This is a genomic window from Serratia plymuthica NBRC 102599, from assembly GCF_001590925.1.
Classification (GTDB): Bacteria; Pseudomonadota; Gammaproteobacteria; order Enterobacterales; family Enterobacteriaceae; genus Serratia; species Serratia plymuthica.
In genome coordinates this window covers 1-55804 of the sequence record NZ_BCTU01000004.1, presented here as the reverse complement: position 1 = coordinate 55804, position 55804 = coordinate 1, and the positions used below count along the sequence as shown (strand labels likewise).

At 53.8% G+C, this 55804-nt stretch carries 59 protein-coding genes (1 of these 59 cut by a window edge); 27 read left to right on the top strand and 32 right to left on the bottom strand.

The genetic code is table 11. From position 1 onward, the window contains the following. Positions 1-329 carry the 3' portion of a riboflavin synthase gene (locus tag SPL01S_RS03445; RefSeq protein WP_062870648.1) on the top strand. The gene continues 322 nt to the left of window position 1, outside the view, so 329 of the gene's 651 nt are visible here — the last part of the coding sequence; its start codon lies off the left edge, out of view; the stop codon is at positions 327-329. 28 nt (positions 330-357) lie between these two features. Continuing rightward, complete coding sequence (locus tag SPL01S_RS03440; protein ID WP_174523941.1) at positions 358-654, top strand: I78 family peptidase inhibitor; 297 nt, start codon at positions 358-360, stop codon at positions 652-654. 75 nt (positions 655-729) lie between these two features. Here the strand turns inward: SPL01S_RS03440 and cfa are convergent, their stop codons facing one another. Both cfa and punC read right to left on the bottom strand, forming a co-directional pair. Continuing rightward, complete coding sequence (gene cfa, locus SPL01S_RS03435; protein ID WP_063197601.1) at positions 730-1881, bottom strand: cyclopropane fatty acyl phospholipid synthase; 1152 nt, start codon at positions 1879-1881, stop codon at positions 730-732. Positions 1882-2222: 341 nt separating this feature from the next. Beyond that, positions 2223-3431, bottom strand: coding sequence for a purine nucleoside transporter PunC (gene punC / locus SPL01S_RS03430; RefSeq protein WP_063197599.1), 1209 nt, complete (start codon positions 3429-3431; stop codon positions 2223-2225). A 124-nt stretch (positions 3432-3555) separates the two neighbouring features. Here punC and punR point away from each other — a divergent pair, with 124 nt between their 5' ends. Next, positions 3556-4500 (top strand): DNA-binding transcriptional activator PunR, encoded by a 945-nt coding sequence (gene punR, locus SPL01S_RS03425; RefSeq protein WP_062870651.1) that lies wholly within the window; start codon positions 3556-3558, stop codon positions 4498-4500. On the opposite strand, the gene purR is transcribed toward punR, so the two are convergent. Next, positions 4497-5522, bottom strand: a complete 1026-nt coding sequence (gene purR / locus SPL01S_RS03420) for an HTH-type transcriptional repressor PurR (protein WP_063197597.1) — start codon at positions 5520-5522, stop codon at positions 4497-4499. The genes punR and purR overlap by 4 nt on opposite strands. Positions 5523-5846: 324 nt before the next feature. On the opposite strand from purR, the gene cydH reads away from it, so the two are divergent. Next, positions 5847-5936, top strand: a complete 90-nt coding sequence (gene cydH / locus SPL01S_RS25130; RefSeq protein WP_004943739.1) for a cytochrome bd-I oxidase subunit CydH — start codon at positions 5847-5849, stop codon at positions 5934-5936. 215 nt (positions 5937-6151) lie between these two features. On the opposite strand, the gene SPL01S_RS03415 is transcribed toward cydH, so the two are convergent. Then, entirely contained in the window at positions 6152-6970 is an 819-nt protein-coding gene (locus tag SPL01S_RS03415) for a C40 family peptidase (RefSeq protein WP_063197595.1), read from the bottom strand. 415 nt (positions 6971-7385) lie between these two features. On the opposite strand from SPL01S_RS03415, the gene SPL01S_RS03410 reads away from it, so the two are divergent. Beyond that, positions 7386-7730, top strand: coding sequence for a Grx4 family monothiol glutaredoxin (locus SPL01S_RS03410; protein ID WP_004943744.1), 345 nt, complete (start codon positions 7386-7388; stop codon positions 7728-7730). A 71-nt stretch (positions 7731-7801) separates the two neighbouring features. Here the strand turns inward: SPL01S_RS03410 and rnt are convergent, their stop codons facing one another. Both rnt and gloA read right to left on the bottom strand, forming a co-directional pair. Next, entirely contained in the window at positions 7802-8482 is a 681-nt protein-coding gene (gene rnt, locus SPL01S_RS03405) for a ribonuclease T (protein WP_062871335.1), read from the bottom strand. 78 nt (positions 8483-8560) lie between these two features. After that, positions 8561-8968 (bottom strand): lactoylglutathione lyase, encoded by a 408-nt coding sequence (gene gloA / locus SPL01S_RS03400; RefSeq protein WP_063197593.1) that lies wholly within the window; start codon positions 8966-8968, stop codon positions 8561-8563. A gap of 322 nt (positions 8969-9290) precedes the next feature. Here gloA and idi point away from each other — a divergent pair, with 322 nt between their 5' ends. Continuing rightward, positions 9291-9830 carry an isopentenyl-diphosphate Delta-isomerase gene (gene idi, locus SPL01S_RS03395; RefSeq protein ID WP_063197591.1) on the top strand — a complete coding sequence of 180 codons (540 nt, stop codon included), beginning with the start codon at positions 9291-9293 and terminating at the stop codon, positions 9828-9830. 109 nt (positions 9831-9939) lie between these two features. On the opposite strand, the gene SPL01S_RS03390 is transcribed toward idi, so the two are convergent. The 4 genes from SPL01S_RS03390 to SPL01S_RS03375 form a co-directional block, all read right to left on the bottom strand. Next, the gene (locus SPL01S_RS03390) at positions 9940-11037 is read right to left on the bottom strand and encodes an alkene reductase (protein ID WP_004943756.1); all 1098 of its coding nucleotides are present in this window, start codon (positions 11035-11037) and stop codon (positions 9940-9942) included. Positions 11038-11127: 90 nt separating this feature from the next. Then, entirely contained in the window at positions 11128-11748 is a 621-nt protein-coding gene (locus SPL01S_RS03385) for a TetR/AcrR family transcriptional regulator (protein WP_062870654.1), read from the bottom strand. 103 nt (positions 11749-11851) lie between these two features. Continuing rightward, on the bottom strand, positions 11852-13489 hold the full coding sequence (gene eptA, locus SPL01S_RS03380) for a phosphoethanolamine transferase EptA (protein WP_063197589.1): 1638 nt from the start codon (positions 13487-13489) through the stop codon (positions 11852-11854). Positions 13490-13641: 152 nt separating this feature from the next. Then, the gene (locus tag SPL01S_RS03375) at positions 13642-14283 is read right to left on the bottom strand and encodes an NAD(P)-dependent oxidoreductase (RefSeq protein WP_004943764.1); all 642 of its coding nucleotides are present in this window, start codon (positions 14281-14283) and stop codon (positions 13642-13644) included. A gap of 140 nt (positions 14284-14423) precedes the next feature. Between SPL01S_RS03375 and SPL01S_RS03370 the strand changes: the two genes are divergently transcribed. From SPL01S_RS03370 to SPL01S_RS03360, 3 genes are all read left to right on the top strand, one after another. Beyond that, entirely contained in the window at positions 14424-15353 is a 930-nt protein-coding gene (locus SPL01S_RS03370) for a LysR substrate-binding domain-containing protein (RefSeq protein WP_197913136.1), read from the top strand. Positions 15354-15374: 21 nt separating this feature from the next. Beyond that, positions 15375-15614, top strand: coding sequence for a DUF1289 domain-containing protein (locus SPL01S_RS03365; RefSeq protein WP_004943770.1), 240 nt, complete (start codon positions 15375-15377; stop codon positions 15612-15614). 99 nt (positions 15615-15713) lie between these two features. After that, positions 15714-16610 carry an aldo/keto reductase gene (locus SPL01S_RS03360; RefSeq protein ID WP_013812686.1) on the top strand — a complete coding sequence of 299 codons (897 nt, stop codon included), beginning with the start codon at positions 15714-15716 and terminating at the stop codon, positions 16608-16610. 59 nt (positions 16611-16669) lie between these two features. On the opposite strand, the gene SPL01S_RS03355 is transcribed toward SPL01S_RS03360, so the two are convergent. Continuing rightward, positions 16670-18514, bottom strand: coding sequence for a polyurethane esterase (locus SPL01S_RS03355; protein ID WP_063197585.1), 1845 nt, complete (start codon positions 18512-18514; stop codon positions 16670-16672). 248 nt (positions 18515-18762) lie between these two features. On the opposite strand from SPL01S_RS03355, the gene sodC reads away from it, so the two are divergent. After that, positions 18763-19287 carry a superoxide dismutase family protein gene (sodC, locus tag SPL01S_RS03350; protein ID WP_062870659.1) on the top strand — a complete coding sequence of 175 codons (525 nt, stop codon included), beginning with the start codon at positions 18763-18765 and terminating at the stop codon, positions 19285-19287. A 6-nt stretch (positions 19288-19293) separates the two neighbouring features. Here sodC and SPL01S_RS03345 read toward each other — a convergent pair whose 3' ends face one another. Genes SPL01S_RS03345 through SPL01S_RS24345 form a run of 3 tightly spaced genes read right to left on the bottom strand, consistent with a single transcriptional unit; the run spans position 19294 to position 22434 of the window. Next, positions 19294-21327, bottom strand: a complete 2034-nt coding sequence (locus SPL01S_RS03345; protein ID WP_063197583.1) for an FUSC family protein — start codon at positions 21325-21327, stop codon at positions 19294-19296. A 9-nt stretch (positions 21328-21336) separates the two neighbouring features. Further along, on the bottom strand, positions 21337-22194 hold the full coding sequence (locus SPL01S_RS03340; RefSeq protein ID WP_006324949.1) for an efflux RND transporter periplasmic adaptor subunit: 858 nt from the start codon (positions 22192-22194) through the stop codon (positions 21337-21339). 3 nt (positions 22195-22197) lie between these two features. After that, complete coding sequence (locus tag SPL01S_RS24345) at positions 22198-22434, bottom strand: DUF1656 domain-containing protein (protein ID WP_004943785.1); 237 nt, start codon at positions 22432-22434, stop codon at positions 22198-22200. Positions 22435-22614: 180 nt separating this feature from the next. Between SPL01S_RS24345 and slyA the strand changes: the two genes are divergently transcribed. Further along, positions 22615-23049, top strand: a complete 435-nt coding sequence (gene slyA / locus SPL01S_RS03335; RefSeq protein ID WP_004943789.1) for a transcriptional regulator SlyA — start codon at positions 22615-22617, stop codon at positions 23047-23049. A gap of 92 nt (positions 23050-23141) precedes the next feature. Here the strand turns inward: slyA and SPL01S_RS03330 are convergent, their stop codons facing one another. After that, positions 23142-23606, bottom strand: coding sequence for an outer membrane lipoprotein (locus SPL01S_RS03330; protein WP_004943793.1), 465 nt, complete (start codon positions 23604-23606; stop codon positions 23142-23144). A 365-nt stretch (positions 23607-23971) separates the two neighbouring features. Here SPL01S_RS03330 and anmK point away from each other — a divergent pair, with 365 nt between their 5' ends. From anmK to pdxY, 5 genes are all read left to right on the top strand, one after another. Next, a complete protein-coding gene (anmK, locus tag SPL01S_RS03325) occupies positions 23972-25093 on the top strand; it encodes an anhydro-N-acetylmuramic acid kinase (protein ID WP_004943796.1) in 1122 nt (373 codons plus the stop codon). Positions 25094-25138: 45 nt separating this feature from the next. Then, positions 25139-25441 (top strand): MliC family protein, encoded by a 303-nt coding sequence (locus tag SPL01S_RS03320; RefSeq protein ID WP_063197581.1) that lies wholly within the window; start codon positions 25139-25141, stop codon positions 25439-25441. An 89-nt stretch (positions 25442-25530) separates the two neighbouring features. Then, positions 25531-26184 (top strand): pyridoxamine 5'-phosphate oxidase, encoded by a 654-nt coding sequence (gene pdxH / locus SPL01S_RS03315; protein ID WP_062870663.1) that lies wholly within the window; start codon positions 25531-25533, stop codon positions 26182-26184. Positions 26185-26322: 138 nt separating this feature from the next. Next, a complete protein-coding gene (gene tyrS, locus SPL01S_RS03310) occupies positions 26323-27597 on the top strand; it encodes a tyrosine--tRNA ligase (RefSeq protein ID WP_020438927.1) in 1275 nt (424 codons plus the stop codon). Positions 27598-27663: 66 nt separating this feature from the next. Further along, entirely contained in the window at positions 27664-28524 is an 861-nt protein-coding gene (gene pdxY, locus SPL01S_RS03305) for a pyridoxal kinase PdxY (protein WP_063197579.1), read from the top strand. Between the two features lie 36 nt (positions 28525-28560). On the opposite strand, the gene gstA is transcribed toward pdxY, so the two are convergent. The 4 genes from gstA to SPL01S_RS03285 form a co-directional block, all read right to left on the bottom strand. Beyond that, positions 28561-29166, bottom strand: coding sequence for a glutathione transferase GstA (gstA, locus tag SPL01S_RS03300; RefSeq protein ID WP_063197577.1), 606 nt, complete (start codon positions 29164-29166; stop codon positions 28561-28563). Between the two features lie 92 nt (positions 29167-29258). Continuing rightward, entirely contained in the window at positions 29259-30143 is an 885-nt protein-coding gene (dapA, locus tag SPL01S_RS03295) for a 4-hydroxy-tetrahydrodipicolinate synthase (RefSeq protein WP_020438930.1), read from the bottom strand. A gap of 203 nt (positions 30144-30346) precedes the next feature. After that, positions 30347-30610 carry a YjbD family protein gene (locus SPL01S_RS03290; RefSeq protein ID WP_006324956.1) on the bottom strand — a complete coding sequence of 88 codons (264 nt, stop codon included), beginning with the start codon at positions 30608-30610 and terminating at the stop codon, positions 30347-30349. A 107-nt stretch (positions 30611-30717) separates the two neighbouring features. Continuing rightward, positions 30718-31383, bottom strand: a complete 666-nt coding sequence (locus tag SPL01S_RS03285; RefSeq protein ID WP_020438931.1) for an HD domain-containing protein — start codon at positions 31381-31383, stop codon at positions 30718-30720. Between the two features lie 236 nt (positions 31384-31619). Here SPL01S_RS03285 and SPL01S_RS03280 point away from each other — a divergent pair, with 236 nt between their 5' ends. After that, a complete protein-coding gene (locus SPL01S_RS03280) occupies positions 31620-32015 on the top strand; it encodes a nuclear transport factor 2 family protein (RefSeq protein WP_004943831.1) in 396 nt (131 codons plus the stop codon). Here the strand turns inward: SPL01S_RS03280 and SPL01S_RS03275 are convergent. Then, on the bottom strand, positions 32012-32281 hold the full coding sequence (locus SPL01S_RS03275) for a hypothetical protein (protein WP_063197575.1): 270 nt from the start codon (positions 32279-32281) through the stop codon (positions 32012-32014). The two genes, SPL01S_RS03280 and SPL01S_RS03275, sit on opposite strands and share 4 nt — an antisense overlap. A 201-nt stretch (positions 32282-32482) precedes the next feature. Between SPL01S_RS03275 and SPL01S_RS03270 the strand changes: the two genes are divergently transcribed. Then, positions 32483-32794: a hypothetical protein gene (locus SPL01S_RS03270; RefSeq protein WP_020438933.1), complete on the top strand. Its 312-nt coding sequence runs from the start codon at positions 32483-32485 to the stop codon at positions 32792-32794. A 30-nt stretch (positions 32795-32824) separates the two neighbouring features. After that, on the top strand, positions 32825-33205 hold the full coding sequence (locus tag SPL01S_RS03265) for a nuclear transport factor 2 family protein (protein ID WP_063197573.1): 381 nt from the start codon (positions 32825-32827) through the stop codon (positions 33203-33205). 9 nt (positions 33206-33214) lie between these two features. Here the strand turns inward: SPL01S_RS03265 and SPL01S_RS03260 are convergent, their stop codons facing one another. Continuing rightward, a complete protein-coding gene (locus tag SPL01S_RS03260) occupies positions 33215-33592 on the bottom strand; it encodes a RidA family protein (RefSeq protein ID WP_020438935.1) in 378 nt (125 codons plus the stop codon). 155 nt (positions 33593-33747) lie between these two features. Between SPL01S_RS03260 and SPL01S_RS03255 the strand changes: the two genes are divergently transcribed. Continuing rightward, a complete protein-coding gene (locus SPL01S_RS03255; RefSeq protein WP_063197571.1) occupies positions 33748-34602 on the top strand; it encodes an aminoglycoside phosphotransferase family protein in 855 nt (284 codons plus the stop codon). Here the strand turns inward: SPL01S_RS03255 and SPL01S_RS03250 are convergent. The 4 genes from SPL01S_RS03250 to SPL01S_RS03235 all read right to left on the bottom strand — a co-directional run bounded on the left by SPL01S_RS03250 (position 34567) and on the right by SPL01S_RS03235 (position 37510). Next, a complete protein-coding gene (locus tag SPL01S_RS03250; protein WP_020438936.1) occupies positions 34567-35070 on the bottom strand; it encodes a cupin domain-containing protein in 504 nt (167 codons plus the stop codon). The genes SPL01S_RS03255 and SPL01S_RS03250 overlap by 36 nt on opposite strands. 23 nt (positions 35071-35093) lie before the next feature. Continuing rightward, positions 35094-35759 carry an O-methyltransferase gene (locus SPL01S_RS03245; RefSeq protein ID WP_063197569.1) on the bottom strand — a complete coding sequence of 222 codons (666 nt, stop codon included), beginning with the start codon at positions 35757-35759 and terminating at the stop codon, positions 35094-35096. A gap of 3 nt (positions 35760-35762) precedes the next feature. Next, positions 35763-36236: an MEKHLA domain-containing protein gene (locus SPL01S_RS03240; RefSeq protein WP_232246010.1), complete on the bottom strand. Its 474-nt coding sequence runs from the start codon at positions 36234-36236 to the stop codon at positions 35763-35765. Between the two features lie 89 nt (positions 36237-36325). Next, entirely contained in the window at positions 36326-37510 is a 1185-nt protein-coding gene (locus SPL01S_RS03235) for a benzoate/H(+) symporter BenE family transporter (RefSeq protein WP_020438938.1), read from the bottom strand. Positions 37511-37623: 113 nt separating this feature from the next. On the opposite strand from SPL01S_RS03235, the gene SPL01S_RS03230 reads away from it, so the two are divergent. Beyond that, positions 37624-38187, top strand: coding sequence for a helix-turn-helix domain-containing protein (locus SPL01S_RS03230; protein WP_004943852.1), 564 nt, complete (start codon positions 37624-37626; stop codon positions 38185-38187). A gap of 159 nt (positions 38188-38346) precedes the next feature. Then, entirely contained in the window at positions 38347-40437 is a 2091-nt protein-coding gene (locus tag SPL01S_RS03225) for a prolyl oligopeptidase family serine peptidase (RefSeq protein ID WP_063197603.1), read from the top strand. 71 nt (positions 40438-40508) lie between these two features. Here SPL01S_RS03225 and dtpA read toward each other — a convergent pair whose 3' ends face one another. The 3 genes from dtpA to SPL01S_RS03210 all read right to left on the bottom strand — a co-directional run bounded on the left by dtpA (position 40509) and on the right by SPL01S_RS03210 (position 45646). Continuing rightward, positions 40509-42029 carry a dipeptide/tripeptide permease DtpA gene (dtpA, locus tag SPL01S_RS03220; protein WP_020438940.1) on the bottom strand — a complete coding sequence of 507 codons (1521 nt, stop codon included), beginning with the start codon at positions 42027-42029 and terminating at the stop codon, positions 40509-40511. Between the two features lie 906 nt (positions 42030-42935). Further along, on the bottom strand, positions 42936-44261 hold the full coding sequence (locus SPL01S_RS03215) for a glycoside hydrolase family 30 protein (protein WP_063197567.1): 1326 nt from the start codon (positions 44259-44261) through the stop codon (positions 42936-42938). Further along, positions 44258-45646: a glycoside-pentoside-hexuronide (GPH):cation symporter gene (locus SPL01S_RS03210; protein ID WP_063197565.1), complete on the bottom strand. Its 1389-nt coding sequence runs from the start codon at positions 45644-45646 to the stop codon at positions 44258-44260. The genes SPL01S_RS03215 and SPL01S_RS03210 overlap by 4 nt, the downstream gene beginning before the upstream one ends. Positions 45647-45788: 142 nt before the next feature. On the opposite strand from SPL01S_RS03210, the gene SPL01S_RS03205 reads away from it, so the two are divergent. The 4 genes from SPL01S_RS03205 to SPL01S_RS03190 all read left to right on the top strand — a co-directional run bounded on the left by SPL01S_RS03205 (position 45789) and on the right by SPL01S_RS03190 (position 50950). Next, a complete protein-coding gene (locus SPL01S_RS03205; RefSeq protein WP_013812712.1) occupies positions 45789-46640 on the top strand; it encodes a helix-turn-helix transcriptional regulator in 852 nt (283 codons plus the stop codon). 179 nt (positions 46641-46819) lie between these two features. Further along, a complete protein-coding gene (locus SPL01S_RS03200) occupies positions 46820-47722 on the top strand; it encodes a helix-turn-helix transcriptional regulator (protein WP_063197564.1) in 903 nt (300 codons plus the stop codon). 247 nt (positions 47723-47969) lie between these two features. Further along, positions 47970-49346 (top strand): glycoside-pentoside-hexuronide (GPH):cation symporter, encoded by a 1377-nt coding sequence (locus tag SPL01S_RS03195; RefSeq protein WP_063197562.1) that lies wholly within the window; start codon positions 47970-47972, stop codon positions 49344-49346. Beyond that, positions 49343-50950, top strand: a complete 1608-nt coding sequence (locus SPL01S_RS03190; protein ID WP_063197560.1) for a glycoside hydrolase family 43 protein — start codon at positions 49343-49345, stop codon at positions 50948-50950. The genes SPL01S_RS03195 and SPL01S_RS03190 overlap by 4 nt, the downstream gene beginning before the upstream one ends. Before the next feature lie 368 nt (positions 50951-51318). On the opposite strand, the gene nth is transcribed toward SPL01S_RS03190, so the two are convergent. The 4 genes from nth to rsxD are packed head-to-tail and all read right to left on the bottom strand — an operon-like array spanning position 51319 to position 54373. Next, a complete protein-coding gene (gene nth, locus SPL01S_RS03185) occupies positions 51319-51954 on the bottom strand; it encodes an endonuclease III (RefSeq protein ID WP_062870682.1) in 636 nt (211 codons plus the stop codon). Continuing rightward, positions 51954-52652, bottom strand: coding sequence for an electron transport complex subunit E (locus SPL01S_RS03180; protein WP_013812717.1), 699 nt, complete (start codon positions 52650-52652; stop codon positions 51954-51956). The genes nth and SPL01S_RS03180 overlap by 1 nt, the downstream gene beginning before the upstream one ends. Continuing rightward, the gene (gene rsxG, locus SPL01S_RS03175) at positions 52649-53278 is read right to left on the bottom strand and encodes an electron transport complex subunit RsxG (protein WP_063197558.1); all 630 of its coding nucleotides are present in this window, start codon (positions 53276-53278) and stop codon (positions 52649-52651) included. Before rsxG ends, SPL01S_RS03180 begins: the two co-directional genes overlap by 4 nt. Positions 53279-53287: 9 nt before the next feature. Then, the gene (gene rsxD / locus SPL01S_RS03170) at positions 53288-54373 is read right to left on the bottom strand and encodes an electron transport complex subunit RsxD (RefSeq protein WP_063197556.1); all 1086 of its coding nucleotides are present in this window, start codon (positions 54371-54373) and stop codon (positions 53288-53290) included. 379 nt (positions 54374-54752) lie between these two features. Here rsxD and SPL01S_RS03165 point away from each other — a divergent pair, with 379 nt between their 5' ends. Further along, positions 54753-55646, top strand: coding sequence for a helix-turn-helix domain-containing protein (locus SPL01S_RS03165; protein WP_063197554.1), 894 nt, complete (start codon positions 54753-54755; stop codon positions 55644-55646). The last annotated feature ends 158 nt before the right edge of the window (positions 55647-55804 follow it).

Below are 55804 nucleotides of genomic sequence, written 5' to 3'. Positions count from 1 at the left end.
AAGTCGCCAAGATTTATACCTCCGAAAATAATCGTCAGATATGGCTGCGCATGCCGGATGCGGAACTGATGAAATACGTTCTGCATAAAGGTTTTATTGGCATTGACGGTATTAGCCTGACGATCGGAGAGGTGGTGAATAACCGTTTCTGCGTGCACCTGATCCCGGAGACGCTTGAACGCACCACGCTGGGCAAAAAACGCCTGGGCGACAAGGTGAATATTGAGATTGATCCACAAACGCAGGCGGTGGTAGATACCGTTGAGCGGGTGTTGGCGAGCCGCGAAGCGGCCATGGCGACGGCGAGCGCGCTGGCGCAGAAGATCTGACGGACAATAACCACAGAGGAGTAACCGCGTGAAGTTTTATGGGAAAACGTTGATGTTAACGGCGCTGCTGGCGCTGAGTGCCTGTAGCAGCTCACCTGAGCAGGGCGCGGCCAATCAGGCCGTTGATGCAGAAAGTGATACCTGCGGTGCCGCGCAATACCAGAGTTACGTCGGCAAGCCGATGTCAGCGCTGGAAGGCGTTCAGATTGACTCTCAGGTACGTGCGATTCCGTACAATTCGGCCGTTACTATGGACTTTAACCTGCGTCGTCTGAACTTCCTGGGCGACAGCGAGGATAAAATCATTCGGGTTTATTGCGGCTGATCAGCCATTGGTTAGCGCATAATATAAAACGCCCCCGGTAAAAACCGGGGGCGTTTCGTTGTGGCATGGCATTAATCAGCGCGGGACGCGGATACCGCCTTCAATGCCTTTCGGGCTGAATACCACCTGCCACAATTGAATGTCACGCGCGCGAAATGCACCTGCACAGGCGCTCAGATAATAGCTGAACATACGTTCGAAACGCTCGGAATAACGCTGGGCCAGTTGTGGCCATGCCTGTCTGAAACGTTCGTACCAGACCATCAGGGTGCGATCATAATCGGCGCCAATATTATGCCAATCTTCCATCACGAAACGTCCTTCGCTGGCTTTGGCTATCTGCGTGACTGAAGGCAGGCAGCCATTCGGGAAGATATATTTGTTGATCCACGGGTCAACATTCATATCTGTCCGGTTCGAGCCAATGGTGTGCAGCAGGAAAAGGCCATCCGGTTTTAAATTACGCTCCACCACCTTGAAGTAGGTGCGATAATTTTTGGGGCCAACGTGCTCAAACATGCCGACGGAGGCAATGCGATCAAACTGCTGGTGCAGATCGCGGTAGTCTTTCAGCAGAATTTCAACGTCCAGCCCGGCGCAGCGCTCCTGCGCCAGTTTTTGCTGTTCGGCAGAAATGGTTACGCCCACGACGGAAACGCCATAGTTTTTCGCCGCAAAGGCGGAAAGGCCGCCCCAACCGCAGCCGATATCCAGTAATTTCATCCCCGGTTGCAACTGCAGTTTCTCGCAAATCATTCGCAGCTTGGCTTCCTGCGCTTGCTCCAGCGTGGTTGCCTCTTTCCAATAGGCGCAGGAATATTGCATATAGGGATCGAGCATCAGCGTAAACAGATCGTTTCCCAGATCGTAATGCTCTTTACCGACAATCCAGGCACGTTTCTTCGATTGCAAATTGATTAATCGCGCGGCGGCAATTCGCAGGATATCTTTCACATGATGGGGGAGTTTCTTTTCCAGGCCTGCGCCGACTACGTGTTGAAAGAATATATCCAGCCGTTCGCATTCCCACCAGCCATCCATATAGCTTTCGCCCAGGCCGAGAGAACCTTCCCGCAACACGCGTTTAAAAAAATCAGGATTTTTAATCTGAATATCGAAAGGACGTGAGCCGTTTATTTCTATACCGGCCATACTGAGCATTTCATGAGCGATACGGTACCATGGGTTGTCCTGAATGCTCACATCTTCTATACACGATGAACTCATAGCTTCTCCATCACCTTCTTCTGACTTATGACCCGCCAGAAAATAGCTTAGACAATTTCTGCGGGCGCATATGTATACCTACGGTGGAAAGTCACCGTGGCGTCTGATATCCGACTATGAACAGAGGAAAATTTTAAGAAGGCTCCAGCGCAATAGGCGCGGATAAACAAATCCTTAAAAAAGTGTGACGCCATACGCGTACACAACAGCTACTTGTGATAATAAGACTATAAAAGTGTTATTTTAAAAGGTCGTTTTGAGTATAGGCTTGCCGAGGCGCTTACTCAACCGTAAATCGCACTCGGCAAAAATATTCTTTAAGTGATTATTAGTGCAGGTAATTATGACGCAGAGTTAGCATGTTCCTGTCGTACTGCCTGCGAATTATCGATCACTTTTCCCCGTTGCAACATATACCCCAACGCGGCCAATACCACCGTTGAAACCATCACCGTTACCGTCGCCAACAGCGGTTGGGCTATAAAGGCCGAAACCAATAGGCTCGCGACAAAGCACAGGCCCAATTGCAGGGTATTTTGCAGCGCTGCGGCTTTGCCTGTGCCTTCCGGGAACGGCATCAACGCATTCGCCACTACGATCGGGTAGCAGGCTCCGTTGACCAGCGCCATCAGGCAGAATGGAATCAGCAACGTGGTGAGCGTGGGTTCGGTCAATGTCGCCACCAGATATAACGCCACCATGCTGATGCCATAACCTACCAGCAGCCAGGGCAGCAGGGTGTTGCCATTCATGCGGTTTAACGCCGTACGGCAACCGTAACCGCCCAATAAGAAAGCCAGCGTCTGCGGGACATAGCTCAGGCCAATATCATTGGGGCTGTAACCCATATCGCCAAGAATAAACGGCGAACCGGTGAGCCAGGCAAAAAAACCGGCAGAGCAGGCGGCAAAAATGGTGACGTTACCGCTGAATACCGGCGACTTCAGCAGTTGGAAGAAACTCAGGGTGTTTTTGGGCTGGGCAGATGGCGCGCTTTTGGCGCTTTCCTTCAGTAACAGCGTCGGCAGCAGCAAAATGACGGTGATACCCAGCAGCACGGCGAAAATTGCCCGCCATCCCATGTGGTTCAACAACCAGGAGCCGACCAACGGTGCCAGCGCAGGCGAAAGTGCTACCAGCGGCATAATGGTGGCGAATACGCGGTTGGCTTTGCCTTCACGGTAGCGGTCAATGACCAGCGCCTGCCAGGTGACGGCGGCTGAACACACACCGATCGCCTGGATAAAGCGCAGCGACCACAGTTGGACGGCATTTTGCACCCACAGCATGCCGAGGCAGCCCAGAGCAAACAGCGCCAGGCCAATCAGTAGCACGGGTTTGCGGCCCAAATTATCGGAGAGCGGCCCCCAGAGCAGTTGAGCAAAGGCAAAACCGGCCAGGAAAATGCTAAGGCTGGCGCTGATTGCGCCGGCGGAAATTTGCAGATCTTGCTGCATAGCGCCAAAGGCGGGCAGATACATGTCGGTGGCCAGGTAACCCAGCATGCTCAGGCCGGCAAGATAGAACATAAAACCAAAGGAATTTCGCATGGTATTTCTCATTAATATTTTATTGTCGCAGGTTTTTAGCGCCGGCAAGTGTATCCGGCTGGATCTCTGCTTGTGAAACGGTAATATTTGCGAAGTGCTGTTAAAAAAATTGAAGGCAAAAATCATGTGGTCTGAATATTCGCTTGATGTCGTGGACGCGGTCGCCCGCACCGGCAGCTTCAGCGCGGCGGCGCAGGAACTCCACCGGGTGCCTTCGGCGGTTAGCTATACTGTGCGGCAACTGGAACAATGGCTGGCGGTACCGCTATTTGAACGGCGTCATCGCGATGTAGAACTGACGCCGGCCGGCACGCTGTTTATTCAGGAAGCGCGCGGTGTCATCAAAAAAATGCTCGACACTCGCAGACAGTGCCAGCAGGTGGCCAATGGTTGGCGTGGTCAATTAAAAATCGCGGTGGATATCATCGTCAAACCGCAGCGCTGCCGTCAGCTGGTGCTGGATTTTTACCGTCAATTCCCCGATGTCGAGCTGTTGGTCCAACCCGAAGTGTTTAACGGCGTGTGGGATGCGCTGGTGGACGGGCGCGCCGATATGGCGATCGGCGCTACGCGGGCGGTGCCGGTTGGCGGTGGTTTCGCCTTTCGCGACATGGGCGACATGCGTTGGTTGTGTGTCGCCAGCCCCCAGCATCCCTTGGCGGGGTTGGATGGCCTGCTGAACGATGATCAGCTCCGGCCTTTCCCTTCGCTGTGTCTGGAGGATACGTCACGCAATCTGCCCAAGCGGGTCACCTGGACGCTGGACAATCAACGGCGGCTGGTGGTGCCGGATTGGGCCTCTGCGGTGGATTGCCTGTGCGCCGGATTGTGCGTCGGCATGATGCCTGCGCATCAGGTATTGCCGTTGGTACAGCGTGGTGAATTGGTGGCGCTGCAACTGCAACAGCCATTTCCCGCCAGCCCATGCTGCCTGACCTGGCAGCAGAATACCCCATCGCCGGCGATGGCCTGGCTGCTGGATTACCTGGGGGACAGTGAAACCTTGAATCAGGAATGGTTAAGCGAAGTGACGCCGGAAGCCGCTTTGGCTCCCGGCGCTGGCGACTAGCGGCGGTAATCGATGAAGGGACCGTCGGCGACCGAGCGGCGTTCAACCAGCTTCGGATGTACCTCAATGACTTGCGATTCTTCACGCTTGCTGATGATGCGGTCCAGCAGCATGGTGAACGCCATCTCGCCCAAACGCTCTTTGGGCTGATGGATGGTCGTCAGTGCCGGCGTGAAATAGCGGGCGTTGCGCACATTATCGTAACCAATAACGGAAATATCCTGCGGTACGCGCAACCCCAGCTCATCAGCGGCGCAAATAGCGCCCATTGCCATAATGTCGCCGCCGCAGAATACCGCCGTTGGGCGCTGTTTCTGCGATAATATCTGGTGCATGGCTTTGTAGCCGGATTCCGGTTCGAAGTCACCTTGTACAATCCACTCGTCGCGCACCTCAATATTGGCTTCTTCCATGGCTTTTAAAAAGCCCTGATGGCGGCCGCCGCCGGTATTGCGCGCTAATTGGCCCGGAATGGCGCCAATCTCACGGTGGCCACGCTCGATCAGATAGCGGCCGGCCAGATAACCGCCTTCGAGGGCGTTGTCGATAATGGTATCGGTAAAATCACCGCGTGCTGCGCCCCAGTCCATGACCACCATTGGGATGTTACGGTAATCTTCCAACATCCCCAGCAATTGATCCGGGTATTCAGAGCACATCACCAGCAGACCATCGACGCGTTTTTGCGCCAGCATCGCCAGATAAGCGCGTTGCTTGTCCAGGTTATTGTGCGAGTTACACAGGATCAGCGTATAGCCTTTGCTGTAGCAGCTGTTTTCCACCGCCTCGATCACTTCGGCGAAATAGGGCGCTTCGCTGGAGGTAGCCAGCAGACCGATAGATTTGGTGTGATTGACTTTCAGGCTGCGCGCCACGGCGCTGGGAGAATAGTGCAGCTCTTTGATCGCGGCCGCGACGGCCGCTTTAGTCTCTTCGGCGACGAAACGAGTCTTATTGATGACGTGCGAAACGGTGGTGGTGGAAACGCCAGCGCGTTTGGCCACATCTTTAATCGTTGCCATGTAAAGAATGACTCCTGAACTCACATGTTGCAGCATGTAAGTGTGATGTTAATCGTTTGCCTGCGTAGATCCTTCTTCCAAATAAGCGAAGCTGAGTTTTTAGTGTATTGAAGTCGTCAGCGTTTGGTCAGGAGGGGCATTTTTGCCGGTACGCAGTTGTGAACTGCGAATTTTGTCCCATATTGAGCCAAAGTGGAAGAGGTAATCAGTATTATAAACCGGGAAATGATAACAAGATTTTATTGTCTAACTGTGGGAAAATGGTTTGACGCATTAATTGTGTGCCTTTTATCCTTGGGATAACCCGTCTGAAAAGGAGTTGTAATGGATACCGATCTGAAAATGTCACTGTTCACCACTGTGTGCGCGCTGGCCGTTATTATTGCTTTTAGCTTCACCGCGGCGTTGAACTGATCCCCGGTTGTCACACAGGCGCAGTTCACTGCGCCTGTTCGCATTTTCCCACCGCTACGTCAGATTTTTCCACAAGTGCCCCGTTTACCCACACCCGGATGTTTTCCATGCGGCTTCGCGAAACCGTGCTCTGAGAGCGACGAAAAGGCCTAAGATCAGAACGCTTGCGTTAGGCGGTGAGGCGTGCGGCTGGGGGGGACCAGCCGCGGAGGCGATTATCGAATGGTTTTCGGTGTTACCACACGGCGGGCACCAATGTAGTGGTTTTGCCAGTAGTCGTTGTCCAACTGGCTGATACGGATTTCCTCACCGGTACGCGGTGACTGAATGAATTTGCCGTTGCCCAGATAGACGCCGACGTGATCGGCCACGCCACGGTTGTTGATGCGGAAGAACACCAGGTCACCGCTTTCCAGCTCGTTTTTCTTGATCGGTGCCGCATCGCGCAGGTGATACATCTCGTTGGCAGTACGCGGCATCTTGATTTTCACTACGTCTTTATAGGCGTAATAAATCAGTCCGCTACAGTCAAAACCGGTTCTTGGCGAAGTGCCGCCCCAGCGATAAGGTTTGCCCATTTGGTCCATCAGCTTGGCCATCGCGGTTTGCTTGGCGTGCTGATAGCGCTTTTTGTGCGCCGGGGTGAGTTTCAGCGGCTTTTCGTCGCGAGCCAATTTGGCGGTGGCCATGCCGGGTTCCCGGTGGCGACCATAGCCTTTTTTGTAACCCTTTTTCGGTGGGGTCACTTTGATTTTGGCTATTTTCTGGGTTTGGTGTTTCGATTTTGCGCTGACGATCTTTTTAGCGGTTTTTTCTGTTTTGGCTTTGGAAACCTTGGCTGTTTTTGGCGGAGCAGTGACTTTCACTTTTTTGCTGGCCTTTGCCGCTTTCTTTTTCTTGCGGTCATCCGGCCGTGCTTCATTAACGTGGCTCTTGCGCTGCTCGGCGGCAATACGCGCCTGTGGCGCAGCGTGCGCCAGATTTAAGAATAGCTGTGTAAACAACAGCACAAAAAGCGTAAGAATTAAACGCATGTCGACGTTACCAACCTTGGCCCCGGAACAGATATCGAAAGAATGACAGTATTCCCCAATTTCGCCATATAAAACAGCGAAGAACTCATAAATGATAATCCATATTGTGAGAAAACGTTAACAGCATTTTTTTTGCCGAAAAATCAATCTGTTGGTGTATAAAAAATCACCTTTGGCCGCTGTTGGAATTATTAAAGGGGTACCAGGAGGCGGAAAAATATATTAGTGAAATGGTCGGATTAAAAATGTTATTCTGAGCGTATGTTTTAACCGGAATGGCCTTTGCCGGTAAGATGCGATTGGCAACGGGGAATACCCTTGCAAAAGATGGCGTTTTCTTGCGACTGTTCCAGCCGCTACAATAGCCAGTGTGATGCATGTTGTAGCCATGAGATGTGGCTTGAGGAAGCAATAAATGACGACGATTGAAAAAATTCAGCAGCAGATCGGTGAGAACCCAATTCTGCTGTACATGAAAGGTTCACCGAAATTGCCAAACTGCGGTTTCTCTGCGCAAGCGGTGCAGGCGCTGTCTGCTTGTGGCGAACGCTTTGCCTACGTTGATATTCTGCAGAATCCGGACATCCGCTCCGAGTTGCCGAAATACGCCAACTGGCCGACTTTCCCGCAGCTGTGGGTCGACGGTGAGCTGGTAGGCGGCTGTGATATCATTATCGAAATGTATCAGCGCGGCGAACTGCAACAGCTGATCAAAGAAACGGCAGCGAAGTACAAAGAGCAAGAAGACCAGCAGCCATAACGGCTCGGGTTGATTGCAAGAAGACATCGGGCGGCGCCAGTGCAAACTGGGCCGCCCGATTTATTTGCGGTTCAGTCAGTATCACCGATGGCCAGCGGCCATCCGCCAAGGCGTTTCCAGCGGTTAACCAGCTCGCAGAACAGTTGAGCGGTTTGTTCGGTGTCGTACAGGGCCGAATGCGCCTGGGTGCTGTCGAACGGGATATTGGCGGCAATACAGGCTTTGGCCAACACGGTTTGCCCCAACACCAGCCCGCTTAGCGCGGCAGTGTCAAAGGTGGCGAACGGGTGGAAAGGGTTGCGCTTCAGGCTTGCGCGTTCTGCTGCGGCCATCAGGAAACTGTGATCAAAGTTGGCGTTGTGCGCCACGATAATCGCCCGGTTGCAGCCACGGTCCTTGATGCCTTTGCGTACCGCTTTAAAAATGGCGTGTAACGCATCGTATTCACTTACTGCACCGCGCAACGGGTTATGCGGGTCGATACCGTTGAATGCCAGCGCTTCCGGTTGCAGGTTGGCACCTTCAAAAGGTTCAACGTGAAAGTGCAGGGTTTCATCCTGCTGCAACCAGCCTTCTTCGTCCATTTTTAACGTAACGGCGGCAATCTCCAGCAGCGCGTCGGTTTTGGCATTAAATCCAGCGGTTTCTATATCTATCACTACGGGATAAAACCCACGAAAACGGCCACTCAGGGCGTTAAGATCACTTTTTTCGGCCATCAGTTTCTTATCTTCATCGAATGCAGCGCGCATTATGGCAAATTTTACGCCCGGTTGCAGGCGGTATCGCAGGCATAACAAGAAGGGCGCCGAAAGCGCCCCTCATCGGTCTCAGTGGCCGAGGCCCTGACCGGCGTGTTTGTTCTCGATCAGTTCGATCTTATAACCGTCCGGATCTTCAACAAAGGCGATAATCGTGGTGCCGCCCTTGACCGGCCCGGCTTCACGGCTCACTTTGCCACCGGCGTTACGAATGCTGTCACAGGTGGCGGCCACATCGTCGACGCCCAACGCCAGATGGCCGAACGCGGTGCCCATTTCGTAGCTGTCGGTGCCCCAGTTATAGGTCAGCTCAATCACTGCGCCTTCGTTTTCATCGGTATAACCGACAAATGCCAACGAGTATTTGTATTCTGGGTTCTCGCTGGTGCGCAGCAGGCGCATGCCTAATACCTTGGTATAGAAGTCGATGGAGCGTTGCAGGTCACCGACGCGGATCATGGTATGGAGTAAGCGCATAATTCCTCTGATTGGATGTGCCGTCGTCAACGGCGAATGGATCTTAGCGAAACTCAGTATAGCGTTGCCGTATAAGGGATTTCAATTTATCGACATGGCTAAGGCATGAGAATAAAGGTGACGATGTCACCTATGCATCGACTATGCTGATGATAACCGCACAGTATGCTGTCGTTCGAATCAGGGAAATAAGTACTATTACCCACCTCAAGGGGGCGAGGTCTGATAGCGGGCCAGGGTTGGATCGCGTCAATTGATAAATTTGGGTCTGGTTAGGGTTTTACCGGTACGAAGTCATCGCTCTTGCCGAAGGAGGCCGTCAATGGATGAAATGCTGATTCTGGTTGATGCCGATGATAATTCCATCGGCTCGCAAACAAAAACGCAGATACATCAGCAGGGGTTGTTGCACCGAGCGTTTTCAATTTTTATCTTCGATAGCCAGGGCCGTTTACTACTGCAACAGCGAGCTTTCAGTAAATATCATTCGGCTGGGTTATGGACCAACAGTTGCTGTGGCCACCCGCGCTGGGGAGAGGCGACGGCAGCAGCGGCGCAGCGTCGGTTACAGGAGGAGATGGGGTTCAGCAGCGAGTTGCAGCAGGTCTCCAGCTTCACTTATCGGTCAGAGGTGCCGGGCGACTTAATTGAGCACGAGTTCGATCATATCTACGTGGGATTATTTGATGGCGAGCCTCAGGGAGATCCTGCCGAAGCCCATAGCTGGCTGTGGATGGATATTCAGCAATTAACTGATGAGATAAAACGGAGCCCAGATAAATTTACCGTTTGGTTTAGGGAAATAATGAATACTGTCGATGCCAACGAGATCGCGCGTTGGGCGACGTTGGCGACTCATTAATTGCATTCGCGTTGTACGACAAGAGCCGTCTTTACCCGTCCCAACGGCTTTGCCGATAAACAGCAAAAAGCCCGCCGGCATTCGTTCACCGGCAGGCTTTTTATCTTACTTACAGCGTCGGATAATCGGTGTAGCCTTCGGCGCCGCCGCCGTAGAAGGTTTCCGCCTGCGGCTCGTTCAGCGGTGCGTTCTGTTTGAAACGCTCGACCAGATCCGGGTTGGCAATGTAGCTGCGGCCAAAGGCCACCGCATCGATAAAGCCTTTGTTGATCAGCTCTTCGGCTTTCTCGGCGGTGTAGGCGCCTGCGCCGACAATTACCCCTTTAAAGCGGGCGCGCACTGAATCGCGGAAGGCGTTGGAATAAGGTTTGCCGCCTGCCCAGTCCGGTTCGGAAATGTGCAGGAAAGCGATGTTGCGCTTATTCAACTCTTCGACCAGATACAGCGCCGCTTCTTCCTGATCTTCACCGTTATCCAGACCATTGAACGGGCCCAACGGCGAAATGCGGATACCGATATGCTCTGAACCCCATTCAGCGATGGTCGCGTCGACCACTTCCAACGTCAGACGTGTGCGGTTTTCGATGCTGCCGCCGTACTGATCGGTGCGCTGGTTGGAGGCTGGGGACATGAACTGGTGCAGCAGATAACCGTGGGCCGCGTGCAGTTCGATAAAGTCGAAACCGGCCTCACGCGCATTGGCGCTTGCCTGGCGGAAATCGTTAATGATGCCCGGGATCTCTTCGGTTTCCAGCGCACGCGGGGTCGAGGTTGGAACCCGCACCCAGGCACCGGTTTCGTCACGCACGGTGGTGCGGGTGTCGGCATTGATCGCGGAAGGGGCTACCGGTGCCTGTTGGCCCGGTTGCAGGCTGTTGTGGGAGATACGTCCCACATGCCACAACTGAACGGCGATATGGCCGTTTTTATCGTGTACGGCCTGGGTGATCTTTTTCCACGCGGCGATCTGCTCTGGGGTATGCAGCCCCGGAGCGCCGGCATAGCCTTTCGCCTGGAAAGAAATCTGGGTGGCTTCGGTCACGATCAGACCGGCGCTGGCGCGCTGGGCATAATATTCGGCCATCAACGGAGTAGGAATATCGCCAGGCTCAATGCTGCGAAGACGCGTCAGCGGGGCCATAAACACGCGGTTTGGCAAAGTTGCAGAGCCAACCTTCAGCGGGGAGAACAATTTTTCAATCTTCATAGTGCATCCTATATTAATAGACCGGTCGACTAGTAATGGCTAAATAACTGCCCAACAGAGTAATTTTTCGGTAAAGCTAGGGTGTTGCGTTTACGGCTGCGGCGGGCGCAACAGCAATTCAATACTTTCCAGCGCGCTGGTCAGCGGGGCGACCGAACGGCGGATTTTGGCGCGCAGCGAGGCGCCAAGCCACAGTGAGTACAGCGTTTCTGCGGTGGCCGCCGGGCTCATGGCTATCGACAGCGATCCTTCGCGGATACCGCGCTCGATGGCATCCTGCAGGTGGCCAATCACCCGTGCGGTGCCGATTTCCAACGCGTGGCGCATGGGTTCCGACAGGTCGCTCACTTCGGCAGAGAGTTTCACCGCCAAACAGGCGTTATGGCATTCGCTGCGGCAATGGAAGCTGATCGCCTGGGCGTAATAGCTCAGCAACTGGTGGCGAGCGTCGCTTTTATCGTCGCTAAACAGCCGTTGCATTTCAGTATCGTAGTGTTCGAAATAACGCTGCAGCATGCCTTCGCCGAAGGCTTCCTTCGAGCGGAAATAGTGATAGAACGAACCTTTCGGCACACCCGCCGTGGCCAGCAGTTCGCTCAGCCCCATGCCGGTAAAACCCAGGCGCAGGCTAAGGGACTCGCCGGTAGCGAGCAGATGTTCACGTGTATCTACGGGGCAGTGCGCATGTTTCGTCATAATGAGGATTAGCATAATAGACCGATTGGTCTAGGTCAATAACAATAAAAAAACCGGCGCAAAAACGCCGGTTACGAAGCAGGGTATTTTGCCCGATCAGGGGGCAGAAGTTAAGCCGTTATGCCCCGCTGCGGCAGCGTTGCAAAATATCCAACTGCGACTGATACTCGCGGGTTTGCACGTTCAGCATACCGAGCAGGGTATGGAACAGATTATCTTGCGAGATCTCATCCTTTTCGGCCATCTTGTTCAGGCACTGGCGATCAATCTTGAAGTTGCGCTCATAGTCGGCGGACATCCACATCAGGAAAGGAACGTGGGTCTGCTGGCTGGGGGCAAATACATAAGGCGTACCGTGCAGGTACATGCCATTTTCACCCAGGGATTCGCCGTGATCGGAGAGGTAAACCAGCGCGGTATTGAACTTGTCACTGTGCTGTTGCAGCAGCTTGATGGTGTCGTCCAGCATGGCGTCGGTATAGAGCAATGAGTTGTCATAAGTATTTACCAACTGCTCATGGGTGCAATCCTGGATCTGATTGCTGTCGCAGGTTGGCGAAAACTTCTGGAACTCCGGCGTGCTACGGCGGAAATAGGCCGGCCCGTGGCTGCCCATCTGGTGCAACACTATCACGCTATCGTCTTTCAGACCGTTGATGTAGTCTTTCAGCTTATACAGCAGCACGTTATCCATACAGACGTCGCCATCGCAATCCTGCGGCAGTTTTAGCTTGGTCATGTCGACGTGCGGTACGCGATCGCAGGCACCTTTGCACCCACCGTCGTTTTCACGCCAAAGTACGTTGACGCCGGCATGCGCCAGCACGTCGAGCATGCCTTCCTGGTGAGTCGCCAGGGTGGCGTCGTAGTCCTTGCGCGGCATATTGGAGAACATGCAGGGGACAGAGATCGCCGTTTCGGTACCGCAGGAGCTGGCGTTTTTAAAGTACACCACATTGTCTTGCTTCAGGCGCGGATTGGTTTCACGCCCGTAGCCGCCGAGCGAAAAATTCTCGGCGCGGGCGGTTTCACCCACAACCAGGATCACCAGGGATTTCTTTTGTTGCCCGGCGATCAGCGGCCCTTTACGTGCGTCTTCGCCGATTTTCACCAGCGGCAGATTACGGGTGAAATAGCGCTGCTGGGTAAATTTGATGGTGCCGGAAACGAAGTTCGACGGCGTCAGCATTTTCACCACGCTTTTATTGTTGCGGATCAGCGAGGCGTAATCCTTATAAAACAGTGCGGCGATAATCAGGATCACCACCACGGAAAGCATCACGTTGGCGGCGCGCAGCCCGGCCATATACCACCACGGGCGGGTGATGCGGATTTCGGTAAAACAGACCAACACCGCAGGCAAGATGCCAAGCAGTACCAGCCACAACCCCATGCGTGGCGTCAACAGAGCGGTCGCCTCTTGCGGGTTGGTTTCGAAGGCGTTTTGCATCATGTTGCCGTCGATCACCACGCCGTAGCTGAACATAAAGTAGTTCGCGGCAGCGCTGCCAAGGAGGAAGAAAATCATCAGCGGTTTGCGCAGGAAAGGCACGGTCAGCAGGCTGAAGATAATGTTCAGCGCACAGAAAATCACTACCGGCATGGTGGCGGCGAAGATCAGGTTGTGGACGCTATCGAAATTGATATACGACCAGGCCTTATGCAGGAATAACGCGTTCTGGAACAGAGTGAAAAACAAGGCGCTGGCGAGGATAAACCCCAGGCTGTTGCACTGTAAGCGTTGACGTAACCACATTGCCAAATCTGAATCCTGATAGTGAGTAATGCGCTGAAATTTACAGGATGAAACTTAAGAAAACCTTAGAGATTCAGAATGGTGGCGGGTTTGTTTACTTTTGGTTTAGTTTACAGTCGCCAGACCGCGAGGATCGCGGCCTGGCGGGGTGATTAATAAGCAGCGGTAAACTGCGCTTTAATAAACTGCGGTTTTTCGATTTCATCGAGAATGGCAACCGACAAGTCTTCCACTGAGATGCTGGCCGGAGCCTGGCCATTCATCAGCAACTGGGTGGTGCCGAGGCGGAACTGACCAGTCCGCTTGCCCGGTTCCAGCAGCGCAGCAGGGGAAAGATAGGTCCAGTCCAGCGAAGAGCCGTTACGCAGCTTGTTGCGTAAATCGCGCACCGCCTGTGCGCCCGGACGGATATTTTCCGGGAATTGCGGGGTGTCCACCAGTTCAACGCCCGGGGCCACTTCCAGGCTACCGGCACCGCCGACCACCAGCAGGCGTTTAACGCCGGATTTTTCCACTGCGGTCAGGATCTGTTGTGCGCCGACAGTGGTTTTTTCGTACAGATTCTCTTCCGCCCAACCCGGGTTGTAGGCGCTGACCACCGCGTCTTGCCCGGCCAGCTGTTTCGTCAGCCATTCGGTGTCGGCGATGTCGCCCAGCGCGACGGTCAGGTTGGCGTCATCCGGCAGATCTTTTTGCTGCCGTGCAATCGCCGTTACTTGCAATCCGCGCGCCAGCGCTTCGTCCACCACGCGGCGGCCAACAAAACCGGTTGCTCCAATAATGGCTACTTTCATCTGTTTGCTCCTGTCAGAAATGGGGTCGGTATCAGGGTCAGGTCGGATTGACCTGAGCAGTTGCATATACTTTAGTACTTAACAATAAACCTGATTAGTGCCATATTCATACTTTCTTGATTAAGTAAAACTTCATAATCGTGGATAAACTGAATCGAATGGCGGTATTCGCCATCGTGGTGGCGGAAGGGTCGCTGGCCGGGGCCGCACGGCGGTTGGGCATGACACCGTCGGCGGTCAGCCAGCACATGCGTTCGCTGGAAAAAGCGCTCGGCGTGCCGTTGTTGCACCGCTCCACGCGGCGATTGGCGCTCACCGAAGCGGGGGCGGCGTTCTATCCTGGCTGCGAGGCGATGTTGTCCCAGGCGCAGCAGGCGGAACAACGGCTGGCAGAATTGCGCGATACTCTGGTGGGTGAACTGCGTATCGCCACCACAGTCGGTATTGGCGGGCGCCCACTGGCGGAGGCGTTGGCGCCGCTGTTGCAGGCACACCCCAAACTGACGTTGCGCGTCCTGGCGGACGACCGGATCGTCGACATGATCGAGCAGCGGATCGATATCGCGCTGCGGGTCAACCGTCAGTTGGCGGATGCCAGTATGATCGCCCACCCGCTGGCCGAGTGGCCGATGGTGCTTTGCGCCGCGCCGCGTTATCTCAGCCAGCATGGGGTGCCGGAGACACCGCAGGATTTGGTGGCGCACCGTTGGATCTCCGGCATTCACAGCGGCGCACATCTGGATTTGCACCATCAAAGTGGGCAGCAGCTCAAATTACGGCTGGCTGAAGGGCAGATCGTCAGCGACAGCATGACCGTCATGCGCGGCTTTACCCGCAGTGGCCTGGGGATCTCGGTGCAGCCGCTGTATGAAATTGAGGATGAATTGCAGCGCGGTGAACTTATCCACCTGTTGCCCGAATGGCGGCCTGTGCCGCTACGGCTGCATGCGCTGACGCTGGAAAGGGCGATGCCGGAAAAAAATCGGCAGGCGTTGCGCTATTTACGCGACTATTTTCGCCGCCATACCGAAAAGTCACTTGCCAGCGGCGCTAATGGCGTCTTCAATTAGCAAGAGAATGCAGGAGGACGTGTGCCGCAGCAGCTTGAGTTTTTCGACATCCCCAGCCCGTGCCGCGGCATTTGCCAGGCCGATGAGCGCGGTTTCTGCCGTGGCTGCCTGCGCAGTCGCGAGGAGCGCTTTGGCTGGATGCAAATGAGCGACGCGCAAAAACGCGATGTGCTGCGCCTGTGTCACCAACGCTTCCTGCGTTTGCAACGGGCCAATAAACTGCCTGATGAGCCGCAACCGGAACAGCCGTCGCTGTTCTGAACCTTTCCTGATCTGCCGCACGTTAACGCAGCTTTCCGCTTCCCACGCTCTTATCCGCTTGTGTATGCTGGCATTAAACAATGTCATGAGGTTTTAACGATGGTAAACCGTATTCAACTCGCGCCGCAGGGGCCTGAATTTTCCCGCATGATTTGCGGATACTGGCGTTTGATGGAGTGGGGCATGACGCCGCAGCAACTGCTGGCGTTTATCGAACAGCATATCGAGCTGGGTGTGACCACCGCTGACCACGCGGACATTTATGGCGGCTATGCCTGCGAGCAGGCGTTCGGTGAGGCAATGCGTTTGAAACCCTCGCTGCGTCAGTCGATGGAACTGGTGTCTAAATGCGGCATCGCCACAACGGCCAAGCCTGGCAACCCGATCGGCCATTACAACACGGACCGCGATCATATTGTGCACAGCGCCGAACGTTCGCTGGAGCTGCTGCATACCGACTACCTTGATCTGCTGCTGATTCATCGTCCGGATCCGCTGATGGAGGCCGATGAGGTAGCGGAGGCCTTTGTCGCTCTGCACAAAAGCGGCAAGGTGCGTCATTTTGGCGTTTCCAACTTCACGCCGGCACAGTTTACGCTGCTGCAGTCGCGTCTGCCGTTCTCGCTGGTTACCAATCAGGTTGAAATTTCGCCGATCCACCAGCCGGCTATTTTGGATGGCACCTTGGATCAGTGTCAGCAATTGCGTATCAAACCGATGGCCTGGTCTTGTCTGGGGGGCGGCCGCTTGTTTAGCGACGCGGAGTTCCAACCGCTGCGTGATGAATTGCAGGCGGTGGCGCAGGAGATTGGCGCCGACACTATCGAGCAGGTGGTGTATGCCTGGGTCATGCGCCTGCCGTCGGCACCGCTGCCGATTATCGGTTCCGGCAAGATTGAGCGCGTGCGTTCGGCGCTGAAGGCGCAAGATCTATCGATGAACCGCCAACAGTGGTTCCGCATCCGCAAGGCGGCACTGGGTTACGATGTGCCTTAAGCGTCAGACGAGTTAGCCCTCAGAAAAAGCCGGGCCCATAGGTGCCCGGCTTTTGTATTTTACGCAAGCACCACCTGGCTATCGTTGAGATGTTCGAGGTTCACGCCGATCAGCGTCACTTTGTTTTCGCCGAAGGCCAATGCCAGCCCGTCGTCCTGTTGCGAAACATAGTCGCGGAAATTGCCGCTGGCGCCCTGGGTCCCGAGGAAAACCAGTTTGTCGCTGGAGCCAAAGTGGTACACCTTATCGTTGCCAAAATCGCCGCTGAACAGGAAGGTATTGTTGCTGCCGGCGCTCTGCAGGGTATCGTTGCCGTTACCGCCGACAAAGGTCAGGTTACCGCTGCTGTGGCCAAACAGCTGGTCATCGCCACCTTTGCCAAACAACCAGTTGTCGCTGGCTCTGGCGTGCAGGATATCGGCACCGTCACTGCCACTGGATGACGCGGCGTAGGCGTTCAGGCTGGAGCCTGATTTCAGCCCGGCATCGGTCACCTGATGGTCTACGTCTTTGGTAAAGATCAACAACGTGGTTTCTTTACTGCGCAAGGTGTTGATATCGCTTGCCTGGGTAATTCCGCCTTTGGCGTCACGCAGATAAAGCGTATTGCCGTCGTAAGCTACCTCGTTTTTCTTCAATGCCTGTTGCAGGTCCAGCGTGTTATTTCCCTCACCGCCGACAATGATATTAAAGCCACCGCCGTCGCGGAAAGTGTCGTTACCGGCGCGGCCCTCGAGGTAATCGTTACCTGCGCCGCCTTTGATCAAGTCATTGCCCTCGCTGCCAATAATAAAGGTCGGGCCGCTGTGTTTCTCGGCGTTGCGGTTCAAATCCTCCACCCAGGTATTGCCGCGTGTCACCTCGGAGAGGTTCGACACAATCACCGTCGAGTCTTTATTGGTCAGAGAGTAAAATTCTGAATTCAGCACCCGCATTAACCCGTCTTGATAAAAGAACGGTAAATGGGATAACCAGGTCGGAAGATTCAGAATGGAGAAGGGCAGGATATTCCAGGCGGCAGAGGCGTAATGATCGTTAAAATTAACGATATTATTGGTGGCGGACTCCTGCGGCGTATCATGGACGCCTAAGGATGCCGGCGTTAGCGTGGTGCCATCCAGCGCGCGAAATACCGGATCGTTTTCGTAACCAATGTTAATGACTTTGCCGCCTGTTTCATATTGCGTTGGCGAAGCGAACGCCACGTAGTTGGATTGCGAGTAGAACCCCTCCCAGTTATCGTCGCTGAGCGCTGCCATGCTGTTCACCGCCAGCCCGCCCAGGCTGTGGCCGCTGACGGTGACATCATCGCCGGTCAGGCCATGCGCTTGGGCGAATTTAGCCACATCGCCCAGTAAAGTGCCGAAAGCTTTCAGGCTGTAATTGTCGGCATAGCCTTCGGGTCCGAAGCCTGCCAGCAGGTCGTTGATCAGATCGCCGATACTGTCGGTAATTAATGACTCGCGTGGCCCGCTGGTACCGCGAAAGGCGATGCCAATCGAGATGAGGTTGCCTGTGCTGTCATATTTTCCCAGTACCTCAGCCTGTGCGGTGGTGTAACCCAGACTCTCGCCGTAATAGGTGCCGCGGGCATCCGTTTTGCCTTGGTAGCCTAATTGTTCAGCGCTAATCAGGGTCCAACCGGCGTTATTAACCGCGTCTAACGCCGCTTTTTCCGAATCGGGATTCCAGGGAATGCCGGGCAGCCCGCCCTGTGATTGCGTGCTGCCAATCAGCGCGGTAACCAGCGTAAACGGCAAACCTAAACCGAAGCCGTAGTGGTGGTAGCCTTCGTCAAAACCATTATCAATGTTGTGATATGAGTAAGTAGAAATCGCCAACGCATCAGAAAATAACGTTTTTGATTTCGCATCATCGAGATCTCGGTAAGTCAATATGCCCATGTCAGTTCCTTTTGAGTTTGCCGCATTGCCACGTTAATGATCGAATGGCATTGGCAGCGAGTGCACGAGTGCAAATGCACAAAATGAGCCGAGAGACTACTGGTCGGATGACCACAAACGGTAAAATGATTATTAGTTCGAATTATTAATAATGCGAATCTTATCGCCAGTTTTGTGCGCATTTTGAGCGGTGGCATCACCAGTTACCCTATACTCAAGGTTCACAGATATTCCATGGAGAGCGATTGATGAAACATTATTGGTATGCGGCCTTCGGCCTGATGGCCTGTGGCGCCGCCCAGGCGGCAACGGTGGATGTTGACATGAATCTGGTGACCGGACAGGGAATTGGCCAGGAGATTGGCAAAGTCACGATCAGTGAAACGCCTTACGGCCTGCTGTTTACCCCTCAGTTAAAAGCGTTGCCGGCCGGTGTGCACGGCTTTCATGTGCACGAGAACGGCAGTTGCGAGCCGGGAATGAAAGAGGGTAAGGCGGTAGCGGCGCTAGCGGCGGGCGGGCATTTTGATCCGCAGAAGACCGGCAAGCATCTTGGCCCTTACGCAGACGGCCATTTGGGCGATCTGCCGGCCATTTACGTTACGGCAGACGGCATGGCCACGGATCCGGTGCTGGCGCCACGGCTGAAAAAAATCAGCGAAATCACCGGCAAAGCGCTCATGGTTCATGCCGGCGGCGACAACCACTCCGATCATCCGAAACCCTTGGGTGGCGGAGGGGAACGTTTCGCCTGCGGTGTGATTAAAGGATAATCGGGTTTAACGGGCGGTCGGTGTGGCCGCAACCTCGTCAGGCGGGTTGATCGCCTGCTGCAACTGTTGCAGCGAACAGTAAAGCCGCCAAATCAACCCGGCAAGATCGCGCGCCGCCTGTTCCGGGTGGTGCGCCAGCGCATTGCTCATGCGCAGCAGCTCCTGCAGCGTGGCGTCCAGAGATCGGTGCTGTACGCCTTTCTCGGTCATAATGTGCCGTAGACAGTGAATGCAGACGTCGCGCACCGCCGAGAGCGGATCGGAGCGGGTTTGCCAGTCACGCAGTTGCCAAACGATATGGCTGCAGTTGAGCAGCACCACGCCCCAGCGCAATAACCAGCTGCGCGCCTCCTGATCCTGACTTTGATTCAACTGACTGACGCGGTGATAAATCAGCGATTCGAACTGACTCTCGCTCTGCTGCGGTTTTTTGCTCAGTTGATCGCTAAAGTCGCGCCGCAGGGCGCGGATAATGCGCCGGCTTTTGCGCTTGTCAGAGCTGGGCCGCAGGATCTGGAAGGCCAAACCGGCAAATAATACCCCAACAATCTTGCCGATGTTGTCATTGAGGAACGACTGATAATCGTAACTGGGTGGGTTGGTGACGGTGAGAAAAGACCCCATGAATACGATCAGTTGCCCCCATAGCGCGGCGTAGGGCGGGTTTTGCAGTTTGATCATCTGCAGGGTGACCAGAATGGGGAACAGAAAAGCGCAGAACACCCAAAAATCATCGATTTGGATCATCAGCCCGAATTTCACTACAAAACAGGCAACCGAAAGCAACAAGACCGCTTTCAACAAGGTGGTGATGCTGTTGATCGGCGAAGGAGTAGAAGAATAGAGCACGCAACTGATGGCGGTTAACGTCAGTGCCGAGCTGCCTGCATCCCACTGGGTATTAATCCAATAAGCGCAACCGATGATAATGCACAAAAAGGTGCGAAGGCCGTTATAGGCGGCTTCGTAACTGTCGGTATGGCGCGCCAGAGAGGTCACGCGAGGGGGCTGGATATCGCTGACCGGCGTGGCACCTTCCAATCTTTGCAACCAGCGACTGCAGCGCAGATACAGCCAACAGAAATGGCGCAGCCGCAGCCAGAAGGCTCGGTGGCGGTAATCTGTCGGATCCTGGGGCGCTATCTGCTGCAGGATACGCGCCAGCCGGTATTTGTCGGTGGCGGGAGCGCGTAATTCTGTCAGCAATTGATCCAGGACGGCCGCCAGATTGGCCGGATGGTCCGGCCAATTCAGCAGCATGCGGCGCAGGCTGGAAATCACGCTGGTAAGGCGCAACTGCTGGTGCAGCATATAGTTAAGCACGTTATTCTGCCGCCGCAGCCGGTAGTGGCTCCAGAACGCCTGAATACGCAGCAGATTCATGGTCAGGATCTGACCTATGACGCCCTCATGCGATGTGCGCATTTGAGCGGTGATTTCCGGCTGCCACAGCATCGCGGCATGTTCCAGCAGCCGCAGATGCATGCGCCGTAACGAGGTCAGCAGAGCCTCGCCGTCGGAGGTGCTTGGCAGAATCATCATCATCACGCCACCGCACAGAATACCGGTGATGACCTCGCAGACGCGCGCCTGAGCGATATCAAAGATTTGTTGGGTATCGGTGACGTTGACCGTGCCGAAGGCGATGATGGCGGCGGTATAGCCTGCCAGCGCGAAGGCATAGGAGACGTTGTTCTGGTAATGGTTGGAAATGTACGTGCACAGACCGATCCAGGCGGCGATAAACAAGGTAAACAGCCAAGGGTCGTTCAGGCAATGGCCGGCAATGGCCACTGAAGCGGCGGCACCGAGCAGGCTGCCGATAATGCGCCCGATGCTTTTGCTGATGACGCCGCCGACGGTGGGGAAACTGACCACCGCCGCGGAGGTCAACGCCCAATAAGGTTCGTCGAGATTGAGGACGAACGCTACCCACAATGACAGACACATGGCCAGCGAGTTGCGCAGCGCATACCGCCACTGGCCACCGTTGGCCTTACCCCAGGGGGTACGGCTCCATTCCAAAAAAGGCAGGTTCACTGGTTAGCCTTACTGATGAATGGCGATGGTGCAAGTAGTGCCGGCCACTAAAGGCAGATCGGCGGGCACGTTCAGCAGTTTTATCCGCACCGGTACGCGCTGCGCCAGCCGTACCCAGGGAACGTTGGGCTTCACATCCATTAATAAATCACTGCTGTTGTCGACGCTTTGATCGTTAATGGCACGACCGATGCTCTCCACTTGGCCCTGCAGAGGAATGTTGCCATTATATAAAACGATGTCCGCTTTGTTGCCTTCGTTTATATGCTTCAGTTTGGTTTCTTCAAAATATCCGAGCACATAAAATGAGTGCGCGTCAACCAGCGCCACCAGAGGGGTACCGGCGCTGGCATAGTTTCCAACCCGGGCTTGCAAATTAGTGATATAGCCATCTGCAGGCGCGTACATTTTAGTTTTACTTAAATTCCATTTAGCCTGTTTCAGATTAGCGTCAGCGGCTTTATACGCGGCTTTCATTGCTTGTGCGGCTAAATTTGATTCGTCCATATCTTCAGCAGAAATAACGTTTTTCGGCAGGCCGCGGCGGCGCGCTGCCTCATGATCGGCCCTGGCCAGATCGGACTGCGCTTTTGCCAGCGCGGCCTCAGCATTGTCCAGCGCAATCTGGTATGGCACCGGGTCGAGAGTAAAAATCAGACTTCCCGCAGGTATGAACTGATTGTCATGTACAGTTATTTTCTCTAATCTCCCAGAAACTTCTGGTGTGATATTGACGAGCTCGGCGCGCACTTTTCCATCACGGGTCCACGGGGATTGCATATAATAATTCCACGACCACCAACCGGCGCACAGGGCAATGGCACAAACGATTACCGTAGAAAAATATTTTAACGTTTTATGCGTCATGAGTTACCAACTCGCTAAAATGCATAAGGAACCACTGACGGCGATGACGAAAATAGACAAATCCATCAACAGGGGATGCCAAATTTCGCCGGAATAAATCCAGTCCCGCAACAGGTGGTGTGCCAGTAGCCATAAAACTGACCCGAGCAAAAAAGCTTTAAATAGGGGTGGAAAATAGAGTGAGGCTCCGAGCACCAAATCGGGTAGAGGGGAGGCGACGTGAAGCCATGAACCATTCACATTAACAATCCCTAAGAGTGAATATGTTAAATATTTGCGTAAAGGATAAACAATAATTGACCAAAACGGTGGCTATTTCTTCAACATACATTATATACATTTGTGTTTTTAATGTGAGTTACTCAGAATGGTCTAAGCTTTGGAAGGTTATATTAGCATGCTAATTATAAGGAGGGGGAAGTGGAGTCATCATTAGGTTCAGATTTAGCACGATTAGTTCGTGTTTGGCGCGCGCTTATCGATCATCGGCTCAAGCCGCTGGCGCTCACGCAAACACACTGGGTTACCCTGCACAATATCAATCGCCTACCGCCGGAGCAGTCGCAGATCCAACTGGCCAAGGCGATCGGTATTGAACAACCTTCGTTGGTTCGAACACTGGACCAACTGGAAGAGAAAGGGCTTATTACCCGTCACACTTGCGCTAACGATCGGCGTGCCAAGCGTATCAAGTTGACTGAAGCGGCCGATCCCATCATCAGGGAAGTCGACAGCGTCATCAGCTCTACGCGCGGTGAAATTTTGAGCGGCATTACCACCGATGAAGTACAACAGTTGGTAGGTTTGATTGGCAAGCTGGAACAAAACATCACTGAATTACAAAATAAACAATAATAATGTTTTCTTTATTTGACTAGATTTCACAGCATCGGAAATGAAACCGGAGGCCTTGGCCTCCGGTTTTACCTTTTAGCTTTCGCTTACGTTTACAGCGGGGAGACGGTAATGGTGTCGCCGGTGCGCGCCATACGCACGCGTTGGCCTACGCTGAACTTGGTTGCGCCAGCCTTCTGAACCACCACGATGTTCTCTTTCTGATCGGTTTTGATTTCCAACTCATAACCCGAAGTGCGTCCTGCCAGCTCACCGACGCTGTTGCCGGCTACGCCGCCTGCCACTGCGCCCGCAGCGGTTGCCAGGGTACGGCCGGTGCCGCCACCTACGGTGTTACCCAGCAGGCCGCCAAGGACCGCACCGCCGATAGCGCCAATGGTATTCGAACTGTCGCTCCCCTGGATCTTGACTGGACGGACAGAAACCAGCGTACCGTAAGTCACGGTCTGAACCTGTTTAGCCTGCGAGGACGAATAGACGTCGCCGGACATAGATTCATTGGCGCATCCTGCCAGCGTAACTGCGGCGACGGCAACGACGAGAAGACGCTTGATCATATAAAACTCCTGTTGTAGTAGTCCATAACCTGGGAAATTTTGCCAGGCCAGATTCAGTGAAAATAATAGACAAAGTATGGCGTAAACACACGTACATCACCATGCCCCGTCACTGCACGAAGCTTAACTTTACTCTGTTCAACCAATAATAAACGGTGGTTTAGCTTTATAACAGGGCTGGAACAAATTCCGTTGCGGGTTGAGCCGGGGTTTAGCCGTCTTTATCTGCGTGGGCGACAGGTAAAAACAGGCGCATCGCTCACAGAGGTGAAAAAAGGCATCATAATTCATGGCGTTAATGGCCTAATTCTGGTTTATTTATCGGTTGAAAGTTTGTTTCCCCGTGCGGGTTAAAGGATGTTGCTATGAAGTCAGGCCGCTATATAGGTGTTATGTCTGGCACCAGTCTGGATGGCGTCGATGTGGTGCTTGCCGCAATCGACGGACGAATGGTCGCGCAGCAGGCCAGTTACAGCCACCCGATGCCGATCCAACTGAAGCAAGACATTCTTGGCATGTGCCAGGGCCAGCAGACCACGCTTTCTGCGGTGGGCCGACTGGATGCGCAGCTTGGGATGCTGTTTGGCGAGGCGGTGCTTGGCTTGCTGAAAAAAACCGGCGTCTCGGCGCATGACATCACGGCTATCGGTTGCCATGGACAGACGGTCTGGCATGAGCCTGGAGGCGACGCGAGTTTCTCGATGCAACTGGGCGATAACAACCGCATCGCCGCGTTGACCAATATCACCACCGTCGGCGATTTTCGCCGCCGCGATATGGCCTACGGCGGCCAGGGTGCCCCGCTGGTGCCGGCGTTTCATCAGGCGCTGTTGGCGCATCAAACAGAACGCCGTATGGTGCTGAATATTGGCGGCATCGCCAACCTGTCGCTGCTGCTGCCAGGCGTACCGGTGCGGGGGTTCGATACCGGGCCGGGCAATATGCTGATGGACTCCTGGGTATGGCGTCATCGCTCGCAGCCTTACGATAAAGACGGCGCATGGGCGATGGAAGGGCGCGTCTGCCTGCCGTTGTTGCAACAGATGTTGGCCGATCCTTACTTCGCGCTGCCTGCGCCGAAAAGCACCGGCCGCGAGTATTTTAATGCCGCCTGGCTGGAGCGTCAGCTCTCGGGCTTGCAGGCTATCAGCCCCGTCGATGTGCAAACCACCCTGGCGGAACTGACGGCGGTCACCATTTGCGAACAGGTACAGTTGGCGGGCGGCTGCGAGCGTTTGCTGGTGTGCGGCGGCGGGGCGCGCAACCCGTTGTTGATGGCGCGAATGTCCGCGCTGTTGCCGGGCACCGAAGTGTGTCTGACTGATGATTTCGGCGTCAGTGGCGACGATATGGAGGCGCTGGCCTTTGCCTGGCTGGCGTTTCGTACCCTGTCCGGGCAGGCCGGCAACCTGCCGTCGGTCACCGGCGCCAGCCGTGAAACCCTGCTGGGTGGGATTTATCCGGTTTTGCCTTTAGGGCCCCGTTAGCTCTGTTAGGATAGAAATCGACAGATTTCCCTAAGGAGCAACAGCATGAAAAAAATGATTACTGCCGCGGGCGCACTGGCATTGGCGGGTTGCAGCTACGTGTTGCCGCAAAGCAGCCAGACTCTGCATTACCAGTGCGGCACCACGCCGTTGACGGTGTCGGTGGACGGTAAGGAAAGTACGGCCAACTTTCTGATGGATGGCGAGCAACTGAAGCTGAAACAGGTGCTGGTTATGTCCGGTACGAAATACAGCGACGGTAAGTACAGTTTCTGGTCGAAGGGCCAAAACGCCTATGTCGAACGTAATGACAAGGTGATTATGAGCGACTGCGTACTGGCTAACTGATCGGCCGGCGGCGGCGTCAGAACGATTGAGATTCTGGCGCTGCAGGCGCAGAATGTAACGACGATTTTTTCGGTTGGTTGATAAACCAGATGATTGAAAATAATGAGTTTGATGTTGCGGACCTGCGCCGTGAATACACCCGTGGCGGCCTGCGCCGCAACGATCTGACCGCTAATCCGCTGGAATTGTTCGAACGCTGGCTGAAACAGGCCTGCGAGGCGCGTCTGGCCGATCCTACCGCCATGTGTGTGGCTACGGTGGATGAAAATGGGCAGCCCTATCAACGTATCGTGCTGCTCAAGCATGTTGACGACAAAGGGCTGGTCTTTTATACCAACCTCGGCAGCCGCAAGGCGCAGCAGTTGGCGCAAAACCCGCACATCAGCCTGCTGTTTCCGTGGCATATGCTCGATCGCCAGGTGATTTTCCTTGGCAAGGCGGAACGTCTGTCCACGCTGGAAGTCATGAAGTACTTCACCAGTCGGCCGAAAGACAGCCAAATCGGCGCCTGGGTATCGCAGCAGTCATCGCGTATTTCCGCACGCGGCGTACTGGAGAGCAAATTCCTCGAACTGAAGCAAAAATTCCAGCAGGGCGAAGTGCCGTTGCCGAGTTTCTGGGGCGGATTCCGCGTTAATTTCGATTCTGTCGAGTTCTGGCAGGGCGGCGAACACCGCCTGCATGACCGCTTTTTGTATCAGCGCGATGGGAATGACTGGAAAATTGACCGACTGGCGCCCTGAAGACTGAAAATCCCCCTTAAGCGCTGGCACTGATGCCGCCGGCGCTTTATTCTATGCGCTACCCCGATTTTATATTTCGCCAGTGGGCGGAAGGTCGTGTACCGACAAAGGTGCATTCGTTTATACATGGAGTCATTGATGGCAAGCAGCAACTTGATTAAACAACTGCAAGAGCGGGGCCTCGTTGCCCAGGTTACGGATGAGGAAGCGTTAGCAGAGCGACTGGCGCAAGGGCCAATTGCACTGTATTGCGGTTTCGATCCGACCGCTGACAGCTTGCATTTGGGCCATCTGGTTCCTCTGTTGTGCCTGAAGCGCTTCCAGTTGGCCGGTCACAAGCCGGTCGCGCTGGTAGGCGGCGCGACCGGTCTGATCGGCGATCCGAGCTTCAAAGCGGCTGAGCGCAAGCTGAATACCGCCGAGACGGTGAATGAGTGGGTGGAAAAGATCCGCAAACAGGTTTCCCCGTTCCTCGATTTCGACTGCGGCAGCAACAGCGCCATCGCCGCCAACAACTATGACTGGTTCGGCGGCATGAACGTGCTGACCTTCCTGCGTGACATCGGCAAGCATTTCTCCGTGAACCAGATGATCAACAAGGAAGCGGTGAAGCAACGTTTGAACCGCGACGACTCGGGCATTTCCTTCACCGAGTTCTCCTATAACCTGCTGCAGGGTTTCGACTTCTCCGAGTTGTACAACCGCCATCAGGTGGAACTGCAGATTGGCGGTTCCGACCAGTGGGGCAACATCACGTCCGGTATCGATCTGACTCGCCGCATGCACCAGAAACAGGTGTTCGGCCTGACGGTTCCGTTGATCACCAAAGCGGATGGCACCAAATTCGGTAAAACCGAAGGCGGCGCCGTGTGGTTGGCACCGGAAAAAACCAGCCCATACAAGTTCTACCAGTTCTGGATCAACACCGCCGACGCCGACGTTTACCGTTTCCTGAAGTTCTTCACCTTCATGAGCCTGGAAGACATCAACGCGCTGGAAGAAGAAGACAAGAACAGCGGCAAAGCGCCGCGTGCCCAGTATGTGCTGGCGGAAGAAGTGACCGGCATGGTACATGGCGCGGAAGGGCTGGCTGCGGCCAAGCGCATCACCCAGAGCCTGTTCTCCGGTGCGTTGCATGAGATGACCGAAGCGGACTTCGCCCAGTTGGCGCAAGACGGCATGCCAACCATCAAACTGGATGGCGATGCGGATCTGCAGCAGGCGTTGGTGAATGCTGAACTGGTACCGTCACGTGGCCAGGCGCGCACCATGATCGGTTCCAACGCGGTGACCATCAACGGTGAGAAACAGTCCAACGCCGAATACGCGTTCAGCGACGCCGATCGTCTGTTTGGCCGTTACACGCTGTTGCGCCGGGGTAAAAAACATTACTGCCTGATCGACTGGAAATAATTAAATTTCAATGAGGGGCCTTTCGAGGCCCCTTTATTTTTTAAGGTGACAGGACCGTCAGTGTTGATGAAAAACATTCTCTCTATTCAATCGCATGTGGTGTTTGGGCACGCGGGCAACAGTGCGGCTGAATTCCCCATGCGCCGTATGGGCGTTAACGTCTGGCCGCTGAACACGGTGCAGTTTTCAAATCATACCCAGTACGGCAAATGGACGGGCTGCGTGATGCCGGCCAGCCACCTGACGGAGATCGCTCAGGGGATTGCGGCCATCGATCAACTGAAAAACTGCAATGCGGTGCTGAGCGGCTATATCGGTTCGCCGGAGCAGGGCAGCCATATTCTCGAGGTGGTTCGTCAGGTCAAACAGGCTAATCCGGGCGCCTGGTATTTCTGCGATCCGGTGATGGGGCATCCTGAGAAAGGCTGCATCGTTGCGCCGGGCGTGGCGGAGTTTTTTTGCCAACAGGCGCTACACTGCAGCGACATGATTGCGCCAAACCTGCTGGAACTGGAATTGCTGAGCCAGCGGGAAGTGACTGACGTCGGGCAGGCGGTAAGCGCAGCACGTGAACTGATCGCCAAAGGGCCGAAGCTGGTACTGGTCAAACACCTGAGCCGCGCCGGCTATCATATCGACTGTTTCGAAATGCTGTTGGTCACGGCGGATGAAGCCTGGCATATCAGTCGTCCGCTGGTGGATTTTGGCGTTCGTCAGCCAGTAGGCGTGGGCGATCTGACCAGCGGTCTGTTGCTGGTCAATTTACTGAAAGCTGTGGCGCTGGATAAAGCATTGGAGCATGTGACCGCAGCGGTATATGAGGTGATGCTGACAACCCAGGCAATGGGCGAGTACGAACTGCAGGTAGTGGCGGCGCAAGACCGCATCGTGCAACCGAACTGCGAATTCAAAGCGGTGAAACTGTAAGTTCTGTAGCCCCGGCTGTGCAGCCGGGGCTTGGGATTATTTCAAACCTTCGGCGTTCAACGCCGCATCCACCGCTGGCCGCGCAGCTACGCGATCAAAATACGCCGCCAACTGGGGGTGTTTTTTGAGATCAAACTGCAGGGCAATGGCCCAACGCAGAACGGTAAACAGATAGGCGTCCGCCACGCTGAATCGGTTTCCCAACAGGAAATGCTGCTTCGCCAGCACGGAGTCCAAATAGCTGAACTGCTGCTCCAGTTTGGCGCGTGCGATGTTCTTGTATTCATACGGCGTTTTTGGATTAAACAGCGGGCTAAATCCTTTGTGCAATTCGGTCGCAATATAGTTCAGCCACTCTATGGCATGATAGCGCGACAGCGTACCTGCCGCCGGGATCAGGTTACGATCAGGCACGCGATCCGCCAAATATTGCACAATCGCCACGCCCTCGGTCAGCAGACTGCCATCATCCAGCAGCAGCGCCGGTACCTGTCCTTTGGGTGTGATCGCCAGGTAGTCTGCGCCGCTTTCGGTCTTTTTCTGCGCCAGATCGACCTTTTCCGCCGTAAAATCCAGACCTGCCTCGCGCAACACAATATGTGGGGACAGAGAACAGGCACCGGCTTTATAGAACAGTTTCATCGGAAGCTCCTTGATTGTGATGAATGACAGGCATGCTTAACCTCTGATCTTAGTTCCATAACGCTAAAATTACAGCGGGTTAGCTGACATATTTAGCTAATCAGCGCCTCTTCCGGTTGTAACTGCGCCAGAGTCACGGCAATTTGCTGTTGCAACGGCTGTGGTACGATTTGCATCGGCGAACGCAGCTCGTTGCGGATCAGGCCCTGTTGAGCAAGAGCGGCTTTGACCGGCGCCGGGTTGGGGAAACTGAACATCTGGTGGATCATCGGCAACAGCGCATAGAAGTTCGCACGCGCCGCAGCCAGATCGCCGTCGGCGACTTGCTGCACCAGTTGCACAAAGCGCTGCGGATAAATGTGCGCGGAGGCGGAAATCGCACCGGTACCGCCCAGGCACAGGGTGGTGAGGATCAGGTTATCTTCGCCGGTCATGACGTCGATCTCGCCGTCGTCAATCAGCGCCATAGTTGTGTCCGGGTTACCGCCGCAGTCCTTGATCGCCTTCACCTGCGGATGGCGTGCGATCTTCCTGATAGTTTGTAGTTCCATCACGATGCCGGTGCGTTGCGGGATATTGTACAGGATCACCGGCACGCTCGAGGCATCGGCAAGTTGGGTGAAGTAATCCACCAGGCCGCATTGCGATGGGCGGATGTAATAGGGTGCGGGGATCAGCACCCCGGCGATATCGCGCAGTTGGATCTCCTGTTGCATCTGCAGGGTGTCCAGCATGTTATTGCCCGATAACCCCATCACCACCTGGCTGGCCGGCACGACGTCCAGCACTGCGTCGAGCACCGCCAACTGTTCTTCATTGCTTAACGCCGCCGCTTCACCGGTGGTGCCGCAGACCACCAACCCGGAGACGCCGGAGGCGATCAGGTATTGCGCCAGCCGTTTAACCGCAGGCAGATCGACGGCGTTATTATTGAATGGGGTAACCAGCGCAACCCAAATACCGGAAAATGAAGCCATAATAAGTTCCTTCAGTGCAAACGACAGATAAGCCAGATGAGAAAATGCCAGAGGATATCCGCCGATAATGAATATTCTTCATTATGCTGTCAATTTACAACTTCTTGATAACATTGTTATTCATGATTTGAATGGGCTGATGAGTTTGGCTAATGAATCGGGGGCAATAAAAAACCCCGCGCTGGCGGGGTTTTCGTACGGCATTAACGCGGTGGGCGGGTGCTGATTGAAGCGGACCAACTGAAGGTTTCGCCGCTGGGTTTGACCCGGTTGGCTTTACGTTCGGCACGCGTCGCTTTTTCAATTTTCTCGCGGGCGGCCATGATGCGTGCCACGACTTCATCCTTGGTCTTGTTGTTCTCGGCATTCGTCAGTTCCCGGCCGAGGTTTTTACGCGCCTTGTCCAGCTCGGTTTTTACTTCACGTTGCTCGCTTTCCGTCATGTCTTTCAGCGTCAGTTTTTTCATCGTTGCAGCCTGGTCAGTGAAGATGGTTGTCAGTGTACAGCAATTATTGCGGCGAAGATGCCGGTAGCGTAACGGAATCGATGCATTTGGGGCATTAACAGCGATTTTCACATTTCTTCCAGCAACTCGCTGAGGAAGCGACGCATGCGCTCGGTGCGCTCCTGTGCCATTTGTCGACCGGCCGCGGTCTGAAAGCCTTCCTGCAGCTTAAACAGTTTGGTTTCGAAGTGATCCAGCGTGAAACGCTTATCGTCATATTGGCGCTGTTGCGCCAGTGGATCGGCGGCATCGTACAGCGCGCTGCGCATACGCCCGCCGATGTAGAAACAGCGCGCCACGCCAATCATGCCGATGGCGTCCAAACGGTCGGCATCCTGGATGATTTTCGCCTCCAGGGTTTCCGGTGTAATGGCGGCAGAAAAGCTGTGCGCTTCGATGGCATGGACCGTTTTGGCGATGTCCTGCGTTTCCCAATCCAGTTGCGCGAGCGTCAGAGCGGCTTTCTCCGCCGCCATGCGTGAGGCCAGGTGGCGCTGCGGCGAGTTCTTTTCTACCGCGACGCAGTCATGCAACAGCACTGCCGCACACAGAATGCGCCGGTCGCCGCCTTCCTGAATGCTGATCTGGCGGGCGTTTTTCCATACACGGTGCAAGTGGGCAACGTCATGCGAGCCATCGTCGGAATCGAGGGTCAGCGGTAATAGCGCCTGCGCCAATTCCTGATGGGGTGAGAAAGGCCGCAGCAATTCCTGTGGCAGCAGTGGAAAATGCACGTTTTGCTCCTTGGTGGCGGTGATTGTTAATCATCATAGCAGCCGCAGATGAGGCGGTTATGACACCGCAGTAACAGAATTGTTTACTGTATTGCAATAGACTATTGCCGTAATTACGGTTTTTGTACCGGAATAAGCAACCTACAATAGCCTCATTCCGGTCATCCCCGCCTGGTGTTAGCCTGTGTCTGCGGGGCATGGCCGGAATATCCCGCTAATGCCACAGGAGAACAGACATGCCAACGAATCTGGAAATTGTACGCGCTACCTATGAGGGTGGCAGTGCCGAAGTGAACGGTCGTAACCTGCTGGCGGCGTTGGCGCCCGAGGCAGAATGGACCGAAGCGGCAGGCTTTCCTTATGCCGGTACCTACGTTGGGCCGCAGGCCATTTTTAAAAATGTTCATCAGCGTTTAGGGACAGAATGGCAGGGCTACCGCGCCGACGTCGAACACTTCTACGATGCCGGTGAAAACGTGATCGCCCAAGGGTTCTATCATGGCACCTATGGCGCGACCGGCAAATCATTCACTGCATCCTTTGCGCATATTTATCAGCTGCGCGAGGGGAAAATCGTCAAGTTCACGCAAATCGTGGACAGCGCAAAAGTGCTGGAAGCCATGCAAGACTAAAGGCCACTGTGCTTGCCGTATTTACGATCGTATTCCCGCCGGTAGCCGCGCGCCTTGTTGCGATCGCGGATCCACAAATAGCCGCACACCAGCGCGACGGCGCCTGAAAAGGTAATGTTGCGCATATCGCGGTCATAGTAAAACACCAATACAGCATCCATCGCCGCGACAAAGGCAATCCATTTGTACATATGGGATTGCCGCCGCGTGGCCGCGTTGAGGCGCTTTAACTGTCTGGCTTCGTGCATAACCGGTTTTTGCTGCATAACTTTCCGCGGGTGATAATTCTCTTAGCGATAAATTACCAGAATATTCCTGATGGCGGCAAAGGTTAACGCACGCCGCGCCGCTGTTTTTCCCGCCGGCATTCCTCCGCTGAAAATTTGCGCACGGGGTAGTGAATAAACCCCAAAGCATGATACGTTATCTATTCACTATTTGTGTTTTTTTATTCATTTGGGGGCGCAATGATTGTCAGGACCTGGCACGGGTGCGTGCCGTTACGGCATCAACAAGGATTTACCGATCATTTAACTGTCACAGGGCTGCAGCATGCTGAAGCTACGGCTGGAAATCTTGGTGCTTTTGTTCGCCAAGAGGTCCAGGGCCAGTATGCGCACTTCTTTCTGGCCACCTACTGGGAGTCTCTGGCGGCGATAAAACGTTTCGCCGGCGAGGATTATCAGGTAGCGGTCACTTATCCGGACGATGAAGCCTTCGCTTTAATTTCAGATCCTTATGTCTTTCATCATCGGGTTGATGAAATCGCCACGCTGTAATTGTCAGGTTAACTACGAGCAGGGGATAGTATGAACAACAAAACGATACGCCCGGAAGATGTGGTTCAGCAGCAGCTTGATGCCTATAACGCCCGCGATATTGACGCCTTTATGGCGTACTGGGCGGAGGATGCGCAGTATTATGAACATCCGGATACGCTGCTGGCCAGTGGCAAGGCGGAGATCCGCGAGCGCCATATTGCGCGTTTCAAGGAGCCAAGCCTGTACGGTGAACGGGTCAAGCGCATGGCCTTGGGCAGCATGGTGATCGATCAGGAAGTGGTTACGCGCAATTTCCCGCAGGGACGCGGCAAAATGGACGTGATCGCCATTTATGAAGTTGAACAGGGCAAGATCGCGAAGGCCTGGTTCAAAGCCGGCCCGTGCGAGCTGGATGAGGGCGCATTATAGCGCCCAATCTCACAGCGCCACGATGGCTTCGATCTCCACGCATGCCTGTGGCGAGAACAGTGCGTTGACCGCGACCAGTGAACAGGCCGGCAGCGCACCATCAAAATAATCAAACAGCACGGGCCGAATTGCCTGCAGATCGCCAATGTCAGTTAAAAACACGGTGATTTTAATCAGCGCTTTGAGATTGGTGCCTTCGGCGGCGGTGATGGTCGCCAACTGCTCCAGAATGGCCTGCGTCTGTTGCTGCGCCGTTTGCCCCTGAGCTTCGGTGGCGAAGGCCGTTAGTCCGGAGACATACAGCGTATCGACGTGGCGCACCGCGTGGACATAAGGCCCGCCCGGCGTAGGTAACTGCGGATAATTAATGCGCTTCAATGACGTCATGATAAAAACCCCGCAAGATTAATTAAAAAAACAGGCAAACTTGGTTAGGATACTGCAATTAACACCGGGAATACGCCGAGAACTGTTGATTTCTAATAGTATCACCGGTGCCAATTTTTCACCGTGATTGCCATCAATAAGGACGCCTGACCGCAATGAATCCGGCCTTTATTCCCTATGTGCAACGTTGGCAGCTGGAACCTGACGGCAAAGCATTTGAAACTCACAGCAGCCTGCTGATGCCGGTGCGGTATCAGGGCGTTGCCGCCATGCTGAAAATCGCCCGCGAACAGGAAGAGAAGTTCGGCGGGTTGCTGATGTGCTGGTGGCAGGGCGAAGGCGCTGCGCAAGTGCTGGCCTGGCACGAGGACGGCATCCTGCTGGAGCGTGCTCAGGGCAACCGATCGCTGGCGCAAATGGTGCGAGACGGCGACGATCGGCAGGCGACGACCATTCTTTGCCAAGTGGTTGCCCGCCTGCATGCGCCACGTTCGCAGCCCTTACCGGAGCTTATTCCGTTGCACCTGTGGTTCAACTCGTTGTGGCCGGCGGCGCAAGCCCACGGCGGCATGCTGCGGCTCAGCGCCACGGCGGCGGCGGAGCTGCTGACCAGCCCGCGAGAACAGAGCGTGCTGCACGGGGATATTCACCACGACAACGTGCTGGATTTCGGTGAGCGCGGTTGGCTGGTGATCGATCCCAAACGCCTCTACGGCGAACGCGCCTTCGACTATGCCAATATCTTCTGCAACCCCAATTACGGCATTGCCACCGATCCGGATATTTTCCAGCGCCGCGTGGAGCAGGTCTGCCAATTGGCTGGCTTGGAACGTCAGCGTTTGCTGCAATGGATCCTTGCCTGGGCGGGGCTGTCCGCAGCCTGGTTTATGGAAGACGGCGAAGCGGCGGATATCGATTTTCGGGTAGCGGAGCAGGCTGCACGCGCGCTGGGCCTGCCGCTGCCGGAGGGGGACTCAGGGTTCACCCTCCCAATAATCGAGCGACGCTGAAGGACGTTGCAGATAGCGTACCGGTTGGCCATTCTCGCGCTGGGCGATTGCCTGAAACTTGCCGGAGTCCGGATATTCCACCAGTTCAGGCTGCTCACGGGTGCTGACGGAAAGATATTTCAGCGGTACCGCCGAAGTGTTGATGATTTGGTGCGGGTATTCCGGGCCGGGTGGGATAAAAATAACGTCGCCGCTTTTGATCGGCAATTGCTCACCGGCGACCCGCAGCGTTCCGGTTCCCTCCAGCACGATAAACATTTCTTCCTGCGCATAGTGAAAATGATAAGGGCAGGAACGCATGCCTGGCGCCACCACGTCGATGGACGCTCCCAGTTTGCTGGCGGCGGTGCCGGTGCCTAAACGGGCGCCGACGCTGTCATATAACGGCGGACGGCGATCGTGCGTTTTTTCGACTTCTTCAAGATTGCGGATCAGTCGCTGGGCTAACAGCGCGGCGTTATCATTCATAAAGCCTCTCGTTACAATGTCACTTAATAATTAACGATGGCGATGGAAAAGCCATCCCAGCCTTTGCTGCCTACGGTTTGCAGTGCGGTGGCGTTCAGGCGCGGCTCATTCGCCATCATGTCAAAGAAACGCCGTACGCCCTGAACTCGACCGTCTTTGCTAGCCGCGTCGATCACCGCGCCATCGCGCACCACGTTGTCACCGATGATCACCGTACCGGGGCGAGATAGCGCCAGTGCCCAGTGCAGATAAGGGGGATTGTTAGGCTTGTCAGCATCGATAAAGATCAAATCGAAAGGATCCTCTGCCTGCAGCTCCGGTAGGCTGCTAATGGCGGGACCGACCCGTAGCTCAACTTGTGAGCTGAGTCCGGCGCTAGCGATATTTTTTCTGGCAATGCCGGCATGGTGCTCGTCAGCTTCCAGTGTGACCAGTGAACCGCCCGGCGGTAAGGCTCGCGCCAGCCAGATAGTACTGTAACCGCCAAGGGTGCCAATCTCCAGAATGCGCCTGGCATTGATCATGCGAGCAAACAAATGCAACAGCTTACCCTGGTTCGGTGCTACGTCGTGCTCAGGCAACCCCGCAGCGTTATTGGCAACTAACGTCTGCAATAACACTTCATCCTGTTCTACCAGGCTGTCGACGATATAGGCGTCAACCAGCGCCCAGCGGCTATCGTTTTGCATTGTTCAGGTTCTCCCGTTGGTTAAACCAGCCTGGTTGGCGTTTCGGCTGCGGCCAAAACAGTGCGCCCTGACCCCCGCCCGGGATCTGCCATATGCGCAATCATAAATAGAGAAGGCGTTGCCAAATTCATCGACTTGCAGGCCTCGATATCCCTGTGCGATGCCTTGGCGGGCGGTTCTATCCAGCAATTGCTGGCGTTCCGCGCGATCTACCGGCGAGGCGCTCAATCGCGAAGGCAGCGCAATAAATTCATCGAAGGAATAACCGAAACACTGCTGCGCACAATGATTGGCGTAGATAAAAACCGGCTCCACGTCACCCTCATGAGCCAACAGGTTGTACGGTGCCTGATGGTGCCACCAGAGAAAATGCGGGTCGGGAGCAGTGGCCTGTGGCCCAGGCAGGCCGACGCCTGTCCAGTGGCGATAGGCGGAGTCGATACGTTGAATCAGATCAATCAGCTCGGAAGATGGCATAGACGCTCCCTTAACTGTCAAAGGGGCAATAATCGCCCCTTTGACAGTTAAGCAGAAGATCGCTGAAGCGGAAAAGAATTACGCCTGGATTAATCTATTGTTCGCCGTGGCAGAGACAAAATGAGATGCGCGATCGCCCCGCCAATAATTCCCCAAAATGCAGAGCCGACGCCGAGCAGCGTCACGCCGGAAGCGGTGATCAGAAAGGCGATCAGAGCGGCATCGCGCTGTTTTTCATCCTGCAACGCGCGTTGCAAACTGCCGGCGATAGTGCCGAGCAGCGCCAGCCCGGCAATGGTGTGGATCAGCGCCGGCGGCAACGCACTGAACAACATGCCGATAGCGCCGCCGAACAGCCCGGCGAGCAGATAAAACACCCCGGCGGCCACGGCGCCCATATAACGGCGCTGAGGGTCGGGGTGCACGTCCGGCCCCATGCAAATGGCGGCGGTAATGGCGGCGATGCAAACGGAGAACCCGCCGAACGGTGCCAGCAGCAGTGCGGTCAGTGCCGTCCAGCTGATCAACGGCGAAGTAGGGACGCGATAGCCTGCGGCCTTCAGCGTAGCGATGCCGGGGGCGTTTTGCGATGCCATGGTCACCACAAAAAACGGCACGCCGATGCCAAGCAGCGTCGACCAGGTAAAATGCGGTGCAATAAATTCCGGCACCGCGAAAGCCAGCGGTTGCTGAGAAAGATGAATAGTCCCCTGCAACGCCGCAATAGCCAGCCCCACCAGCAGCGTCAGCACAATCGCATAACGCGCCAGATAGCGGCGGCTCACCAGATACATCAACCCCATCCCGGCGCTGAGCACGAAATTTACTTGTAACGAAGCAAAAGCGTCCAGGCCGAAGCGCAGCAGGATCCCCGCCAGCATGGCCGCCGAAATTGCCTGCGGAATATAGTCCATCAGCCGGGCGAACAGCCCGGTGACGCCGCACAGCAGGATCAACCCGGAGGCGAAGATAAACACGCCAATCGCTTCGTTGATCGGTGTGCCGGGCAGGCTGGTGACCAGCAGAGCCGCGCCGGGAGTCGACCAGGCTGTCAGGATCGGTGTGCGGTAATACAACGAAAGCCCAAGCGAGGTCACGCCCATTCCCAGCCCCAGCATGCTCAGCCAGCCGCCGATCTGTACTGGCGCAGCACCGGCTGCCGCCGCGGCCTGAAAGATAATGGCCGCGGAACTGGTGTAACCCACCAATACCGCGACAAACCCGGCCATAACGGCGGGCAGGGTCAAATGACGCAAAGAGATGGCTGGGTGCATGGCAGACTCCGGCTATAATTGTACGTTATAACGCACGGCGATGAATGAGCATAGCATCGTGCGTTATAGCGCACAAGTGGCTATAATCAGCCGGAATTCAGAACGGGGGAATCATGCAGGAACTGTCCGGCCATCTGGCGCAAACATTGAAATCGCTGCGTGCGCAGCGCGGCTGGAGCCTGGCTCAGGCGGCTGAGAATACCGGCGTCAGCAAGGCGATGCTGGGGCAGATAGAACGCGGCGAATCCAGCCCAACGGTGGCGACGCTGTGGAAAATAGCCACCGGTTTTAACGTGGCGTTTTCCGCTTTTTTGGAGATCTCGCCGCTGCAAGAGCAGGCTACCTTGCACCGTTATGGCGATGCGCCGGTGTTCAACCAGTACAACGCCGATATGCGGGTGGTGCCGCTGTTTCCGTTCGACAGGCAATTGGGTTTCGACATGTTCGTTATCGACCTGGCGCCGGGAGCGCTCAGCGAATCGTCGGCGCACGAACCGGGCGTCATCGAACATGTGATCGTCATCAGCGGCCAGTTGGAACTGGCGGTCGACGGTCAGTGGTACAGCCTGGCCAGCGGCGAGGCAATGCGTTTTCAGGCCGATCGGCCACATGCTTACCGCAACGCCAGCCAGGAGACGGTGCGCATTCACGATCTGATCCACTATCCTAAATTTTGACTCAACGGCACGGGCGCAGGCTTTGACTCCGCTGCGTCAACGATCTACCTTGTTGAAAATGAGTCTTATTTATCCAGGAAGGAGAACATGATTTTGCCGGTTAGCAATCGACGCCAGTTTATTAAACTCAGTGCACAAACTGCAGGAGCCGTATTCGCGATGACTTCATTACCGAACAGTGTCCGCCTGGCGATGGCGGCGGAGGGCGGCGCCAGCGCCACCGATGAGTTCCTGTGGCTGGAAGCGCTGCAGGGCAAGGCCGCGCAGGCATGGGTGAAGCAGGAAAACCAGCGTACCGCTGCGCGTTTTGCCCAAGGCAAAGGCTTCCAACAGGTGGAAAAACAGGTGCTGGATATCCTGAACAAGGACAGCCAAATTCCGTGGGTCGCCAAGCGCGGCGATTACTACTACAACTTCTGGCAGGATCAAACCAATCCGCGCGGGCTATGGCGGCGCACCACGCTGCAGGAATACCGCAAGGCCAACCCGGTCTGGGAAACGGTGCTGGATATCGATGCGCTCGGCAAGGCGGAAGGCAAAGACTGGGTGTTCCAGGGTTCCGTGCCGTTACCGCCGGAGTATCGTTATTGCCTGCTGGAGCTGTCGCCGGACGGGGGCGACGCCACAGAAATACGCGAATTCGATCTGGTCAGCAAAGCGTTTGTGAAAAACGGTTTTGTGCTGCCGGTGGCGAAAAGCCAGGCATCGTGGATTGATAAGGATACGCTGTTTGTCGCCACCGACTTTGGCGCAGGTTCGATGACCCAATCCGGTTATGCGCGCATCGCCAAACGTTGGCGGCGCGGCACGCCGCTGAGCGCCGCCCAGACGCTGTATGAGGCGCAACCGCAGGACATGACGGTGTTTGCTTACCATGACCACACTCCGGGGTTTGAGCGTAGCTACGTGGGTCGTAGCCTGGATTTCTATCGCCGTGAAACCTTTGTGCTGGGCGAGCAGGATCGGCAAATCAAAATTGATATCCCCGCTGATGCCGAGTTCAGCACGCACCGTGAATGGCTATTGATCAAACCGAGCAGCGACTGGGACGTGGGGGGGACGCGCTATCCTTCAGGTTCGCTGCTGGCGGCGCATTTCGATGATTATCTGGCGGGAAAACGCGAACTGACGGTGTTATTCACGCCGACCGCGCAGGCGGCGCTAAGCGGTTATAGCGGTACGCGCGACCACCTGATCCTCAGCATCATGGACAACGTGGTGAACCGACTGGAAGTGCTGACGCCGCAGGGGAAAAGCTGGCAGCGCAGGCCGCTCGGCAAGCCGGGCGCCATCAGCACGATTTCCGCCGGCGGGATTGACGATGAAACCAACGATTATTTTCTGACCATTGGCGGGTTCCTGCAGCCGACTTCGCTGTACCTGGGGAATCTCGACGGTGGCGAGGCCGAGCTGCTCAAGCAGGGGCCGCAGGACTTTGACGCCGGCGGTTATCAGGTCAGCCAGCATTTTGTCGCCTCCCGCGACGGCACCCGCGTGCCGTATTTCCAGATTTCGGCCAAAGATATCAAGCTGGACGGCAGCAACCCAACGCTGCTGTACGGCTATGGCGGTTTTGAAGTGTCGCTGCTGCCGGGTTACATGGGCAGCAAGGCTCCTGCCTGGCTGGAGCGCGGTGGGGTGTATGTGGTGGCGAATATCCGCGGCGGCGGGGAATATGGGCCGGCCTGGCACCAGGCGGCGCTTAAACAGAACCGCCATCGTGCCTATGAGGATTTTGCCGCCGTGGCGCAGGATCTGATTGCGCGAAAAGTGACATCGTCACAGCATTTGGGCGCGCGTGGCGGCAGTAACGGCGGGCTGCTGGTGGGTAACATGTTGACGCTGTACCCGCAGCTGTTCGGCTGTATCGTTTGTGAGGTGCCGTTGCTGGACATGTTGCGTTATACCCAGCTTTCCGCCGGCGCTTCCTGGATTGCCGAATATGGCGATCCGGCCAAAGCGGAGGAATGGGCGTACATCAAAACCTTCTCGCCTTATCACAATATCAAAGCGGATGTGCCTTACCCGCCGGTGCTGTTTTACACCGCCACCAGCGACGATCGCGTCAATCCGTCGCACGCCCGCAAAATGGCGGCGCGCATGCAGCAAATGGGTTATCAGCAGGCCTATTTCTATGAGAATACCGAGGGCGGGCATAGCGCCGCCGCAGACAAGAAACAGGCTGCGTTCCACAGCGCGCTGGTCAGCGAGTTTATGTGGGCAACCCTGAACGGCAAGTCGCCAGACTGAGAATAGAGAGGTTGAAATAAAAAACGGGGCGTTGTTGAGACGCCCCGTTTTTTGTCTGTCCGAAGCCGTTATCAGTTAACCGCTGCGGCGGCCTGCGCTTTCTTTTCGGTGTCTTCTGCGGTGTCCAGCGTCATGCGGTACAGCTTCGGTGCGGTCAGCATCATCAGAATGGCAATGACGGCGGTGGCGATACCGATTTGCATAAACACGTGGCTGTAGATAGCCAGCGAAGCGTGCGCGTCGTTGATGTCGCTTGGTACGGCGGTTAATCCCGCAACCTTGCCGGCAATCAGCGCGGCGGCGGCGGTGGTCAGGAACCAGGACCCCATGATAAAGCCCATCAGGCGTTGCGGTACCAGTTGCGCCACCATGGCCAGACCCAGGCCGGAGATCATCAGTTCACCGATGCTTTGCAGCCCATAGCTCAGGATCAACCAGTTAACCGACACGATACCCTGTTCGTTGGCGAAGCTGGCGCCCCACGGCAGTACCAGGAAGGCGCCGGAGCACAGGATCATGCCGAAGGCGAACTTGTGCGGCATCGGCAGACGGTCACCCATCTTGTTATACAACGCCGCCAGAATCGGGCTGGCCAGCATAATCCAGAACGGGTTCAGCGCCTGATACTGTTCAGGTTCAAACGCCAGGCCGAGGATATTGTGCTCAACGTTATGGATGGCGAAGAAGTTCAGCGAGGTCGGCATCTGGGCATACAGCACGAAGAACACTACCGCTTCCAGCATCAGCAGAAAGGCGACGATCATCTTGCGGCGCGCAGCGCCATGCAGCGTAAAGGCTTCTTTGGCGAACACGACAACAATGCCCAGGGAGATAATCGCCAGCGCCCAGCGGGCAATGATCTGGTTGTGCAGCAGCCAGCTTGACAGGGCAACCAGCGCCACGATGCCAACCAGCACCATCAACAGCTTCTTGACCTGCAGCGGTTTAAAGTCCGGCTTGGAACCGTGTTGTTTCACCCATTTGTGGCACACCATAAAGTTGACCAGGGTGATCAGCATGCCCACCACGCTCAGTGAGAACGCGACGCTCCAGCCATATTTCGCCGCCAGCCACGGGGTCGCCAGCATCGACAGGAAAGAACCGATATTGACGGACATATAGTACATGGTGAATGCACCGTCCAAACGCGGGTCGTCTTTCTCATAGCAGGTCGACAGCAGGGAGGATGGGTTCGCCTTGAACAGGCCGCTGCCCACGGCGATGGTCGCCATGCCCAGATAGACCCAGAAGATTTCATGGCCGGAGTACGCCACCATGGCATAACCGACGGCCAGTACCAGCGCGCCCAGCACGATCACGCGCTTGGAGCCCAGCACTTTATCCCCTAGCCAGCCGCCGATGGCAACGAAGCCATACACCAGGGCGCTGAAGGACGAAAACAGGGTAATGGAGTCGGCTTCGCTCAGGCCAAGCATTTTGACCAGATAAACCGCCATGATGCCTTGCAGGCCGTAATAACCGAAACGTTCCCACAGTTCGATCGAGAAGATCAGGTAGAACGCCTTAGGTTGTTTGAAGGCGTTAAGACTGACGCCTTCAGGGTGTTTGCTGTTGTTGTTTGCAGTTGACACTGGTACCTCTGATTTTTCACTGCCCCGTCTCGTAGAGACGAGAAATTGCAAAAGGTGATGCAGGACTGCATCCTTCTGCGTTGTTATAGGATGGGATGACGGCGGTTAATGTTCACTATCTTTGTCAACGAGGCAAGCCGTTTGTCATACTCTGTTACATATAACGTTCGCGTTGTGAAACAACCATGTTGCAAATGTTATTCAGCATTAACTTTTGCCTTGATTTGTTTTGGCGAGTTTTTGTTTTGATTAAAAGCTATACGGAATTTAATTAGTGATATATTCTGCTGTATTGTGTTTTTGTGGTCGATATCAATACTTGTGATGATCAATCCACTGGATTGTTGTGTGTAATGGGTGTTTTGTAAAATTATAGAAATTTAAGCCAATGGAGCTGGCGGTTGTGACGACGATGTGATCGTGAAAGCGTGATTTATGCCGCAATTTTTGACTAAATTTTCGCTTGAAAATAACATGGAAGTGATTTTTTCTCTGAAATCCACGAAATTGCCAAGGTTACTGCTGCTCGGTATCACATTTCTGATAAAAAATAGGGCCGTGACAGGGGAAGTGGCGCACGCAGGGTAGCGTGTGCGGAATGTTATATCTGCAACAGGCTATAGCGCTAAAAGGCGCTATCCAAGGTGGGCAGGTCGGCTCAGGTTCAAACGGCATAGGTGCCTTTAAACCTCGGGAGCGGTACTCACGTGATGCGCTCGTTGTTGCCCCATAGCTCCTGTTAAATAGGACGGAATTATCACGCGATAGCGGATAGTGCCACGCATCGCATAAAGAGGGGGCTGCCGCCCCGGCAGCCAGAAGATACCGGCTTCTCCGCGTCGCTCGGGGGAGGACAGGCGTATTGCAACAGGGGAGATAAGGCCCATTATTTCAGGGCCATTATTTTTAATGGTAATCTTTTACTATTAATGTATTTATTGAGTTTTCATGAAGGATAAACTCAAGGGTTCTTTTCCCAATGGCAAGCCTCAGTTCTCGTTTATGAAATGAAGGGTTATTTATCGTGATGATGACCGAGTTATCAGGGTTTTCGAACGCAACGGTGTTACCACTCATCGCACCTGTTAATGGGATTAGCCGGGCACCTGGCTTAATGTATCGAGAAAAGTGACGCATAACGCTATACTCAGGATTATAACTTACTGATTTTGTTTCTTTATTTATGGAGATCATAGTGTTTTGCTTCCAACCCCAGGTACTTTCTCCCCCTTCAGCCAACACCATGTTCCAGTAAAAGTAGCCGTTGGCACCATTGACTAAGTAATGTCGGAACAAACCAAAAATATAGTGCGCGTACTGCCAGCTATTATTTCCATCACCACATTCACTTTCTGTTTGGTAATAGCGTAATTCAGGGTAACTCATGACGGTGCGTTGAATGGCATTCTTACCGGCCCACTGATAACCCACGCCGCTAACATATTGGTAGGCTTCGGGGTCGGAAAGTACACAGTTGGCGTAGTCATCATAGTCTTGCCCCGGCTCTTTCAAAAACTCCGGAGCATTAATGGTTCCTAACCAGATCTCGCTATCTATAGATTCTTGCATAAAAAGTGGGCCGAGATACTCTTTTATAAACTCTTTCAACTGCTCGCCGCTCCAGACACAAGAGGGGAACTTTTGATCGGCGACAACTTCATTTTGAATATGTACCTGCGCTATGCGCACACCTTCGTTCTCATAGTGTTCGATAAATTTTTTAAAATATAATGCGTAAGCTTTTTGCGCCCGTTCATCCTGGCGAAGACGGCCAAAATTACAGGCTTGATGTGTTTTCAGCCAGGTAGGTGGGCTCCAGGGGGAGGCAAAAAGCGTCATGTTTGGCTGACGCGCAAGTGCCTCTTTTATATAAGGCAATAAATAACGTTTGTCACGCTCAATGGAAAAGTGTTCCATGGCGTAATCTTCCTCTTGTTCATTGAGGCTATACCAGGATACGGCATAATCACTTGCGCCGATCGGTACGCGTCCCAGGGTAAGCCGACATTCACCCTCTGGTGAAAACAGGTTATCCAGGATGTCGTGCCGCTGTTTGTCGTCCAGAGCATTTAACGCTGTCATCCCCAGTTCATTGAAGCACCCGCCGAACCCTTCCACCTGACGACCACGGAGTTTGGACAGCTGCAGGTTAGCGGGTTTAATTGTTTCTAGAAGACGGTCGCATTTCTGCCATTGTTCCGTATCAGATGATGTGATCCATTCAATATTCATATGTCAGCTCTCCTGTGAGCATTATCAGACAGCGTGTTTTCGGGAAAAGAGACAACAGAGTGGGTGAGTAACAAAGTCAATTTTTTATCGTTGAGAGAGTACCCATGCATAATCAGGATCAAACTGAATGTCAGAATACCGGGCAAGGCCGTAAACAGCAGTGTAATCATGAGTAAAGCGTTATTTCCCTGTGTTACGGCACCACCAATATAATTCCCCCAGGCCAATAACCAACCAATCAGTGCGCCACCAATAGCAATACCCATTTTAATTGCAAATAAATTAGTGGAAAAAACGATGCCACTTAAATGGCGGCCGCTGACGCGTTCCTCTACATCTATCACATCTGAGAGCATGCTCCACTGCAATGGAGTTGCCGCAAGTTGAATGACGTTAATCAGAAAAATCATCGTGCAAACCAGCATTGTCTGCGACGGTGGTATAAAGTAGAACAGGCATAATAAAATAGCCTCAGCGGCCATGGCCAGCTTGAACCCTAGTACTTTATCCGTGTTTTTGAAAATAACGGGAGATAATAGTGCACCCACGATACCCGCAATGAGCGTGAGTGTGAGCAACGGCGTCGCCAAGTCTGGTCTGTGCATGACGCTGTTTATATAATAAAGGGCGGAGCCACCTTTAAAAATAACGGCGATAAGATTAACTACGTTGAGCGTAAATAACAGTCGCCAATCCTTGTTTGCACACAATACCTGAAAATCACTCCAAATGCTGTGGTGTTGAGTATCTGCAGGTGGAATGTAGCGTTCCCGAGTATTTGCGAAACAGATGTAAAAGAAAATAATACTTAGCGATCCCATTACCATCATTGCGTAAAAATAACCTTGTTGCAAGTTGCCGTGACCAAGGTATTTCACCAACGGAAGCGCACTCAATGATACGATCAGCCCACCTAATGTACTCAGCGCAAAACGCCATGATTGCAAGGAGACGCGTTCTCGCGGATCTCTCGACAGATTGTTGATCATTGCGCAATAAGGCACGTTGATTGCAGTGTAAACGAGAGAAAGTAACGTATAAGAAATGTAAGCATAAACCAGCTTGCCAGTATAACTGAAATCGGGCGTATAAAATGTCAAAGTACATAAAACGCCGAATGGAATGGCAAACCACAGCAGGTAAGGGCGGAATTGGCCGAATCTGCTGCGCGTACGATCGGCTATTGCACCCATAATAACATCGGTTACGGCATCGATAACGCGTACGGCGAGAAACATTGTTCCCATATGCAGGGGGGAAAGTCCAAAAACGTCAGTGTAAAAATAAGCCATAAATAACATCAGCGTTTGCCAAACAAGATTGCAACCGGTATCACCTAAGCCATAGCTTATTTTTTCTTTTATAGAAATAGATATTTCAGACATTAATGTCTCCTTCGGGCAAGTTGTGCTCCGAACGGGTGGTGGTTGATGAAAAATCAATAAGCCCGGGGTGAAGTCATAGTATTGCTTTTTTTGTGATTTATATGTATTAAACAGTGATATTTATATAATAAAAGTGAACTCCATGAGTGATGCCGGTCCCATTTATGAACATATTCCTGTCCCCACGGGGCGGGCATTCACGTTACGGCGCGATGACAGCACCCACTTTGTTGGCCTGTCTATCGCAACGCATTTCCACTTAATGTATGAGGTCATGTGGTTTCCTGCGGCAAGGGGCAGTTTCACCATCGGTAATGAAACTTATTTGATTAAAAACAATACGTTGATATTTATCCCTGCCTTGTTGTGCCATGAGATGCAGTTGGAACCGCAACAAGACCATTTGCGGTACTTACTTCAGTTTGAAGTGCAGTGGCTGCAAAACTGCGCCATCAATCTGCAACCCGAACAACGCATTCAACCGATGATAGGCTATGTCACTCAGAGCGAAGCAGACAGGATCGAAAATTTGCTGGGTTGGGCTACGGAGCACCTGAAGCAGGACAACGCAGAAGAGTTGGTGTTGTCGCTGTTGAAAACATTTTTATTGTTTACACTGCAAAAAATAAACTGTCCCGCATCTACTATTGCAGCCGAGCATATCGACAGGCTTATCGAGCTCATTCGTTATATCGATATTAACCAAGAGTATACACTTGCAACATCTCTGGCGGCAAAACGCTGTGATTGGTCCGTGTCTTATTTCTCTCGCACTTTCAAATCCATTTTTGGGCAAACACTGCAAGATTTTTTATTAACGAGGAAACTTACGAAAGCCGTGCGCCTGTTATCTTCTACCGAGCTAAAAATCAGTGAAATAGCGGAGCAAACTGATTTCACTGACAGCGCTTATTTCTGTGCCAAGTTCAAAAAAATAATGGGGTGCTCACCAAGAAACTTCAGGATAAGAATACGCAAGACAGGCGAGTTTTGAATCCTTAAGACGAGGCGGGACGTTACGTAATGAGCATATTAGTGTAATGACCTGCCGGCGGTTATGCGGTGCGGCAAAGGGCGGGTCTTCAAACGCAGTCAAGCACGGTGTTGATTTTTAGCTTTAAAAGGCGTAACAAATGGCGTTATCGACGTCTTTTTATAAGAAATTTGCGTATTATGTGGAACGTAGATCACTTTTTCGAAAAAATTGAAACGACGCTGGGCACAGATTACATGTTGCGCGCACGGGAGGCTGTGCCTGAGAAAGGGGTATACATCAGGCCCCACGTACATTTGGAACATGAGATTATGTGGTTTCGCCACGCCGAAGGTTTTTACTCTATCGGCAGCGAAAAATTCAAACTGAGAGACAATACCTTAGTCTTTGTGGGGCCGATGAGACTCCATGATATGGAGTTGGCATTCACCGATAATCATGAGCGGTTCTTGCTGCAATACAATAATACGGTGTTGAATCGTTTGAAATATCAGTTCCCCGTAACGCCTCCGCACGCCGGGTTTGTATTGCAACTGAACGAGCGCGATGCCGAACGCATGCAATTTCTCTTCAGATGGTTCACCGATATGCATGACGCTCCCTATACTCTCTGTGAAGCGAATCCGTTGTTAATACTCTTGCTCAATACGGTGTTTATCCATGCTCAACATGCTGAGCAAGTCACCGTCAGTGATGAAAAAAATAACATCTTCGACAAGATAATTGATTTGGTCGTACATGTTGAAAAAAACGCAACCTTCAACATGACGTTGAATGAAGCCGCTGCGCATTGCTCTCTCTCGACAAGCCATTTCTCCAGAACGTTCAAAAGAATCATGCAAGTCAGTTTTAAAGAGTACCTGCTCGGGAAAAAAATTTCTCAATCCACTGAGCTCCTCAGAAACACCGAGTTAAGCATTACTGACATTGCTTATCAGTGCGAATTTACCGACAGTGCCTACTATTGTTTCAAATTCAGATCGCTAATGGGGGTAACGCCTAAAACATTCAGAACTAACAGTCGCTCCACGAAGCAACTGTCTACTAAGCACGATAATCTTGTCCGCCAGGAGAAACCCTAAAAACCCCATTAGAAACAGGTTATATACCCTGGCAGTCGTTCCCACACGGAGAAACGACCGTTCAAACCCATGTCTTCGGAATTCAGGCAATCATCACTTTCCAAAATGGTGATCTCCGTTACCCTGCAAACGCAAAAAAATTATATAAAATCGACTTTCCGTTACAGCCGCCTCCCAAGGTAAAGATTATTTTTGATACCAGAACGTCAGTGCTTTCTGATTCTATAAAAACTCAAAAGGTATCAACATGTCTAAACTCACGGTTAAAGAGAAAATAGGCTATGGATTGGGCGATGGCGCATCGAACATCATCTGGCAAACCATCATGTTGTTCATGGCGTATTTTTATACGGATATTTATGGCCTCAGTGCCTTTCATATGGGAATCATGTTTCTCGTCGTACGTATTCTGGATGCCTTTTTCGATGTGTACATCGGATTTTTAGCCGATCACACCTCAACAAAGCACGGACAGTTCAGACCCTACTTACTTTGGTTCTCATTGCCTTTCGGTATTCTTGGCTCTCTCACTTTTTTCACCCCAGAATTCGGTGAAACGGGCAAACTCATCTATGCCTATGTTTCTTATACTGCATTATCACTGCTTTATACGTTGGTAAACGTCCCTTATTGCGCCATGATTAATAACCTCTCCCAGAATCCGGAAGAACGCGTTTCCATGCAATCGTACCGCTTTGCCTTCGCGGCGCTGGGCGGGATCATCGTATCGGTTATTGCACTGCCGCTGACTAAAACCCTGGGGGGCGGCAATCTGCAACACGGCTACTTTTACGCTATGGTGTTGATGGGGTTAATCAGCACCGTTATGTTTTATCTTTGTTTCGCATTGACCAATGAAAAGTATGCTCGCCCTGTAGATAAAACACAGAAGTTCAGCACTGTTTTCAAAGAGCTCCGCCATCTTTCATCCGACAGAAACTGGCGGAAGTTATTTTTACTCAATGTGGTGAACCTGACTGCGGGTATTTTAAAAACCGGTGGAGCAATGTATTTCGTTACTTACTATTTACATAGGCCCGATCTTGTCAGTATTATTTTAACCATTATTCTCGGTGCCAAATTTGTTGGGTCAATGTTTACCACTGCCTTGTACTCCACATTAGATCGATTATTTGCTTATAAAATGGCGATGACGGTGCAGGCAGCCATCATGATCGGTTTGTTTTTCGTTCCGGCACAATATGTCGTTGTTATCTGTGTGATTATCGGATGTATCCATTTTATAAACTCTACGGCAACGCCGTTACAATGGAGTCTCCTCAGCGATATCATTGACCATATTGAAAGTAAAGCCGGGAAGTCATTCAGCGGGCTGGTTTTTTCAACGAACATTTTTGCCATCAAAGTCGGTATTGCAATAGGTGGAGCATTGATGGGGTGGTTACTGACGGTCGGTGGTTATATAGGAAACTCGGCTACTCAAGCGGATACTGCCACTCTTTGTATTCGTCTTATCTTCACGGTTATCCCTGCGATGTTAATTTTGAGTCTTATCCCGATTCTCAGAAAATATAATCTTGACCAGAAGAAGGATGGTGGCGCGTATTCGCAAAAAAATACCTCTGCCGACGTTCTTTCAGAAGTAAAGGGAGAGTTAAGATGACAGTCATTAAAAACCCTATTTTGCCAGGATTTAACCCGGATCCTTCTATTATCTATGCTAATCATGCCTATTATATCGTTACTTCAACATTCGAATGGTTTCCTGGTATCTGTCTCTATAAATCTTTTGATTTAAAAAACTGGAAATTAATCTCATACCCCCTTAGCAGGGTGAGCCAGTTGGATATGAAAGGCAATCCGGACTCTGGCGGGATCTACGCGCCTTGCCTGAGTGTCGATAAGGGGCAATTTTACTTGGTTTACACCGATGTAAAAAACCTGACGGGCAGGTTTTGGGATGCCAACAATTTTATCGTGACGACTTCTGACATTGAGGGGGAATGGTCTGAGCCAACCTATCTCAACAGCCGGGGAATTGATCCGTCGCTGTTTCATAAAAGTGATGGCACCAAGTGGCTGGTGAGTATGGAGATGAGTTACCGGGATGGGGGGAAGCCGGGTTTCCCCCATTGGAATGGCATCATCATTCAGCAATACGATGAGGAAAGCAGAAAACTCATCGGTGAGTGTCAAAAGATTTATAACGGAAGCGATCTGGGCACGACGGAAGGGCCACACATTTATGAGCGGAACGGCTGGTTCTATCTCTTAACGGCAGAAGGGGGGACGTTCTACAATCATGGCGTGACTATGGCACGTTCGCGCCACTTACTGGGGCCGTACGAAACTGATCCCTGTGGCCAGATGATGACTTCCCGTTATGATTGTCGGCTTCCCTTGCAGCGTACAGGTCATGCCGATCTGGTTGAAACCGAGATGGGCGAGTGTTTTATGGTTCATCTCTGTGGCCGGCCTTTGCCTTCACGCGGCAGAAGCCCAATGGGCAGGGAAACCGCCATCCAAAAAGTTTACTGGAGCCACGACGGTTGGTTAAGACTGTCCAATGAGAAAACGACTGCGGATCTTGTCGTCCACTGCCGGTTACCGGAAAAACCCTGGCCTGATGAGCCGCAACGGGATGATTTTGACTCGCCCACGTTGCCGCTACACTTTCAAAGCCTGCGCATTCCGCTGCCTGAGGAAATTTGCAGCTTGAAAGCCAAAAAAGGGTGGTTGCGGTTGCATGGCAAAGAGTCTCTCAGTTCCCGCCATTGCCAGAGTTTGGTGGCCAGAAGACAAACGGACTTCGCTTTCAGGGCACAAACATGCGTTGATTTCACACCGACGTCTTTCCAGCAAATGGCAGGGCTGGTCTGTATTTACGATACCACTAATTACATTTATTTGTTTTTGACGGCTGACGGTGAGAGGAAGCGCACCCTTAACCTGATGATTAATGATCTGAACAGATTCAATCAACCGACGGAAAAGGGGATTGAACTGGAGCATGATGCTCCGGTTCACCTAAAAGTTGAGGTTAGCCATGATGCTGCCTTCTTCTTTTACTCCTATGACGAGAAAGAGTGGCATCGCGTGGGGGGGTATGTTGAATACAGCAAGCTGTCCGACGAATACTTCAAAGAAAAAGGCCATGAGCGGTTTACTGGCGCATTTGTCGGTATCTGTTGCCAGGACTTTACGGGGGAAAACGCGTATGCAGATTTTGATTATTTTTCTTACGCCCCGGTTATTGAAGATAAATAAGCAGGAAATATCTCGTCATGGAAAACTGACAGATTCAACTCCAATCATTCGCGGTGTCGCCGCGCTGTAGGGCGCTATCACTGACTAGTCACACAATATGAAAACTGTCTGAACGTGCGGCCCCTGGGCAGATCAGCAACACAGTACTTTGCTCAGGGCGACAGGTTCAGCCGGGAGGGCCAAGGTTTACTCTTGGCGTGCCGGCGGCTCTCATAGACATGGCACGCACAGTGGATGAAACCGGCTCTGAGACGTTGCCGTGACAATAAATAACCAGAGATTGTCCGATCACCCATCTGATTGTGAGCCTTGATATAAAGCCATAACTTCACGATGGAAAGGTGCGCATGCGGGTTTTTATTTGTACTTTACACCTCGGTTTTACCATTGAACTCGCATAAATCTTCAATAATGCAGGAGCCACAGCGGGGTTTGCGCGCAATGCAGGTATAGCGGCCGTGCAGGATAAACCAGTGGTGGCAATCGACCTTGAACTCGCCCGGCACCACCTTCAGCAGCTTTTCTTCGACCTGATCAACGTTTTTGCCCGGCGCGAAGTTCGTGCGATTACAAACGCGGAAGATATGGGTATCTACCGCAATGGTCGGCCAGCCAAAGGCGGTGTTGAGCACCACGTTGGCGGTCTTGCGGCCTACGCCGGGCAATGCCTCCAGCGCGGCGCGATCTTCCGGCACTTCGCCGCCGTGCAGCTCAAGCAGCATGCGGCAGGTTTTGATGACGTTCTCGGCCTTGCTGTTAAACAGGCCTATGGTCTTGATGTAACTTTTGACGCCGTCGACGCCTAACGCCAGCAGCGCCGCCGGGGTATTGGCCACCGGATACAACTTGGCGGTGGCCTTGTTGACGCTGACGTCGGTGGCCTGCGCGGAAAGCAGCACTGAAATCAACAGCTCGAACGGCGTGGTGTAGACCAGTTCGGTGGTGGGCTGCGGGTTGTTATCACGCAGCCGGGTCAGAATTTCCAGGCGTTTGAGTTTATTCATTACGCTTTCTCTGCTTGTCCTGGTTCCAGCGTCGGTTCGGCCACTGACGCCCTGGCGGTGCGCGCCTTCATCCGTTCATCAATCAGGTATTTCACCGCCAACAGCAGGCCCAGGCCAATAAAGGCGCCTGGCGGCAGCATGGCCAACAGGAACGGGCTGTCGAAATGAACCACTTCAATGCGCAGCACCTTGGCCCAGCTTCCCAGCAGCATATCGGCACCGTCGAACAGGGTACCGTTGCCGAGCAGTTCGCGCATCGCTCCCAGGGTCACCATGACGCCGGTGGCACCCAGGCCGATAGCCATGCCGTCCAGGGCCGACAGGCCGATCGGTTTTTTAGCCGCCACCGCTTCGGCGCGGCCGACCACGATGCAGTTGGTGACGATCAGCGGAATAAAAATCCCCAGCGACTGGTAAAGGCCGAAGGCGTAGGCGTTGATCAGCATCTGCACGATACTCACTACGGCCGCGATGATCATCACGTAAATAGGGATACGGACTTCACTTGGCACCCAGCGACGCACCGCAGAAATGGAACCGTTGGTCAGCGTCAGCACCAGCGTGGTCGCCAGCCCCAGCCCCAGGGCGTTGGTAACGGTAGAGGTGACGGCCAACAACGGGCACATCCCCAATAACTGAACCAGGGCGGAGTTGTTCTTCCACAGCCCCTGGACAATCAACTCTTTTGCTTCACTCATTCGCTGGCTCCGCAGGCAGGTAAGGTGTTGAGTTTAGGCGGCAGCGTTTCCATATACAATGCCGTGCGGCGAACGGCGTTGACGACCGCGCGCGGCGTGATGGTGGCGCCGGTAAACTGGTCGAACATACCGCCGTCTTTCTTCACCGCCCAACGCTTGTCGTCCGCGCCTTCAATTCTCTTGCCGCTGAAGAACGAAATCCAGTTCGAAATGCGCAGCTCAATCTTGTCTCCCAGCCCCGGTGTTTCGTGGTGTTCGATCACCCGGGTGCCGAGCACGGTGCCGTTGAAATCGGCGCCGACCAGCAACTGAATGGCGCCGGAATAACCATCCGGTGCGGTGGTTTCCAGTGCCGCCGCCGTTGGTTGGCCGTTCTTGCGTGCCAGATACAGGCGGTGCGGGGCGCCGTTGCCCAGCGCCGGGTCGCTGACCAGGAAGCATTCGGTCTGCATGTTGTTATCGTAGTTTTCCGGCGGCACCACTTGATCAAGCAGCGCTTTTTGCTGCAGTTCCGCCTGATGAGCGATGGTTTTCTGCGTCAGGCTATGCACCACGGCGGTCAGGCCGGTCGTCACTGCGGCGAACACCGCCAGCGTGGTGCCATGCTTTCTCATTGAATTTAGCATCATGGCTCCTTAGCGATGGCCGTACACGCGCGGTTGCGTGTAGTGGTCGATCAGCGGCACGGTAATATTGGCCAGCAACACGGCGAAGGCCACACCATCTGGATAGCCGCCATAAACGCGGATCAGCCATACCAGCACGCCAATCAGCGCGCCGTAGATCAGGCGGCCTTTGGGCGTGGTGGAGGCGCTGACCGGGTCGGTGGCGATAAAGAACGCGCCCAGCATGCTGGCGCCGGAGAACAGGTGGATCAATGGCGATGCCTGATGCGCGGGATCAAACCACCAGGCCAGGCCGGAGCAGATAGCGATGGTCGCCAGCATGCTGAACGGGATCTGCCAGTGGATCAGGCGGCGCGCCAGCATAAACAGGCCGCCTGCCAGGAAGCCGAGGTTGATCCACTGCCAGCCGATGCCGGCAAGCGCGCCGCCGAACAGCGGCTGTTGCAGCATCTGCTCGACGCTATGACCGCTGCGCAGGCCGGTTTTGAAACCGTCCAACGGCGTAGCCTGACTGATGCCGTCAACGCCCATTTGCAGTTCATGAATAGTGGCACCCTGCGCGGTATGGCCGCTGAAAATAGCCAGCAGGGTATCCTGGAATGACAGCGCGGTGGCGCGCAGTTCATCCGGCGGCAGCCAACTGGTCATCTGCACCGGGAAGGCGATCAGCAGCACCACGTAACCGACCATGGCCGGATTGAACGGGTTTTGCCCCAGGCCGCCGTAAAGCTGTTTGGCGATAACGATGGCAAAGAAGGTGCCGATAACAATCATCCACCAGGGGGCCAGCGGCGGCAGGCTGATACCGAGCAGCAGCGCGGTCAGCAGCGCCGAGTTGTCCGCCAGCCGGGCGCGTACCGGTAATTTGCGCAGAGCGAGGATAGCGCCTTCCGCCAGCAGGGCGACGACCATCGCCAGCGCGGTTTGGATCAGGTTACCGTAGCCGAAAAACCACACCTGCGCCGCCATGCCCGGAATGCAAGCCAGCATCACCCACAGCATGATGCGGCTGGTGCTTTGCTGGTTATGGGTGAAAGGGGAACTGGCGATGTGCAAGCCTTTGGCGGCTGTTTGTTGTACCGGCCTGAACTTCATAGAATCACTACACCTATCTTTGCCGTTGATCGGCAGGTTCGACGCGCCTCACAGCGGAGACGCAGGGAAAATAATAGCGCTGCATTCTACCTCAATCACTGAAAGGGTAATACGTCTTAATTGTAGGGGTATTAGGCTTTTAGCACGGGTTGCGCTGTGGCTTAATCGCGCTGTGGCGCGATCGGATTTTTTTTCGCGGCAAAACTACGCTAGCTTGAGCATGCAGTAGTCAAACTGTTGGCATCGCGGGCCGGCGTCAGGCGATAACCGCTGGATTTGTATGTTATTTTTGGTACGTTTTTTCGCACAAAATAACAACTTTTGCATAATCCATGTGGGTTATTATCCCGAGTATTATTAAGTTAGTGAATGCATAATAATGACTAATGAAGATGTATTTTTTATTGAAGAATTAATTGAGTGGGTTGAGATACATCTGGAGAAACGGCCTAATCTGGACGAAGTCGCACGCATTTCCGGCTACTCCAAGTGGCATTTGCAGCGCAAATTCAAGCGTATCACCGGCATTCAACTCGCCACCTATATCCGTTCACGCATCCTGACGCGTGCCGCAGTGGCGTTACGCATTACCCACCGTTCGATCATCGACATCTCAGACGAATTGGGCTTTGACTCCCAGCAGACCTTCACGCGCATGTTCAAGCAGCGTTTCGACACCACGCCCAACCGCTATCGCTCGATGGACAAATGGGATGTGAAGAACCTGATGCCGCGTTTCAGTTTCGACGCCAGCTTTGCGGCCGATTACTATCCGGAGGTGAAACGTCTGACGCTTCCGGATATGCAACTGGCCGGTTTCTCGCGCCAACTGGATTTTGCCGCCGAAACCGAAATCGAACATGCTTCCTGCATGGCGATGAAGGACGAGATTTTCACCGATTTTTTTCGCGGGCTGAACGTGGATTGCCTCCGGGTGTACAGCATTCACTCCCCCCGTAACCGTGATGACAAGCAGTGTTCATCCACTCACGTGATGGCGGTGGAGGCGGAGAACAAAAAGGATATTCTTTCGGGGCATCAGATCGACAACATTCATATTCCCGGCCGCGAGTATATTTCTATCAACCATTTGGGCACGGCGAAAGAGTGCTTGCAGTTCTTCGCTTATCTGGTGACCCACGTGATGCCGGGGTTGCGCCATGAGGTGCAGGGCAGCGTAGAAATGGAGATTATTCAAATCAAGGAATGGAATCAGGACTCGAAGATGCGTCAGATCGACGTTGATTATACCTATCTGATTTCTATTGATTAGGCTGCGTCCCTTCATGATCCGTGGTGCATTCGCAGTTCCATCAAGGGACACAGCCTAACGCGCCTTGCGTTCTGCAAGGCGCTTTCTTCCGTTACTCTTTTTCCGTCTCGGCCGTAGCCAGACTCTGCGCCGCCTTCTTGGCTTTGACGCGGGCAATA

Coding starts and splice junctions, on each gene's coding strand:
- nth (WP_062870682.1), bottom strand. CDS start 51,954: ATGAATAAACTCAAACGCCTGGAAATTCTGACCCGGCTGCGTGATAAC.
- SPL01S_RS03270 (WP_020438933.1), top strand. CDS start 32,483: ATGATTGTCAGGACCTGGCACGGGTGCGTGCCGTTACGGCATCAACAA.
- SPL01S_RS03290 (WP_006324956.1), bottom strand. CDS start 30,610: ATGAAAAAACTGACGCTGAAAGACATGACGGAAAGCGAGCAACGTGAA.
- SPL01S_RS03230 (WP_004943852.1), top strand. CDS start 37,624: ATGCAGGAACTGTCCGGCCATCTGGCGCAAACATTGAAATCGCTGCGT.
- SPL01S_RS03275 (WP_063197575.1), bottom strand. CDS start 32,281: ATGCAGCAAAAACCGGTTATGCACGAAGCCAGACAGTTAAAGCGCCTC.
- anmK (WP_004943796.1), top strand. CDS start 23,972: ATGAAGTCAGGCCGCTATATAGGTGTTATGTCTGGCACCAGTCTGGAT.
- SPL01S_RS03410 (WP_004943744.1), top strand. CDS start 7,386: ATGACGACGATTGAAAAAATTCAGCAGCAGATCGGTGAGAACCCAATT.
- tyrS (WP_020438927.1), top strand. CDS start 26,323: ATGGCAAGCAGCAACTTGATTAAACAACTGCAAGAGCGGGGCCTCGTT.
- SPL01S_RS03205 (WP_013812712.1), top strand. CDS start 45,789: ATGAGTGATGCCGGTCCCATTTATGAACATATTCCTGTCCCCACGGGG.
- SPL01S_RS03180 (WP_013812717.1), bottom strand. CDS start 52,652: ATGAGTGAAGCAAAAGAGTTGATTGTCCAGGGGCTGTGGAAGAACAAC.
- SPL01S_RS03360 (WP_013812686.1), top strand. CDS start 15,714: ATGGTAAACCGTATTCAACTCGCGCCGCAGGGGCCTGAATTTTCCCGC.
- SPL01S_RS03245 (WP_063197569.1), bottom strand. CDS start 35,759: ATGCAAAACGATAGCCGCTGGGCGCTGGTTGACGCCTATATCGTCGAC.
- punC (WP_063197599.1), bottom strand. CDS start 3,431: ATGCGAAATTCCTTTGGTTTTATGTTCTATCTTGCCGGCCTGAGCATG.
- SPL01S_RS03225 (WP_063197603.1), top strand. CDS start 38,347: ATGACTTCATTACCGAACAGTGTCCGCCTGGCGATGGCGGCGGAGGGC.
- SPL01S_RS03235 (WP_020438938.1), bottom strand. CDS start 37,510: ATGCACCCAGCCATCTCTTTGCGTCATTTGACCCTGCCCGCCGTTATG.
- SPL01S_RS03165 (WP_063197554.1), top strand. CDS start 54,753: ATGACTAATGAAGATGTATTTTTTATTGAAGAATTAATTGAGTGGGTT.
- SPL01S_RS03215 (WP_063197567.1), bottom strand. CDS start 44,261: ATGAATATTGAATGGATCACATCATCTGATACGGAACAATGGCAGAAA.
- idi (WP_063197591.1), top strand. CDS start 9,291: ATGGATGAAATGCTGATTCTGGTTGATGCCGATGATAATTCCATCGGC.
- eptA (WP_063197589.1), bottom strand. CDS start 13,489: ATGTGGTTACGTCAACGCTTACAGTGCAACAGCCTGGGGTTTATCCTC.
- dapA (WP_020438930.1), bottom strand. CDS start 30,143: ATGGCTTCATTTTCCGGTATTTGGGTTGCGCTGGTTACCCCATTCAAT.
- pdxH (WP_062870663.1), top strand. CDS start 25,531: ATGATTGAAAATAATGAGTTTGATGTTGCGGACCTGCGCCGTGAATAC.
- SPL01S_RS03200 (WP_063197564.1), top strand. CDS start 46,820: ATGTGGAACGTAGATCACTTTTTCGAAAAAATTGAAACGACGCTGGGC.
- SPL01S_RS03355 (WP_063197585.1), bottom strand. CDS start 18,514: ATGGGCATATTGACTTACCGAGATCTCGATGATGCGAAATCAAAAACG.
- punR (WP_062870651.1), top strand. CDS start 3,556: ATGTGGTCTGAATATTCGCTTGATGTCGTGGACGCGGTCGCCCGCACC.
- cydH (WP_004943739.1), top strand. CDS start 5,847: ATGGATACCGATCTGAAAATGTCACTGTTCACCACTGTGTGCGCGCTG.
- SPL01S_RS03320 (WP_063197581.1), top strand. CDS start 25,139: ATGAAAAAAATGATTACTGCCGCGGGCGCACTGGCATTGGCGGGTTGC.
- pdxY (WP_063197579.1), top strand. CDS start 27,664: ATGAAAAACATTCTCTCTATTCAATCGCATGTGGTGTTTGGGCACGCG.
- SPL01S_RS03240 (WP_232246010.1), bottom strand. CDS start 36,236: ATGCCATCTTCCGAGCTGATTGATCTGATTCAACGTATCGACTCCGCC.
- SPL01S_RS03195 (WP_063197562.1), top strand. CDS start 47,970: ATGTCTAAACTCACGGTTAAAGAGAAAATAGGCTATGGATTGGGCGAT.
- rsxG (WP_063197558.1), bottom strand. CDS start 53,278: ATGCTAAATTCAATGAGAAAGCATGGCACCACGCTGGCGGTGTTCGCC.
- gloA (WP_063197593.1), bottom strand. CDS start 8,968: ATGCGCTTACTCCATACCATGATCCGCGTCGGTGACCTGCAACGCTCC.
- SPL01S_RS03190 (WP_063197560.1), top strand. CDS start 49,343: ATGACAGTCATTAAAAACCCTATTTTGCCAGGATTTAACCCGGATCCT.
- SPL01S_RS03265 (WP_063197573.1), top strand. CDS start 32,825: ATGAACAACAAAACGATACGCCCGGAAGATGTGGTTCAGCAGCAGCTT.
- gstA (WP_063197577.1), bottom strand. CDS start 29,166: ATGAAACTGTTCTATAAAGCCGGTGCCTGTTCTCTGTCCCCACATATT.
- rnt (WP_062871335.1), bottom strand. CDS start 8,482: ATGCGCGCTGCATTCGATGAAGATAAGAAACTGATGGCCGAAAAAAGT.
- SPL01S_RS03280 (WP_004943831.1), top strand. CDS start 31,620: ATGCCAACGAATCTGGAAATTGTACGCGCTACCTATGAGGGTGGCAGT.
- SPL01S_RS03260 (WP_020438935.1), bottom strand. CDS start 33,592: ATGACGTCATTGAAGCGCATTAATTATCCGCAGTTACCTACGCCGGGC.
- SPL01S_RS03255 (WP_063197571.1), top strand. CDS start 33,748: ATGAATCCGGCCTTTATTCCCTATGTGCAACGTTGGCAGCTGGAACCT.
- rsxD (WP_063197556.1), bottom strand. CDS start 54,373: ATGAAGTTCAGGCCGGTACAACAAACAGCCGCCAAAGGCTTGCACATC.
- purR (WP_063197597.1), bottom strand. CDS start 5,522: ATGGCAACGATTAAAGATGTGGCCAAACGCGCTGGCGTTTCCACCACC.
- SPL01S_RS03250 (WP_020438936.1), bottom strand. CDS start 35,070: ATGAATGATAACGCCGCGCTGTTAGCCCAGCGACTGATCCGCAATCTT.
- SPL01S_RS03330 (WP_004943793.1), bottom strand. CDS start 23,606: ATGATCAAGCGTCTTCTCGTCGTTGCCGTCGCCGCAGTTACGCTGGCA.
- sodC (WP_062870659.1), top strand. CDS start 18,763: ATGAAACATTATTGGTATGCGGCCTTCGGCCTGATGGCCTGTGGCGCC.
- SPL01S_RS03340 (WP_006324949.1), bottom strand. CDS start 22,194: ATGACGCATAAAACGTTAAAATATTTTTCTACGGTAATCGTTTGTGCC.
- SPL01S_RS03390 (WP_004943756.1), bottom strand. CDS start 11,037: ATGAAGATTGAAAAATTGTTCTCCCCGCTGAAGGTTGGCTCTGCAACT.
- SPL01S_RS03375 (WP_004943764.1), bottom strand. CDS start 14,283: ATGAAAGTAGCCATTATTGGAGCAACCGGTTTTGTTGGCCGCCGCGTG.
- SPL01S_RS03210 (WP_063197565.1), bottom strand. CDS start 45,646: ATGTCTGAAATATCTATTTCTATAAAAGAAAAAATAAGCTATGGCTTA.
- SPL01S_RS03385 (WP_062870654.1), bottom strand. CDS start 11,748: ATGCTAATCCTCATTATGACGAAACATGCGCACTGCCCCGTAGATACA.
- SPL01S_RS03415 (WP_063197595.1), bottom strand. CDS start 6,970: ATGCGTTTAATTCTTACGCTTTTTGTGCTGTTGTTTACACAGCTATTC.
- cfa (WP_063197601.1), bottom strand. CDS start 1,881: ATGAGTTCATCGTGTATAGAAGATGTGAGCATTCAGGACAACCCATGG.